General features: G+C 51.3%; 50 protein-coding genes and 8 pseudogenes. 38 read left to right on the top strand and 20 right to left on the bottom strand.

Annotation, left to right across the window (positions count from 1 at the left end):
- Both GJV78_RS18020 and GJV78_RS18015 read left to right on the top strand, forming a co-directional pair.
- On the top strand, positions 1 to 537 hold a 537-nt coding region (locus tag GJV78_RS18020; protein ID WP_155109619.1), incomplete at its 5' end, for an IS3 family transposase.
- A 16-nt stretch (positions 538 to 553) separates the two neighbouring features.
- Positions 554 to 730 (top strand): annotated as a pseudogene (locus tag GJV78_RS18015) (IS3 family transposase); the annotation flags it as partial.
- Positions 731 to 1103: 373 nt separating this feature from the next.
- On the opposite strand, the gene GJV78_RS18010 reads toward GJV78_RS18015, so the two are convergent.
- The 12 genes and pseudogenes from GJV78_RS18010 to GJV78_RS17955 form a co-directional block, all read right to left on the bottom strand.
- Positions 1104 to 1733, bottom strand: coding sequence for a glycoside hydrolase family 19 protein (locus GJV78_RS18010; RefSeq protein WP_155109618.1), 630 nt, complete (start codon positions 1731 to 1733; stop codon positions 1104 to 1106).
- A complete protein-coding gene (gene lysC, locus GJV78_RS24295) occupies positions 1693 to 1959 on the bottom strand; it encodes an Rz1-like lysis system protein LysC (RefSeq protein ID WP_456237494.1) in 267 nt (88 codons plus the stop codon). Before lysC (GJV78_RS24295) ends, GJV78_RS18010 begins: the two co-directional genes overlap by 41 nt.
- Positions 1907 to 2272: a DUF2570 family protein gene (locus GJV78_RS18005; protein WP_155109617.1), complete on the bottom strand. Its 366-nt coding sequence runs from the start codon at positions 2270 to 2272 to the stop codon at positions 1907 to 1909. The genes lysC (GJV78_RS24295) and GJV78_RS18005 overlap by 53 nt, the downstream gene beginning before the upstream one ends.
- Entirely contained in the window at positions 2269 to 2601 is a 333-nt protein-coding gene (locus GJV78_RS18000; RefSeq protein WP_155109616.1) for a phage holin family protein, read from the bottom strand. Before GJV78_RS18000 ends, GJV78_RS18005 begins: the two co-directional genes overlap by 4 nt.
- Positions 2602 to 4345: 1744 nt before the next feature.
- A pseudogene (locus tag GJV78_RS17995) lies at positions 4346 to 6404 on the bottom strand (RHS repeat-associated core domain-containing protein); the annotation flags it as partial.
- Between the two features lie 136 nt (positions 6405 to 6540).
- The gene (locus tag GJV78_RS23710; RefSeq protein WP_230979181.1) at positions 6541 to 6735 is read right to left on the bottom strand and encodes a glycoside hydrolase family protein; all 195 of its coding nucleotides are present in this window, start codon (positions 6733 to 6735) and stop codon (positions 6541 to 6543) included.
- 218 nt (positions 6736 to 6953) lie between these two features.
- Positions 6954 to 11231 (bottom strand): SpvB/TcaC N-terminal domain-containing protein, encoded by a 4278-nt coding sequence (locus GJV78_RS17985; protein ID WP_155109615.1) that lies wholly within the window; start codon positions 11229 to 11231, stop codon positions 6954 to 6956.
- 55 nt (positions 11232 to 11286) lie between these two features.
- Positions 11287 to 15360 carry a Tc toxin subunit A-related protein gene (locus GJV78_RS17980; RefSeq protein ID WP_230979180.1) on the bottom strand — a complete coding sequence of 1358 codons (4074 nt, stop codon included), beginning with the start codon at positions 15358 to 15360 and terminating at the stop codon, positions 11287 to 11289.
- Between the two features lie 22 nt (positions 15361 to 15382).
- On the bottom strand, positions 15383 to 18619 hold the full coding sequence (locus tag GJV78_RS17970) for a Tc toxin subunit A (RefSeq protein ID WP_155109614.1): 3237 nt from the start codon (positions 18617 to 18619) through the stop codon (positions 15383 to 15385).
- A gap of 616 nt (positions 18620 to 19235) precedes the next feature.
- Positions 19236 to 20108, bottom strand: coding sequence for a LysR family transcriptional regulator (locus GJV78_RS17965; RefSeq protein ID WP_155109613.1), 873 nt, complete (start codon positions 20106 to 20108; stop codon positions 19236 to 19238).
- A 626-nt stretch (positions 20109 to 20734) separates the two neighbouring features.
- A pseudogene (locus tag GJV78_RS17960) lies at positions 20735 to 21043 on the bottom strand (integrase core domain-containing protein); the annotation flags it as partial.
- A 16-nt stretch (positions 21044 to 21059) separates the two neighbouring features.
- A pseudogene (locus tag GJV78_RS17955) lies at positions 21060 to 21449 on the bottom strand (transposase); the annotation flags it as partial.
- A 79-nt stretch (positions 21450 to 21528) separates the two neighbouring features.
- Here GJV78_RS17955 and GJV78_RS17950 point away from each other — a divergent pair.
- Both GJV78_RS17950 and GJV78_RS17945 read left to right on the top strand, forming a co-directional pair.
- A complete protein-coding gene (locus tag GJV78_RS17950) occupies positions 21529 to 21849 on the top strand; it encodes a TA system toxin CbtA family protein (RefSeq protein WP_155109612.1) in 321 nt (106 codons plus the stop codon).
- 164 nt (positions 21850 to 22013) lie between these two features.
- Positions 22014 to 22559 (top strand): annotated as a pseudogene (locus GJV78_RS17945) (DUF4942 domain-containing protein); the annotation flags it as partial.
- A gap of 200 nt (positions 22560 to 22759) precedes the next feature.
- Here the strand turns inward: GJV78_RS17945 and GJV78_RS17940 are convergent.
- Both GJV78_RS17940 and GJV78_RS17935 read right to left on the bottom strand, forming a co-directional pair.
- Positions 22760 to 23803 carry a phage integrase gene (locus tag GJV78_RS17940; RefSeq protein WP_061873357.1) on the bottom strand — a complete coding sequence of 348 codons (1044 nt, stop codon included), beginning with the start codon at positions 23801 to 23803 and terminating at the stop codon, positions 22760 to 22762.
- The gene (locus GJV78_RS17935) at positions 23803 to 24432 is read right to left on the bottom strand and encodes a phage repressor protein CI (RefSeq protein WP_155109620.1); all 630 of its coding nucleotides are present in this window, start codon (positions 24430 to 24432) and stop codon (positions 23803 to 23805) included. Before GJV78_RS17935 ends, GJV78_RS17940 begins: the two co-directional genes overlap by 1 nt.
- Before the next feature lie 92 nt (positions 24433 to 24524).
- Between GJV78_RS17935 and GJV78_RS17930 the strand changes: the two genes are divergently transcribed.
- The 9 genes and pseudogenes from GJV78_RS17930 to GJV78_RS17890 form a co-directional block, all read left to right on the top strand.
- Positions 24525 to 24788 (top strand): hypothetical protein, encoded by a 264-nt coding sequence (locus GJV78_RS17930; RefSeq protein WP_061873356.1) that lies wholly within the window; start codon positions 24525 to 24527, stop codon positions 24786 to 24788.
- 30 nt (positions 24789 to 24818) lie between these two features.
- On the top strand, positions 24819 to 25328 hold the full coding sequence (locus GJV78_RS17925) for a phage regulatory CII family protein (RefSeq protein WP_061873355.1): 510 nt from the start codon (positions 24819 to 24821) through the stop codon (positions 25326 to 25328).
- 7 nt (positions 25329 to 25335) lie between these two features.
- On the top strand, positions 25336 to 25536 hold the full coding sequence (locus GJV78_RS17920; RefSeq protein ID WP_065317295.1) for a phage filamentation protein Fil family protein: 201 nt from the start codon (positions 25336 to 25338) through the stop codon (positions 25534 to 25536).
- On the top strand, positions 25500 to 25838 hold the full coding sequence (locus GJV78_RS17915; RefSeq protein WP_026005870.1) for a DUF5347 domain-containing protein: 339 nt from the start codon (positions 25500 to 25502) through the stop codon (positions 25836 to 25838). The genes GJV78_RS17920 and GJV78_RS17915 overlap by 37 nt, the downstream gene beginning before the upstream one ends.
- A gap of 88 nt (positions 25839 to 25926) precedes the next feature.
- On the top strand, positions 25927 to 26133 hold the full coding sequence (locus GJV78_RS17910) for a DUF2732 family protein (RefSeq protein ID WP_167519629.1): 207 nt from the start codon (positions 25927 to 25929) through the stop codon (positions 26131 to 26133).
- On the top strand, positions 26133 to 26354 hold the full coding sequence (locus tag GJV78_RS17905) for a TraR/DksA family transcriptional regulator (RefSeq protein ID WP_155109610.1): 222 nt from the start codon (positions 26133 to 26135) through the stop codon (positions 26352 to 26354). The genes GJV78_RS17910 and GJV78_RS17905 overlap by 1 nt, the downstream gene beginning before the upstream one ends.
- Positions 26355 to 26651, top strand: a complete 297-nt coding sequence (locus GJV78_RS17900) for a DUF3850 domain-containing protein (RefSeq protein WP_061873352.1) — start codon at positions 26355 to 26357, stop codon at positions 26649 to 26651. It abuts the gene before it with no gap.
- On the top strand, positions 26648 to 26935 hold the full coding sequence (locus tag GJV78_RS17895; RefSeq protein ID WP_155109609.1) for a DUF5405 family protein: 288 nt from the start codon (positions 26648 to 26650) through the stop codon (positions 26933 to 26935). The genes GJV78_RS17900 and GJV78_RS17895 overlap by 4 nt, the downstream gene beginning before the upstream one ends.
- Positions 26928 to 27848 (top strand): annotated as a pseudogene (locus tag GJV78_RS17890) (replication endonuclease); the annotation flags it as partial. The gene GJV78_RS17895 and the pseudogene GJV78_RS17890, both read left to right, overlap by 8 nt.
- 139 nt (positions 27849 to 27987) lie before the next feature.
- On the opposite strand, the gene GJV78_RS17885 reads toward GJV78_RS17890, so the two are convergent.
- Together GJV78_RS17885 and GJV78_RS17880 are read right to left on the bottom strand one after the other, a co-directional pair.
- Complete coding sequence (locus GJV78_RS17885; protein WP_016242203.1) at positions 27988 to 28332, bottom strand: phage protein Gp27 family protein; 345 nt, start codon at positions 28330 to 28332, stop codon at positions 27988 to 27990.
- A 1353-nt stretch (positions 28333 to 29685) separates the two neighbouring features.
- A complete protein-coding gene (locus GJV78_RS17880) occupies positions 29686 to 29874 on the bottom strand; it encodes a YlcI/YnfO family protein (RefSeq protein ID WP_087816400.1) in 189 nt (62 codons plus the stop codon).
- Between the two features lie 143 nt (positions 29875 to 30017).
- Between GJV78_RS17880 and GJV78_RS23050 the strand changes: the two genes are divergently transcribed.
- From GJV78_RS23050 to GJV78_RS17835, 9 genes and pseudogenes are all read left to right on the top strand, one after another.
- Positions 30018 to 30749 carry a hypothetical protein gene (locus GJV78_RS23050; RefSeq protein WP_230979179.1) on the top strand — a complete coding sequence of 244 codons (732 nt, stop codon included), beginning with the start codon at positions 30018 to 30020 and terminating at the stop codon, positions 30747 to 30749.
- Positions 30746 to 31036, top strand: coding sequence for a hypothetical protein (locus GJV78_RS17870; protein WP_155109608.1), 291 nt, complete (start codon positions 30746 to 30748; stop codon positions 31034 to 31036). Before GJV78_RS23050 ends, GJV78_RS17870 begins: the two co-directional genes overlap by 4 nt.
- 239 nt (positions 31037 to 31275) lie before the next feature.
- Complete coding sequence (locus tag GJV78_RS17865; protein ID WP_155109607.1) at positions 31276 to 31803, top strand: Mor transcription activator family protein; 528 nt, start codon at positions 31276 to 31278, stop codon at positions 31801 to 31803.
- 67 nt (positions 31804 to 31870) lie between these two features.
- On the top strand, positions 31871 to 32419 hold the full coding sequence (locus GJV78_RS17860; protein WP_230979178.1) for a hypothetical protein: 549 nt from the start codon (positions 31871 to 31873) through the stop codon (positions 32417 to 32419).
- A gap of 1 nt (position 32420) precedes the next feature.
- The gene (locus tag GJV78_RS17855) at positions 32421 to 33014 is read left to right on the top strand and encodes a hypothetical protein (RefSeq protein ID WP_155109606.1); all 594 of its coding nucleotides are present in this window, start codon (positions 32421 to 32423) and stop codon (positions 33012 to 33014) included.
- Positions 33015 to 33045: 31 nt separating this feature from the next.
- On the top strand, positions 33046 to 35532 hold the full coding sequence (locus tag GJV78_RS17850; RefSeq protein ID WP_155109605.1) for a phage tail tape measure protein: 2487 nt from the start codon (positions 33046 to 33048) through the stop codon (positions 35530 to 35532).
- A gap of 88 nt (positions 35533 to 35620) precedes the next feature.
- Positions 35621 to 36952 (top strand): annotated as a pseudogene (locus tag GJV78_RS17845) (replication endonuclease); the annotation flags it as partial.
- A gap of 115 nt (positions 36953 to 37067) precedes the next feature.
- A pseudogene (locus GJV78_RS17840) lies at positions 37068 to 37250 on the top strand (DinI family protein); the annotation flags it as partial.
- Between the two features lie 148 nt (positions 37251 to 37398).
- Positions 37399 to 38337 carry a DNA cytosine methyltransferase gene (locus GJV78_RS17835; protein ID WP_155109604.1) on the top strand — a complete coding sequence of 313 codons (939 nt, stop codon included), beginning with the start codon at positions 37399 to 37401 and terminating at the stop codon, positions 38335 to 38337.
- Here GJV78_RS17835 and GJV78_RS17830 read toward each other — a convergent pair.
- The 4 genes from GJV78_RS17830 to GJV78_RS17815 form a co-directional block, all read right to left on the bottom strand.
- Positions 38334 to 39263 (bottom strand): hypothetical protein, encoded by a 930-nt coding sequence (locus tag GJV78_RS17830; RefSeq protein WP_116804679.1) that lies wholly within the window; start codon positions 39261 to 39263, stop codon positions 38334 to 38336. The genes GJV78_RS17835 and GJV78_RS17830 overlap by 4 nt on opposite strands.
- Positions 39263 to 40342: a ParB/Srx family N-terminal domain-containing protein gene (locus GJV78_RS17825; protein WP_116804680.1), complete on the bottom strand. Its 1080-nt coding sequence runs from the start codon at positions 40340 to 40342 to the stop codon at positions 39263 to 39265. Before GJV78_RS17825 ends, GJV78_RS17830 begins: the two co-directional genes overlap by 1 nt.
- 403 nt (positions 40343 to 40745) lie before the next feature.
- The gene (locus GJV78_RS17820; RefSeq protein WP_155109603.1) at positions 40746 to 41783 is read right to left on the bottom strand and encodes a phage portal protein; all 1038 of its coding nucleotides are present in this window, start codon (positions 41781 to 41783) and stop codon (positions 40746 to 40748) included.
- Positions 41783 to 43552: a terminase ATPase subunit family protein gene (locus tag GJV78_RS17815; RefSeq protein ID WP_155109602.1), complete on the bottom strand. Its 1770-nt coding sequence runs from the start codon at positions 43550 to 43552 to the stop codon at positions 41783 to 41785. Before GJV78_RS17815 ends, GJV78_RS17820 begins: the two co-directional genes overlap by 1 nt.
- A gap of 164 nt (positions 43553 to 43716) precedes the next feature.
- Here GJV78_RS17815 and GJV78_RS17810 point away from each other — a divergent pair, with 164 nt between their 5' ends.
- The 16 genes from GJV78_RS17810 to GJV78_RS17740 form a co-directional block, all read left to right on the top strand.
- A complete protein-coding gene (locus GJV78_RS17810; RefSeq protein WP_155109601.1) occupies positions 43717 to 44580 on the top strand; it encodes a GPO family capsid scaffolding protein in 864 nt (287 codons plus the stop codon).
- 31 nt (positions 44581 to 44611) lie between these two features.
- Entirely contained in the window at positions 44612 to 45772 is a 1161-nt protein-coding gene (locus GJV78_RS17805; protein ID WP_155109600.1) for a phage major capsid protein, P2 family, read from the top strand.
- 3 nt (positions 45773 to 45775) lie between these two features.
- Positions 45776 to 46534, top strand: coding sequence for a phage terminase small subunit (locus tag GJV78_RS17800; RefSeq protein ID WP_155109599.1), 759 nt, complete (start codon positions 45776 to 45778; stop codon positions 46532 to 46534).
- Positions 46535 to 46631: 97 nt separating this feature from the next.
- Positions 46632 to 47132 carry a head completion/stabilization protein gene (locus GJV78_RS17795; RefSeq protein ID WP_000177981.1) on the top strand — a complete coding sequence of 167 codons (501 nt, stop codon included), beginning with the start codon at positions 46632 to 46634 and terminating at the stop codon, positions 47130 to 47132.
- The gene (locus GJV78_RS17790) at positions 47132 to 47335 is read left to right on the top strand and encodes a tail protein X (protein ID WP_001100637.1); all 204 of its coding nucleotides are present in this window, start codon (positions 47132 to 47134) and stop codon (positions 47333 to 47335) included. Before GJV78_RS17795 ends, GJV78_RS17790 begins: the two co-directional genes overlap by 1 nt.
- Complete coding sequence (locus tag GJV78_RS17785) at positions 47326 to 47547, top strand: phage holin family protein (protein ID WP_000524754.1); 222 nt, start codon at positions 47326 to 47328, stop codon at positions 47545 to 47547. The genes GJV78_RS17790 and GJV78_RS17785 overlap by 10 nt, the downstream gene beginning before the upstream one ends.
- Positions 47531 to 48040 carry a lysozyme gene (locus GJV78_RS17780; protein ID WP_000534554.1) on the top strand — a complete coding sequence of 170 codons (510 nt, stop codon included), beginning with the start codon at positions 47531 to 47533 and terminating at the stop codon, positions 48038 to 48040. Before GJV78_RS17785 ends, GJV78_RS17780 begins: the two co-directional genes overlap by 17 nt.
- Positions 48037 to 48450, top strand: coding sequence for an Rz-like lysis system protein LysB (lysB, locus tag GJV78_RS17775; RefSeq protein ID WP_155109597.1), 414 nt, complete (start codon positions 48037 to 48039; stop codon positions 48448 to 48450). The genes GJV78_RS17780 and lysB overlap by 4 nt, the downstream gene beginning before the upstream one ends.
- The gene (gene lysC / locus GJV78_RS23705) at positions 48350 to 48595 is read left to right on the top strand and encodes an Rz1-like lysis system protein LysC (RefSeq protein WP_230979177.1); all 246 of its coding nucleotides are present in this window, start codon (positions 48350 to 48352) and stop codon (positions 48593 to 48595) included. The genes lysB and lysC (GJV78_RS23705) overlap by 101 nt, the downstream gene beginning before the upstream one ends.
- Positions 48558 to 49025: a phage tail protein gene (locus GJV78_RS17770; protein ID WP_155109596.1), complete on the top strand. Its 468-nt coding sequence runs from the start codon at positions 48558 to 48560 to the stop codon at positions 49023 to 49025. The genes lysC (GJV78_RS23705) and GJV78_RS17770 overlap by 38 nt, the downstream gene beginning before the upstream one ends.
- Positions 49018 to 49467 (top strand): phage virion morphogenesis protein, encoded by a 450-nt coding sequence (locus GJV78_RS17765; RefSeq protein ID WP_155109595.1) that lies wholly within the window; start codon positions 49018 to 49020, stop codon positions 49465 to 49467. Before GJV78_RS17770 ends, GJV78_RS17765 begins: the two co-directional genes overlap by 8 nt.
- A 68-nt stretch (positions 49468 to 49535) precedes the next feature.
- On the top strand, positions 49536 to 50177 hold the full coding sequence (locus tag GJV78_RS17760) for a phage baseplate assembly protein V (protein ID WP_155109594.1): 642 nt from the start codon (positions 49536 to 49538) through the stop codon (positions 50175 to 50177).
- Complete coding sequence (locus GJV78_RS17755) at positions 50174 to 50521, top strand: GPW/gp25 family protein (RefSeq protein WP_155109593.1); 348 nt, start codon at positions 50174 to 50176, stop codon at positions 50519 to 50521. The genes GJV78_RS17760 and GJV78_RS17755 overlap by 4 nt, the downstream gene beginning before the upstream one ends.
- Before the next feature lie 4 nt (positions 50522 to 50525).
- Complete coding sequence (locus GJV78_RS17750) at positions 50526 to 51434, top strand: baseplate assembly protein (protein ID WP_155109592.1); 909 nt, start codon at positions 50526 to 50528, stop codon at positions 51432 to 51434.
- Complete coding sequence (locus GJV78_RS17745) at positions 51427 to 52038, top strand: phage tail protein I (protein WP_155109591.1); 612 nt, start codon at positions 51427 to 51429, stop codon at positions 52036 to 52038. The genes GJV78_RS17750 and GJV78_RS17745 overlap by 8 nt, the downstream gene beginning before the upstream one ends.
- Positions 52035 to 52894: phage tail protein (locus tag GJV78_RS17740; protein ID WP_155109590.1), on the top strand; the 860-nt coding region annotated here is incomplete at its 3' end. The genes GJV78_RS17745 and GJV78_RS17740, both read left to right, overlap by 4 nt.

Genomic DNA, 52894 nt, shown 5'->3' with positions numbered 1-52894 from the left:
CTGGATTCGGGACCAGACGGTACTCAGACGACGCTTACAAACCAGGTGTGGTGCGGGGATATCAGTTTTATCCGCGTATCCGGCGGCTGGTGTTATCTGGCGCTGGCTATTGATTTGTATTCGCGCCGTATTGTGGGTCATGTGATGTCTTCATCACTGGATGCGGAGTTGGTCTGCCGGGCTTTGCGTAATGCGCTGGAAATACGGAAAAGAAGTGGACGTCTGCTGTTTCATTCGGATCAGGGCGGGCAGTACAGGAGTAAGAAATACAGGCGGTTACTGTGGAAGCATGGCGTTATGCAGAGTATGAGTCGTCGGGGAAACTGCCTTGATAACTCGCCGATGGAAAGGGTGTTCCGCAGTCTGAAGAGTGAGTGGATGCCGAAAGGTGGCTATGTGGATCTTCGCCAGGCAACAGGGGATATCGGGATGTGGATATCCAGGTGGTATAACACGCAACGCCCGCATGGTCATAATGGAGGGTTATCGCCAAGTGAATATGAAAACCCGTTGAAAGAGGCTACGCAGGTGTCCTGATTTTGTGATCCACTACATGCGGGCAAAAGCCTCACGCCGGTTCAGTCCGGTCAGCTATCGCGAACACGGCCTGCCGGCGTCAGAGAACCTGCTGAAGCAGGACTTCGGCACCAGCGGCCCGAACCGTAAGTGGGCCGGTGACATCACTTATCTTCGCACCGGTGAGAGCTGGCTGCACCTGGCGGTGGTCATAGTTTGAAAACCAGAACCTCGCTTAGGGCTGTGTCCACATTACGTGGGTAAGATCATTTAACGAATAGTCGGATCACGTTCACATCTTGCTTATTTGCCCGCCGTACGTGGCAATCAGCAAGCTGGTTAACAGCCCGAAGGTGTTATTAGTCAAAAAATGAAATTGCATTGCTTAAACTCGCCGGGAAGTCAATTACGGCTTTTCCTCACTTCGAAAAGAATACTTTGCCCCGGGCTTTAGTCACTAAGCGCCTTATAGCCTGCATATCGGCGGCACATTCCGCCGTAATTAGCACTATTCATGCCGTTATCTCAGGGATTACAATATAAAAAAATCCCCTATTGAACTGCCAGAACAACACTGCGGAAATATATCAAGGATCCAGAATTGCCACAGCGTTGCTGTAGCGTAACTGCCGATCCTTCAGGCCATGAATACCGCCGTTGATAAGTCTGGAGATAGTTAGGATATCTCCGGTATGCCTGAGACAACCTTGTGAAGAAAAAAACCAGGCAGCAGAACGGGCCGCAAACTCATCTCGTTCCAGCAAATCAGGGCTATGGAGTAAATCCATACCCAGAGCTTCACCACAGACCTTATAATTGTCGCGACCGGTAATCTGGATAAGCCCACGCCCTCTGTAAAGCCAACCATCATCCCGCTTAAAGTTACCAAGTCTATTGCCATAAACGATATTTGCGATGGCCTTCTGCCGGGCAAGCAAAAGGATCTTTTCTCCAGGCTGCCGCCCCAGTTGTATAGCTTCTTCTTTTGTCATTCGCCCGGATTTGATAAAAATAGTCAGCCCTTCGGGGCTGTAATTAAAGTTCTCTTTCAGACGCTTAAATCCATTACTCTCATGACCGGTCTGGGCAATAAACATCGCCTGGTCTCGTGGGTGAATAATACTAAAATCCTGCATAGCCTGGTTGATATATACATGCCAGCGACAAGCCAGAGCGTCATTCAGTCCCGTCGCGTTTTTGAATGTAGTCAGTTCCATCACCTTTTTTCTCCTTAACGTGCAATGTCAGAATATCTGATACAGCCTGTTTATCGGCATTACATTGTTCCAGCGCAAGATGCAGGCGAGTCACATACTCTGGATATTGTCCCCATGTTCGAACCATAAAAGGCGGAGCCGGTACGGCGGAAAGCAAATGCGCAGGAACTGGATTAACGGGCACCGATATCAGTACTGAGGGCGTCTCGCTGCAGCCGAATAACATCGTCAGGAACAGGCTGGCCGGCACAGGGAGCCTGCTCCACGGCTTGACCGAGTTGCTGTCGGTATTGCTCATAAGTTTTCTCCAGTCGATACTGTTTTTGTTGTCGGGCGATGAGCGCAGCTTCCAGATTCGCTTTGCGCGCCATTAAATCGTTAAGATGAGCCTGTTGTATCTCCAGTTTTTGCCCCAGACGTATGTTAGCTTCCTGCAGAGCAGAAAGACGTTCCTGTTGGAGTTTGTTCCATTGCCATCCGGCAGCGATTACCACCAGGAGACTCAGCACACCAGCCAGCTTAAATACTTTTAGGATCATAATTTATTTTCCGCATCCGGTAACATCCGTCGCCATATCCAGTGCAAAAGCGTGCTACCCAGGGTGCTACAGATCCCTGCCAGGATAAGAGCCATCAACGGACTGTTACCATATTCAAAGCTGTACAACCCTCCTAGAAATCCCGTGAAGCCGGATATGATGATTTGAGAGATGGCCTCCATCCATTGATGTTTTTTCTTACGCCCCTTACTATCCATCAGATAGCGAACCAGCCCCCCCCAGACGGAAAAAACACCAACCATAATCCAGGAGACAGTCTCTGGAGACGTTCTTATCATTTCCGTTAGCGAATCAGGATCAATTGTCATTTTTGCCTCCCACCCCAAAAGGGGCTTCTGTGATGACTCTGTAATTCATTTGCGGCAATGTATTTATCCTCCGTGGTAGCCCCTTGAGCGAGAAGAGTATTAGTGACAGCAAATTCTCTAATCACGCCTGTGCTGGACAAGAAATGCCATATCAGGTAACGGTTCAGACGAGTCTACAATCGTGATGTAAGTTCAGTTATTCATTTAATATTCCTAAATAGCGGCCTGATGAACCATCTTATTACTTCCCGTTAAACTCCGATTCGCGATCATATATCTCTATGACCGGGTTAAGCTGCCGACTCAGTAACATGTTTTGAACGCTTAGATTATAATGCATATAAAAATAAAGATAATTGAAATAAATTCTCCATAATTTGATAAAATTGCATTTTATACATTGTTATATAGAGTGGATTATAAAAAATATCAGTTTTTTGTGACAAAAATCATATTTAAAAATAAAATTCCGGCTGCCGTTCAATTCTGATGCATTAAGCGAGTGTAAATAAAAATGATTTTGGCCACAACGCTTGCAAAGATATATTTTGATACCTTCTGTGATCTTGCTGAAGATAGCCATCTTTGAATTATATAATGATGATTCCCTGCCGCGCTTACTGCAATCTATATGAACAAGTGTACCTGTTTATATATACCCGTCATACTTCAAGCTGCATGTTCGTTGGCTTTATTCGGCCCAGGGGCCTCACCCTGAAGGGCCGCCGCCAGCGGCGTTCAAATCGGCTAAGCCGATTTGTCCTTGTTTACCCCGGTCACTTACTCCAGTAAGCTCCCGGGGATGATTGAGAGACTTCCCTGTCTCTCACCAGAGGCAGCCTGCGGCTGTTCAAATTCGTTCCTGACGAATTTGTCTCTGCGTTGCCGCGTGATTCGGCCTGAGGGCCTCACCCCTAAAGACAATAATTTCCCAGATGAGACAGAAAAACTGTCTCACCGGATTGACTGTTTTGGGTCTACTCAAATAGCACAATCAACACGACAAAGTTTTTCACTTTACGTGATTGCAACACAACTGTTTACTGCTTCGTCCACATCTTGTATTTATGAGATTCCGAGTTAATAACTTTTATATTCCTAAGTAAATCACCGCCCATAATGATTTCTCTACCTCCATCTTCGTCATGAGGAGAGTTGAATGCAATTCCAATTCTGGTAAGCGTTGGGATTAAAGGTTTGTCTTGATTAATCTCCATGGTGTTTTCATCACCCAGAACTTCGGTTTCATTAAGCAAAAAATGTTTGATCGCAGCAGCTTTTTCCTTGCCTGATAAATTATCGTTTCCGTGTGCTTTGGCCATATTATTAAGAATCGGGATTTCTTTCGTTACCTCAAACGTATGCAACCAAGCAATACCATTGCCGGTATCTGCATCCAGATAATCCATTTCATACCCTTCAGATATTTCTTTATCCAACGCAAAATATTGGCCTTCCCATTCCTCTTTATTTTCCTGACCAGATATGGCCAGATTTACATCAAAACTTTCGTACCTCATAGACTTATAGAGTATTGTACCAACCGGTAATGCCTCTAACGTCAATTCACCCGAGGTTATTTTAAGTTCATCGGGAAAATCGTTTTCTTTTTTTTGCGTTGAACCTATATCATTCTCGACATCTGATGATTCAATTATTTGGTGTTCCATCGTTAAATTTTTAAATTCTGCAATATCTTTTTCCTCGTCATCTTTCGTGGGTGCAAGTCCGTTATCATCCCTCAACGTCCCTGGATTATTCCGCACCATCCTGTACAAATTCAGTCCGTCCACTGTCCCCGCCGGGTCCGCGCTCAGCCACCGGCCCGCCCACGGCTGATAGTACCGGTAACCGTAGTAATACAGCCCCGTCGCATCTCGCTCTTTACCGGAGTAGCGAACGGTTTTGTAATCCGCCTCCACCGCGCTGCGGGCGGTCCACACTGCCGTCCCGCCGTACGGATAGTACTCCTCCATGCTGATGACGTTCCCGTCACCGTCCAGTTCCAGTCCGCTGCTGTCGGTGAGGTTATCGTAACTGTAACGTAACTGGTCATTGTCGATACCGTCCGGCCTGCCGCCCTCCCAGTGCAGCACCCGCACCTGCGCCCGACCCGCCTCGCCCACGGTTATCACCTGCAGGCTTTCCGTTTCTGTTGCACCTGCTTTTGTGGTCCGCAGCTCCAGACCCGGCAGGTACAACGCCCGTTGCGTCTGCGTGCTGTTGCCCGTTTTCTGCACATTGACCTTCAGTATGCGCTGACTATCCGCATCATAGCGGTAGTTTTCCCTGTCATCCGTATCTCCGTCACGCACCACCGGCGTCACCTTTATCAGCTCGTTTCGCGGCGTCCAGATGAGACTCTGCCCCGGCTGCAGCTGACTCTGCTGTCCGCCCGCGGTGAACAATGCGTCCACGTCGGAGGGATTTTCCGTCAGCGTGCTCAGCACGCCCCGGTTGCTGCGATTGCTGATGGTGATATTTGTGCTGTAACTGTTGTTTGTCGCCGGGGCGCTGTGGCGGATTTGCGTCAGGTTGCCGGCTTCGTCATAAGTGTAAGTGCGGGTATAGTTTGTATACGCAGAGCTGTCGGTGGGGAGGGGAGCGGCGATGGCGGGGAGATTGCTGCCCTGCTGGCCGGTATTTGCCATCTCACGCCCGGTGGCGCTCACCAGCTGGTACAGGCTGTCGTAGACGTACGTGTTTTCCGGCACCACTTTCTGGTTGCGCCAGAAGCGGGTCTCTTGCGCATCGTTACGGACGCTGAGCACGTTACCTACCGGGTCGTACCCGTAACGCAGGTCCTGCAGCACTTTCGCGCCTGATGCATGCCCGGCAGGCCGCTCCGTTTTAATCCCGGTCAGGCGCTGCGTTTCCGGCTCGTACGTGTACGTGGTTACCACGCCGTTACCGTGCTCCTCGCGCAGCTTCTGTCCGGCGGCGGAGTACGTCAGGGACTTCACGACGGCCTGCTCCGTGCCGCCCGTCAGGGTCAGCCAGCTGCCCGACAGCTGCCCGGCAACGTCGTACATCATCCGCTGCTGATTCCCTTTTGCATCAGTGGTGGTCAGCACCGTTCCGGTGGCATCGGTGGTGGTCAGGGTTCTGTGCCGCTCACCCTCGCCGGCAAGCAGGTCATTCCAGGCGGAAGCATCCTCTCCCCGCCAGTCGGCCACCACATCCGGGTTATCCGCATCCTTCAGCAGACGGCGGCTGACGGAGAGCGGGACGCCGGTCAGCGCCACGCTCTCCGTCTGCACCAGGCCGGCTGTATCGTAATGACTGACGCACTGGCCTGCTATATTTATAGCCTTTTCTGCGTCACCGTTGCCGGCATACACAAAACGCTCCGTGATGCGGGCGGCTTCACCGGTAACCTGTTCGGTCACACTTACCGGACGTCCCGGCAGTCCGGCGTCCTCATACTGCCAGGTGCGGATCACCGCCTGGTTTCGCTCCTCCGTGCCGTCACTGGCAGTAATGATATTGCTGACTGAGATGGACGGTCGGCCGGCGGCGTCATTCAGGCTGACGGTAGTACCGTTATCCGCCCCCTGCGTGCGCAGCACACTGCCGGTCAGGTCCGTGAGGTAGCTGAAGTTTGCCAGCCCGGCATCGTGCAGGCGCGGATCGGCGCTGCGCGCCAGAAAGCCGCGGGCATTGTAGTGATGGCGGGTGATACGCTCGTCAGGTGTCTTCGACGAATCATCCGGATGACGGTGGTAAGCAATAGCGCGGACGGTCAGGCCACGATTGTCGAGAACCGTGACTGACGGCGTGTTTCGAAATAGTGCTGTATTCATAAATGTATCCTGCGAAAAATGTTATTGAGATGATGCGGGCCACAGGGCCGCCCTGCATTTTCATGACAAAAACAGGCCCGTTCACGCTGCCCGCGCGGTAAAAGGATGTCCGGCTCCCGGCCGGCTATACGCCATTTCAGAAACTCATCGGCAGCCGCGGCGAAAAGCCCCGGTTAAGCAGCTTCAGCGGGGTTGAATAGTAAAATGCCGTCGCGCCTGTATTGAAAATGAGACGGCATAACGCATCGTACTGATTCTGGTTGATCCCGGTTGTCACAGCCGAAGCCAGAGTACTTTCTGCCCGGGCAAGGTCTTCCTTCAGCAGAGCCACTGACCGCTCCGGCGTCATGGTCATACCGACCGGGACCGGAAGCCGTGTGGCTCCCCAATGGTGGGGACCACACGCGGCTCCCTGTAGCCGGTTAATCGCGCCCCTTCTTCCTGGCTGATAAAATCCCTGTCTCGCCTGCTTATCTGCGTGATTCCCCTCCGACGTGGCACCCGGATATGTTTTGACAGAAGCGGCAGACCCGCTGCCGCTGTAAGGGTTCAGACCTCTTCTGCCGTGTCGTTTTCATCTTCGCTGACGGTAAACCAGGGCGTGAACATCCCGCGACGCAGCCAGTTTTTTGCCGTTCTGGTCTGCCACACGCGCCCCAGTGGATCATAAAAATGCGTATCGGCATACAGATCCTGACGGGCAGCGTCATCACTGACGTATTTCCAGCTGTCGAGGAAATAGGGCTGGTATGTCCGGACTGCCTGTCCCTTATTGTCATACTCCGTTCTGCCGGAAACAGCCCACCGGAAACCGGTTTGTGCCGTCGCTGGCAGTTCGTCTGGCCCTGCTGTCAGGCTGCCGTCCTCTCCCCTTTGCCAGGCATCCCCCGCCGTTTGCCGGACCGAAGTCTGCAGCACCCGGCCAAAACCGTCGCTGAACGTGACCTGCTGGCGGATTTGTTGCTGCGGATCGTTGTCATAGCGATCGGTGGTCAGCACGGCGACGTGAGGAGGAAGTCTGTCCGCCTGTTCCTGTTGCCAGCTGTCCGTAACGTAAATCATGCACTGATGGACAGGCACAGGCGCGGCCAGTGCAACCGCCGCGTCCACCGTTACCGGCGGCGTGAACGAGCTGTCACTGTATCCGACATGTTCACTCCCCTCCGTTCCCCGGAAGGAGGTCGTTGTCACACGTCCCAGCGCATCAAGCGTCAGAGACCGGATGTTATCGTTCGCATCAACAACCCTGACCGGTGCCATAAATCGCCAGTCATATTCTGCTGAAGTGGACAGGCCTGCCGCATCTGTGGTTTGTGTAATGACGCAGTCGCAGGGATCGCGGGTAAGGCTCACCTCACCGGTAAGGAGCGTATCTCTGACCGCCACCGGCAGGAAGAAGTGTGCTGCAGCCGCATAAGTGACGTATCCGCTGCGCACCGTCCATAATGTTTTTGATGCTTCATCAGCATCAGCAAAAAGGTACGGCGACTGCGTATACCCTGCCTCTTCCAGACGGGCCGGGGTTAAGTCCGCCGTTAATGAAGTCACCATCTCGTCGTCAAGTACGGCTTCTTCACTGAACGCCACGCGCGGTGGAAAAGCCGGATTACCGGTCGTGGCTTCTCCCTGCGCGTCCAGATACCAGGTCCGCTGCTGTCCACCCGGTAAGGGTTGCGCATCAGCAAACGGGCCATCCACCGCCAGCAAATCTTCAAGCACAAAACCTTTCGCCGGCCCGGTTATATTCGGCTGTGTGAAAATATCGTTGCGGGCCGCATCGGGCAGACCTTTTATCCAGATACCGCGGTCCGGTTCGAATACGCTGTGCCAGGCGTTCCGGGTTAATGCCAGACGCAGGATCTGCTGCTGCTCATCGTAAGAGCTGGCAAAAAGCGTCCCGGGTAAGGTATCCGGATACGGGTTTTGAGTCGGTTGCGCGCGACGCGGGTAATTGATGCTGACCTGCCGGAGCGGCTGGCCGTATTCATCGCAGCTCAGCAGCACCTGCTGGCTGCATTGCGGATCGCAACTGATACGTTCATAGCTGTAGATTCTGCTTTCAACTGTTTGTGGGAAAATAACCGGATAAGCGCCCCGGGATTCCACCAGGCGCACCTGCGACCGGCTTTCACTGACTGAATAGGGGATGTTTGCCAGAGCACTCCCGTCACTGCCGTATAGCTCCGAGCGTAACATCATCCCCTTCAGGCCGCGGCGAAGCCAGTATGCGGCCTCATCATCAGGGGTAAAAGCCTGCTCGTTGTCCCCACTGCCGGTGGTAAACCGCGGAAGATAACCGGGGAAAGCCTGCTCATCGCCGGCCCAGAATTCATTGTGCAGGCTGTCATCCACCGCAGGCAGGCCGGTGGCGTACCAGCTGAGGCTGATGGCTGGCATGCTGATCTCCCCGGCGCTCCTTGTGTCCGCCAGCACGTCAGTGTCGCGGATCTCAACGAAGCCAAAACCCCGAAACTCCCGCTCCCGTCCGTCCCAGACGCCGTGACGGTAGCGCACGAGGCTGGTCAGGTGATTAGTCGTGATTTCATCGATAACGTCCGTGCGGCACAGCATATGCAGCGCAAACGGCAGATAACAGGCCGGCGCTGATTTGCCTTCTTCCACGGCGTCCCTCTTTTCATCCAGCCAGAACTGGGCCGAGCTGCGGTAAGTCAGGGCACAGCGGGCCCCCATATTATTGTTCGTCCCTTTCAGCAACCACGGCTTGCTTTCCGTCAGATGGCAGACCCAGTGGGTGGGGACAGGATGGGGGACTGTCAGGACCAGACTGGCCACGCCAAGCCCCTGAATATCCGCCAGCTGCAGGCTGCAGGTCCGATCATAATGAACGCCCTCCGGCAGGCTGATGCTGAAGGATTCTGCAAAATGGTTACCGCTCTGATTAAGCCAGACCACAAGCCTGTCGCTCAGGGCGTAAATCAGATCGGTGGTCCCTGAGCCGTCCATATCGGCAAGATACAGCTGTTCCGGGTTAAAGGTTTCTGCTGGCCAGCTAAAACCGTCCATACTGACGGGAGTACCGAAGCGGCCGTGTCCCAGTGCGGGCCAGTAGCGAACGCCTTCTGCACGTATTTCCACCAGTTGCTGCTGGCCGCTGCCCGCCATATCGCTGAAGGCAACCAGCACGCCGGCATCCGGGTTAAACTGCGGCAGGGTGATATCATCCGGCTGCATGACGATTGTCGCGGGGTTCCAGCCTTCGCCGGTTCCGCTGTACAGACGTACGCTCCCGGGCCCGATCAGCACCAGATCGCTCAGGCCGGCCCCCGACATATCCGCCAGCTGCGCGTGAATGTGCGCGTACTCCACCGGCAGCGCCTTAAAGGGTGTGAAACTCGTCCAGCCGCGTTCCGGCGTACGCTGGTAATGCCCGGCAGTGCCGGAGGCGGTCACGACCCACTCCAGGTATCCGTCTCCGTTCAGGTCGACCAGCGAGCCGCCTCCCCGCAGGGGCGGAACAGCCGGCAGCGGCGCGGGTTTATCCCAGGTGACCGCATCCGCTCCGCCTGCCGCGTCGCGCACGGGTGCCCGATACCACCAGGCTTTCCCGTCCTGATACAGAATGCCCGCCATGCCTTCCCCGTTCAGGTCAACCATCCGGTAAGGCTGCAAAAGGTTGAACCTGTCCATGTCAGCCCGTTTCTGCCATTCCACCGTTGCCGGCGGGGAAAAATCCTGCCAGTCCAGCGTCAGGGGAGGAAGCGTTACGGGACGACCATCGGCCTCGTAAGCGATTTGCTGAACTGATTTCAGTGTGGTAATCGAGGCGTTCTCCTCCCAGGCCAGCAGCAGGCGCGACACCAGATAAGGGGCGTTTTCCGCCTGCGCTTCTCCGGCCAGTGCCGCAACATCGTGATACATCAGTAGCTGGCAGCAGAGGCGGCGGGTGCGCACATCAAAACCGGCATCGTAGGCTGAGAAACAATCCCTGCGACACGGCCAGTCGCCGCTGCCCGGCGCCAGCCACTCAGGCGCGACGTCCGGGTCGGTTCCCCGCTCGCCATAATCCAGAACCAGCGTAAACAGCCAGTCTGCAGGTGATGGCTCTGCCATAAGTGCAGGTAATTCACGGGCGGCGACTTTGTTGCCGTACCAGACCGCAGTCAGGTAGCGCTGCGCGGTGGCATTCGGGTGTGCGGTCGTCTCCGTTTCGTCACAGCCTTTTTCATCTTCGGCCCGGTACTGCCAGTAAATTTGTTCACCCGTGGCCGACACGGAGGATTCAGCCAGCCAGACGGCCACCTGCGCCGGGTTTTCAGGGTGGCTGATACGGGCCTGAGGGTTGCGCCCCAGAAGATGGACCTGCCCGTCGGGGCTGTACATCACCCAGAAACCCGGTTCGCTGTGGCTGAGAGGTTCCCAAAACTCCAGTCGGCTAAAATCCGTTTCGGTTCGGCTGCGCCAGGCTGAAACGGTGAAATCTTCTCCCAGCTTTCTGTCAAGGAGCATGCTGTTGTGGCGCAGATCAGGCTCCCCCACCTCATTCAGTGCCGGAACAAGGACTTCCCCGTCAGGCCCGGTGAATTCATCTTTTTCGTCATAAGCCGGTACGCCCTTGCTGGTACGCCGGCGCACCGCGGGCTGGCTTACAGCCCAGCCGATGCCAAAGGGCCCGTTACCGGCCCGGCTGTGATAGTTCAGGGCAAGGGAAGGGGCATACCCGCGACCGGCGCTGACCGGCAGCGCGACCGTAAGCACTGCCGCGCCGTCAGGACCTGCCGCAGCCATGTCTCCTTTCAGTCCCGTGACGGCCCCGCCGCCTTTAGGCAGAGAAGGCGGTTCCAGTTTGATGGTGTCTGTATTTTGCATAGAAGGATTCCTTACGGTCCCCGAAGGGGACCGTATAACAACAGAAGATTCAGGATTAACTGTTACGCATGATGTAGCGGATATGGAAAATGATATCGCTCAGGTTTTCCACGATGGACCGCTGGTTCGGCGCCGCGTCACCGGCGTCCTTCACATTAAAAATGCTCAGCGTCAGGGTCATTGTCCTCGGATCTCTGCCCTCAAACGGCAGGAAGCGGCTGTCGTCGAAGTTCACGACAAAGCGCCCGGTATCCTGCATACCGTGGGACAGCGTGGCGACGGTTCCCTTGTCATCAGACAGCGTGGCGGCAATGTCCTGATACGGCCCCAGCAGGGTTGGCAGCGTGACGGCAATGCTCTTGATAAAGAGCGTTTTGTTACTGCTGGTCGGGCCGTAGTCATCAGCCAGCTGCAGGGTTGACATATCCAGCACGGCGCTGAAAATGTGGGCGTCATCCAGCTTAAGTTTACCGACCTCAGACTTATCCGGGCTGCCGTTAAGCACGCCCGTGATGACGGTACTCAGGCTGCCGTTTTTCTCCCCGCGCAGTGCGGCAAGCGACACCGTGCGCGTGGCCTCCAGCCCGTTCGCGCTGTTCTGGAGCCAGACGTTCTCCAGCTTCTGCAGCCCGGTGGTAAGCCCTTCGCCGGCCAGCAGCCCCTGGTATAAATCGTTCCAGACCGGCGTACTGAAAATACCGTCTGTTTTGCTGCTGCCCAGCTCACGCTTCAGCGCTTCCCGGGCCTGAATACAGACCGGAATGGTGGCATCGTAGAGCTGGTAATAGAGGGAGGACAGGCGGCTGACCATCCAGTTATAGAGTTCCTGTCCGGTAAAACGGCTGCTCTGCAGGTCGTACACTGCCTGCGCATTGGCCGACTCCATCTCCGCCAGCGCAATCTGCTTCTGCTGCATGGCAATCTGCGCTTTCAGGCTGTCAATCTGCGATTCTGCCTGGCTGATATCCTTATCTGCCAGCTCACTCTGCAGCGCCCACTCTTCCGCCCGGCGTCGGTAACCTGCCGTGACCTCACTGACGGAGGCCGCCTGCTCGAACGTACCTGCAATGGTCTGCGCTGCCCAGCCAGCTCCGGTGACCGGTGCGCCCAAATCACCGCCGCCGTCGGCCATACCAAAGATGTTCGGGATGGCGCTGAGCGAACCGCCATATATCATCAAGGCCGAGGCCGCCACGTTTGCCTGAGTGGCATTATTGCGTAACGTCAGCCCCTTCTCCTCGGCTGCCGACAGGCTGCCGTTTATCAGATTGTCATAATAAGATTTGCGCATCTCCGCGCTGGCCCGGCTGGTATTCAGGGATTCAAGACTGGCGTTCAGGCTGTCAAGATTCTTCTGCGCAATATCCTGCTGTTGACCCAGCACCGTAATCTGCTGCGTCTGCAACAGCAGCGTCAGTTGTTCGCCGTCACGGCGCTCCAGCGCGCCAAGCAGGGTACTGCCAAACTGGCTCAGTTGTCCGACGGCATAGCGGGCATGGTCTGCCAGCAGAGGATAACGCCAGCCGGTGTCGGTCAATTCCGCCGGGCTGACCTCCCCCTGTATGCCATTGCCACCAGACTGCTGGCGATGCAGTTCGGCAGGGTCAACCGGGGTGGCAAACAGCGGCAGGCTGAGCGGCTGGCCGTCGAGGCTCAGATTATGGCGCAGGTTGTAAAGGCGGATATCCAGCTTATCCCAGTAGGCCAGCAGCACGTCATTGTACGGCGGCAGGAAATTACCGTCCCCCATTTCATTGGCATCCCCGGCACGTAACCACTGCGCAAAGGTCAGCGAGGCCCCCTCAGCGCTGCGCGTGGCCGGATTTTGTATTGCATCGGCTTCGGCGGACAGGGTCGGGTTATCCCAGGTATTCGTCACCCGGATATCCGGACGCGGGCCGAGCAGCTGCTGTGCCTGGACATAGTACATTTTGGCTTCGGTCAGCGTGTCGCGCTCCAGCAGGCGATAGGCCGCATCGCCGCGGGCAATCAGCAGGTCAAGGGTGTGCTGAAAAATGGCCAGCTTATAGTGCATCGGGTCGGCGGTGGCTATCATATCCGGATCGGTACTGGCCGGCATATCGGCGAAACTGTCCCAGGCCACGTCCTGCTGCAACGGGTAACAGTTCCAGTAGCGGGGCTGGTCTTTATCATCCGTCAGGATTTTGCCATCTTCATCGCGGTAGCCGGCGCTGTTAAAGATATATTTATACCAGCGTTCAGCCTCCTCAAAGCGTTGCTCGGTGGCAAAGCGGGTGGCGACCAGATAAGGGATATGGAAGAATATTTCCCACAGATAAAGGCCATTGTGCCCATTAAAGGCCACGTCACCTCCCAGAAAATCATTATCCTGCACCTCGTAGGTAAATAGCTTTTCATCTAATTCATCATCAGATGACAGACCGATATACTTCATAATGTCAAATGATGGAACACCGGGATCAAAACCATTGATTGCCAGGTGTGGTAATAGACTACCTTCTGGTGGTATATATTCAAAACCAGGCCCCATTTCCCCATAGTTTTCGTCTGAAGGCGGGAAATCTGGCATTTCTGCATCGACGACCTCCTCATATATCTCTATTCTGTAAAAAGGAGTAGCGTCATAGATGTCTAGTGCCTTTTCTTTTAAGGAAACTATTGTTGGATTAGAGGCATCGCCTATAGCCACATAATCATCCTCATTCACTTTATATTGTAGTAAAGCGCCATCAACTTGGAAAATTTTACATTGCCTTGTAGCATTATCATATTCAGCCTGAAAGTGAAAATCCCCCACTCCTACAAAATACCCTGTTACATCCATAGAGTAGCCTGTAACAGTTCGGGTGATTTCAGAGTTGACATCGGTTACGTTTGTAGCATGCTTTATTGCTGGTTTATAAGTAGTGGAAACGTCGATTGGACTGCAGGTCATGCCTTTTTCGATGTCTATTGTATATTCTCTACAATCCAGAGTTTCATCTTCGTTGCGCAAGGCCACATCTATAATAAGTACATCGTTTTTGATGTAAGCAGAAAGTTTCTCCACCTCCTGGGCTGAACTAACAGACAAAACATCAAATATTCTCGGAATATACGGCAAAACTGAACCTACTGTACCGAAACTTATCGCAAGGACTTCGTAACCGTTTTCACCCACCCCCAAAAAATACAATGTATTTCTGGACTTAGAAAAAATAATGTTTGCAGGGATAATATCTAATGCAACAGGAATCCCTGCCTCCGAAACAGACAAGGTGCTACCACCTGGTTTATTGGTAAAACAAGGTAAAATTTTAGGATCAACCTCATCTTTTTTAATGATAGTCCAGGAGCTATCATTGTTGAATTTTGCTGCATTTGCATAATAGATAGTATCAGCGCTATTGCCTTCTGCTGATGTTACTTTTTCCTTTGTAATCCATAAAACATTGAGGCGGCCATTATCAATGTAAGGGAAGATTTTATCTTCAAAAGTTTGTGACATCATGGCAGGGAGCTTTTTCCATTCACTCCATTTTAAAACACCCTTTTTGGAATAGCGTCGCCAGTAATAGCTTTGGGGAAGGCATGCATCTTTCCCCAGGAAATATACATCATCACCCTCAGGGGAATTACAGCTGGAAATATAAACAATATTATCCAGGATCTCAAATTGAATTAAATACTGCTGAAGCGCCTTATTTGCAGAATCAGTAGTTAACCTGGCCTGGTTTATATTATTTTCTAAATTTTCAAATACCTCTGTTTTATTCATTCTCAGGGTTGGATCAACATAATTCCCGGCATAAAAGCGCAGCTTCTCCTTACCGGCCCAGGTGCTGTAGCGCTTGTTATACTGGTCCCAGTTATCCAGGAAGGCATCCTGTGCCAGGTATGAAGTCGCCGTGCCAGCCAGCTCACCTTCATACCCTTCCAGCGAGCGGTGGATAAACAGCTGCAGGCTGCTGATGGCCTCCGCCAGACGGGAAGTGGTCACGGCGTTACTGATTTTTGTATCCAGCAGCAGGTATTCGTACAGGTCATCAGCCGTGGTCACGCTGCTGCCTTCCGGCAGCGATGAAAAGTCATGCGTCGCCAGATAGTAGCTGACCAGCGCGTCACGACGCGCTTCCTTGAGATTCTGGTTAAATAATGAGATTGACATAGTATTGATATCCTTTATTTATTTATGCGGTCATGCCAGCGGTCAGTGCGTTTGCCACACGGGAAATCAGGACGCTGTCTTCCGCTTCGACACGACTCTGTGCCATGGTCAGCAGGTCATGCAGAGCGGCGGAGCCAACGTTGAGCATCTGACCCGTACGTAGCCAGGTCAGCAGGGAATACAGCTGCGCAAAACTGTGCGGGAATTTGCCGTCGCCAAACAGGAGCGTGTTCATATTGAGGACACTGTCCGCCGTGAGGTTATGAAGAGCCGCGATTTTCTCCGCCACTTCACCAGCGGACGATGCGTCATCGGCCAGTACCGGCAGCAGGCGCAGGGCCTCGTCGACGGAGGTAGTCACCTGGCTCTGCCAGCGCTTGAAGCGGGTCAGTAACAGCAGCAGAGGTAAGTCCGGTTGCGGAGTGGCGGAAAGAGAGCTGTCCAGCTGGGCGGGGGTATCGGTCAGCAGCGTCAAGCCCTGCTCGCTCAGATTCAGCCAGCGGGCTACCAGCACCAGCTGGCTCAGACGTTGCGTTGCGTCCACCAGTCCGGTGGTATCCTGCTGCAAATCATCCACGGTGGTGTTCTGCGCATTGTCAAAGAACGCCGCGATGCTCGCCCAGTAGCCATCGAGCGTGAAGTCAGCGTCCGTTTTACTCAGCCATGTCGTTACCGGGCCCATAATATTGGCCTTGAGACCAAAACCGCCGGCCAGCGCGCGGCATACCTTCTGCAGCAGGGCATCGTCCTTTTCAGCGTCAGCAGAGAGGGTACCTTTCACGCTGTGATAAACGTTTTGCAGGAAGGTGAACATCTCAGCCGTGGCGGTGCCGCTGTAGATCGTGCTCACCATCGCCTGGACCTGAATCAAATTCAGGTTGTTATCAGCCATCCAGCTCAGCACCTGCTCAGTGCGTTGGATAAGATCGATGGCGGCAAAGCCGGTATCACGGCCCAGCGCTGTCAGTAAATTGTTTGTACCACCGGCCATCAGCTGCCACAGGCACTCGGCTTCAGCAAACGTCAGGCCCAGCATGCGGGGAATGGCGCCAAAGCGATAAATCTGTCCGGCGGCACTCTCAGACATGGTGAATGTTTCTGCATCACCGAAACAGTAACGGCCTGTACGGGTGAATTCATCAATGGTTGCGCCAAGGGCTTTAGCGCAGATTGATTCATAAACGCCCTGGTCGCCATTGTATTTCACCGTGCCGCCCACAGGGATGCTGTCTGTCAGATCCGCCGAGGTGAAGAGACTCTCGTAAAAACTTTTTTCCTGCTTACGGGCGTACGGATTGACCGGGCCAATAAAGCTGACAAACGTATCGGGGGTAATGCCATAGCGTTTCTGCATATCCACGCAGGCTGCCAGAGCTCTGAGCACCCGGGTGTCGAGTACCGGGGAATCGTGCCCTGCGGCCTTTGATGCGTTAACAATCACCCAGTCGAGCATTTCGAAAGACAGGCCGGTGGTATTACGCAGGCGGATAAGTTTTTCAGCATTTCCCGCCAGGGAAACCAGGGTATCATCAGTGAAATTCAGAGCCGCCGGTTTGGTGATATTTCCTGAGGTATCACGAACTTCTGGCTGTACCCACAACAGGCGCTCGTCAGGCTGCTTAATATCATCCAGACCACTATTCAAATATGCAGCGCCATATTTCCAGACATCTTCACGGCTCGTATTACCGTATTTGTAGAAAGGACAGCTATTATGAGCATCAGTAGCATTATGAGCATAATCAGCCTGGGCCGTGAGTTCCAGAATCTGATTAAAGGTAAGGCCGGTTTTCTCCCGAAAAACGGAAATATCATTCAGCTGCGTGACTAAATCGCTGGCTGAACGCTGAGCACCATTTTTAAGCCCATAATGGCTGGCGATATCGGCCTCAGTTAGCGCCTCATTGGCCATCAACTGATAACTTACCGGGGTCAGATTCAGTATGGTTCGCACCGGCGGGTTCGGGGCGGTATCCGGAGGTAGCGTCGCTTCTGGTGAAATCGTGGTGTCACCCGTATCATCCTTACATAAGGTAAATAATAGTGCTGTCTCGGTGTTAGGTTCAGTTACCGTCAGCGCATCGGGCCAGTCGGTAGCATCGCTGCTCTTATGCCCGATATAGCCTTTACTGGTTTTGAGCCACGTTCCGTTTTTACCGTCTGGTTCCAGGGTAATGGCCAGGTGCCTGGCCGGCTTAATATCCAGATTTCCCGCCGTGTTCCCCATGCGGGCATAGTTTCCTTCATTTCCATTATCTTCACCGCTGTCTGCCATCAGATAGCATCCAGACAGAGAGATATCATTAAGGGTGACGTCGCCGTCAATGCCCAGGTAAAGCAAACCATCTTGCTGGGTAATATGCAGAGGGGCAGTCTGCACCGCTGCAGCCGATGGCTTCCCCACATTCAGATGTGCCCCCGGCAAATAAGCACCGCCAGCGGTGGCGTGCGACAGCCAGACCATTTCTCCCTCAGTTTTCAGGAAAAACCGTTGTCCTGAAACCACCTCCGGAGAAGAAACGCTGCGGATTGAGTATCCATCCGCGGCGAAGGACGATGCCTGTATATCAGACAGGCTATCCCAGATACCGTTTAAAGTTCGGCCCTGAGCGCCCACGGCAGCGTTGATTTGCGTCAGCTTGTCATCATAAGGCAATGACATGGGGGAGAAGCTCTTTGACAGGGCGTTAAGGTTGTCGCTGTTATTGCCCTGCAGGATCTCAAGCAAAAGATCGAGAGAAGTGATCTCCTGATTCATCGTGGTTTCGCTGAGGATCAGGTTTTGCAGGTCGGGGCGGCGGCTATTGATATCAACTGCAGAACTGTCCACATGGAGGTTTCTGGCCACCTTATACAAGGCAACAGCATAGCGCCCCGGTGAGAACAGAGACTGAATGGAGGCCGCATCAGCGTAGTCAGCGCTGCGCGCCATCAGATCGGAAAAGTCACCGTCTCCTCCCAGATTGCGCAGCAGAGTTTCCTGAAGAAGAGAGGATGGGGATGGTGCAAGCTTTTTCAGTCCGCCAATAACTGGCTCCTGCCGCAACTGCCATGAACGAAAAAGGCTTTTTAAGGTTTCCGCATGCTCCCGCGCCTGACGATAAATCTCTCGCGCATGGGCGGCATTCATATCTGGAACGGTTTTTATAAAATGATCGCGACCTTTATTAATGATATCAAAGACAGATCGATAGCCTGCTTTATTTAATTTGATAACGGACTCTGTCTCTGATACAGACAGTAAATTATCGGTGGACATATAACAGTCTCCAGGTGGTTAGAATGTAAAGATGCATATTGAGTCAGCATTTAAATTCAAAAATAAATTTTAATGCCAGGTAAATAAAGTGAATTTTTGTCAGGATTTAATGATAAAAAATTCATCATTCGCCAGGCGAACTATAAAGGTAAAACCAATGCCAGTGGTTGTTTTGCAACTTAAAAATCATAATCGAACAACAGTCTCAGTAACATGTTTCTGTCTTGATAATCATCATATCGAAAAAAAACAACCTGGTATTGAAAAGAACTTTATGTAATATGAAAAAATTGCATCTTAAGCATAAACTATACAGTCAAATAGCATTGCTTACTCTTTTTTTGTGAAGTACAACACCTTCTTCAACGCTTAGTTTTAACCGTTTTTTTTCTAGCGCTCTTTAAATAGGAAAGAAAATAAAATTACAAACATATGTTATTGCATAATGCTTGTTGAAGAATATTCACTCTCAAACATAAAAATTTAATTCAATGCTTATATAAATAAGATAATATTTATGTATCGTATGGCTTAATCTCGCATAAGTAGATGCAAGCTTAATCGCCTATAGATAAAAATATATAATAATATCAGGGCAAATATTTAGATAATAAAATTATGGCTTCTGTATACAAGTTAATACGCCATCTAGCTCGTCGAACCTTTCTCTTTTGAAATACAACGCCCTGTTAATTATAAAATCCAGCTCAGGTGGTAGCTCGATGAAATTAAAATTAACATCAGAGAAAGCTGGGTGGGTAAAAGCTCTGTCAGACACAATAGAGATCCCCATATCTAAGGACAACTCGCCTATGACATCAAAAATATCTGGTAATCCGATAAAAGTACTTTCTATTGAATTAGCACTTAACATTTCTTTAAACTTTCTGAATACCTTATGCTGTAATGATGTATTGCTTTGAAATATTTTTTCTCCCTTCAGCATTGATACCGCATTTTTATATTTATTTTTTATTTTGTCACTCGCAATAATACCTATTCTCTCGGGAGGTAATGCTATCTTATAAAGATTTTTAAGGGTATTGTTTTCCAGCCCAAAGGAAGCATCTAATAACACATCACATTTTTCATCTATGACATCTGCTAAAGGTGTTAGTGAATTACTGGATATAACCTCAATAGAGTCACCATAAGCATCAAATAAATAACTAAGTTTTTTGGGCAGCGAGGGATTTAACAAGCCATCAACACAAATAACAATTTTGGGTTTATCACTTTTGGCACGATTAGAAATTTTAATTCCCATATCATAAAGAGGAGCGATCTCGCCATATAATTTTTTCCCATAGCGCGTAAGGAAAGCACCATATTTTTTCCTGACGATAAGTTTTTTTCCTAAACGCTGTTCAAGTTCATGAATTCCATGACTTAGGGCAGAAGGTGTTAAAGAAATTTCGCTAGCTGCCTTTATGAAGCTACCTGTTCTCGCAATGGCGATAAACTGGTGAATTTGTCGACTAAAAAACATGATAACCTCCGATAATATTAGTCACGAACCTTTTTTAACGGTTATTTGTTGCTAAGAATTTGATATAGATCGTATTTTATTTATTAAGTAAATTATTTTACATCTCATTAATGTGTTTTAAATTAAAGTTCATCAAATAAAAAAGGGATGTGAGTCACACTTTATCTTGTGAACTAATTAAGAAATCAATGTCTCGAGGCAGTATATTTAGTAATAAACATGCTACTTGAAAAAAAATTATAGCTGAGTTGATTATTTTTTTTCTATCCCCAGTACATATTATGATCAAATATGGGAAAGTACCTTCCGCTCAATCTATGTAAGGCGGAATTAAATAGTTACTTGTTGAACAGTTTGAAAAACATTCAAAGATTTATTCATGGCTATATTGATTCGTAAGCCTGAGAGTTAGCCAATTCCTCTTAACATGCTTCGGCTCTACCTCGTTCAGACAACCAAATGCAGATGTACCACTTTCGCTGGCCATGCTAAACGAGGAAAATTTCTCCACCCTGGGCTGCATATTTTGTTGCTCGAACTGGCACGGCACCAACTGTTACCAACTGTTTCGGAAACGAGATCAGCTAGTCTCTCCCGTGTTTCCCTCTGTCAGAAAAGTGTAGTGGTCAAGTAATATTGGCCACGGTTTTACAGTAAAAATGGTATCTGTTCTCTGACTCTTCCGGCGTCAGCCCACCGTTATAATGGTGAGGTCTGACGCTGTTGTAGTAGTTCAATATGTAATCATTAATTTGCTGCCGGGCCTCGTCTTTACCCGCATAGCCTTCCGCCGGCACCCATTCTGTTTTCAGACTGCGGAAGAAGCGTTCCATGGGACTGTTATCCCAACAGTTTCCCCGCCGACTGACGCTTTGTTTTATTCTGTAACACCAGAGAAGTTGTTGATATTTCAGGCCCGTATACTGGCTTCCCTGGACGCCTTTCTAAGAGTCAAGACGTTATCGGAATGCTGTTAACCTGCCTGTTTTGATTTCGTAGGAATGTATAAACTTCGCGTGAGATATAGCGCTTCAGGCAGCCTATTGCTGCCATTTTTGTATGTCCTTTGGCCACTCGCCTGGCGGCATAGTTCTTCGTTTTATCATCAGTTCGTAAACGTCCGATAGCGATGATGTGAAGTGCATTATTTGCAGCACGATCCCCACCCCGATTAAGTCGGTAACGGTTTGTTTTTCCGGAAGAGACGGGAACCGGGCTGACACCACATAGCGCCGCAAAACCTGATTCGGTTCTTAGCCGTTGGGGATTGTCTCCGGCAGCGATCGGTAACTGCGAAGCGCTTTTGTATCCAATAGCATTACGTTTAATCAGTTCAGGTGCCCGTGGTAGCTGCGCTTACGTTTCTATTTAACCAACCCCGTAACACCTTCTCTCTTCATCTTTTCTCAGGGTTCTACCCATGCACATTTCCACTGTACCGGCCAGGGGGCCGGTTTCGTCACGTCTGTCGCCCGTGCAGGTCTGGCAGCGACTTTTAGCGTATCTGCTGGAACACCATTACGGCCTGACACTTAACGACACGCCATTCCACGACGACGCGGTCATCGAGGAGCATATCGACGCGGGAATAACGCTTGCCGATGCGGTTAATTTCCTCGTGGAACGTTATGAGCTGGTACGCATCGACCGCAGAGGGGTTACATGGCAGGAGCAGACGCCATTCCTGAGCGCTGCCGATATTCTCAGAGCAAGGCGAGCTACCGGATTAATGAATACTTAAATTCTTCGGGCCTCATTCCTGATTTTTACCTCTGCACTTTTCTCTCTTTTTACTCATCGCATAATGCGCCTGCCACTTTCGGCAGGCGTGTTTGCTTTTACGGACGATTAACGATGTAAACAGAATCCGACGTGTTAACAGATCGCAACGAACTTATACTTTCGACCAATATTGACCGTAGTATCGGCGAGACTTGATGTTGAAGTCTGGCATGATAGCCTTGATGGATGCGCAGGCCCATGACCAGTGGCATAAGTACCTGGAGGAGGGGGCCATCAGCGAGGCGAATATCCTCAGTACTTTTGAGCAGCTACATCTGAACAAAATGGATGTATTTGAGCGTGGCATCATCAATGTTTTAAAAGGGCTACAAAACCAATGGTCCCTATAGCTTTGGTAAAAAGATCATCGTCAGCAATCTGGTGACGCACAGCCGCTGGGGCTGGCGGCGGGATCAATTAGCGGACCTGGAGAAAATGTTGTTTCTGCTGGATGGTAAACCGATACCCGACAACCGTGGCGATGTCACTATACGTTTGATGGAGCATATTCGGGACAACCCGTCGAAGGATGTTTACGAAGATGATTTCTTCAGTATTTGTTACTTCCAGAAGGGAACCGCGCACATCACTTTTAAGCGGTACGATCTGACAGAAAAGATGAATGATATCGTGGCGAAGCACTATCCGGGGATGCTGGCGGCGAGATGAAGAGGGCAGGGCGGCAATGCTTTACCTGACCCAAATCGCATCCAAAGAAAAAGGAGTCAGATGATTTCTCATCTAACTCCTTGTTTTATTTGGTGGCCCCTGTTGGGTTTGAACCAACGACCAAGCGATTATGAGTTCCTACGGGAACAACCGAAAATCAATACTTTGCGTTTGAAAACAGTCAATTAGATTATCAAAAATTATCTATGATTATCATCATTACTCATTTCTACCGCCACTTTATCGCCACTCACCGCCAGAGGGTTGAGCTTAACGGCATCCTCTAAATGGTCAGGAGCAAAGTGCGCATATCGCATCGTCATTTTGATGTCGGTATGGCCGAGCACTCGCTGCAAGACCAGAATATTGCCACCATTCATCATAAAGTGGCTGGCGAAGGTGTGGCGCAAAACGTGGGTCAGTTGCCCTGCCGGAAGTTCGATGCATGTTCTTTCCAGTGCAGACCGGAATGCGCCATAACAATCGCTAAATAACCGACCTTTTTTATCATTAGGCAGAGAATCGTAAAGTTCTTTGCTAATTGGAACGGTGCGATTTTTTCTGCCTTTCGTGTTGATGTATGTGATTTTGTATTTCGCAAGCTGGCTTTTTCTCAGACTCTCAGCCTCAGACCATCGAGCGCCAGTTGCGAGACATATTTTTACCACAGTTTCTAAATCAGGGTGGTCATGCCGTTTGCATTCTCCGAGCAGTTGCGCAATCTGGTCGTGAGTTAACCAAGCCATTTCCATTTCTTCTGTGCGGAAAGGGCGCATATTCTTTAGCGGATTTTCACCCTTCCATTCTCCAAGACGATTTAACTCATTAAACACTGCGCGGAAGTAGGCGAGTTCAAGATTAAGCGTGCGAGGGGAAACCTCTTTAACCCTATTTGAACGGGCATGCTCACCCTTTAGCCGCTTTTCCCGGTAGCGAGAAAACATCTGCGCATCGAAATCGCGTGCGAGCGGTTCGCCCATGCACTCAAAGGCATGATGCATAGCTAACTGACGTTTTAGCCCGTCTTTCAGAGTAATACCGTGGGCGCTGTACCATGCGTCAACCAGTTCTTTTAATGTGCGTCGGTCTTCCTTTTCTTCCTGCCAGGGGTTTTGTACGGTGTACTGCTCAAATGCCAGCGCCTCGCCTTTAGTCGCGAATTTCTTTCTGATTCGTTTGCCTTTTGCTCCGTTTGGATAGAGCTCGCAAATCCAGCCTCCGTCCGGATTTTTACGGACAGTCATTAACTCACCTCACTATATACACCCACCACGCGGCCTAATGTTTGAATGTCATCAACCAAGCATTCAAAAGGGACTTTCCCTCCGGCAACGTGTAGTTTTCTACCTGGTAAAATCGTTAACTCACGAATGCTTTTTGCGCCCTCAATATCTACAAGCCATGAACCATCTGACAGCAAGGCATCAGTCTCAATAAAGTGAGCCGCATTGTCCGACAGTATGCATTGTGGGTTGTTAAGTGGTCGATTAAAGAGGGACTTAGATATCCTCAAATCTGTACCGTCAATCAATCGACCTTCACTTAATGTGAATGACCTGACTGTTAACTCATCAGATTCAACAGATGTCTTGAGGTTACTGCCTGATAGCTTTTCCCCTTTACCTGTAAGCAACCATTCTACATTTGCACCTGTTTCCAGAGAGCAATGAACTATGAAGTCATAGGAGATAGCCCCTCGTGTGTAGCGGTTTTGCAGGGAACTGGCCGCGATATTGAAGTGCCGTGCAAGCTGGATTTTTTGAGCAAATCCGTAGATTTCACAAATCCTATCTAAGACGTGTTCGTTACTAATTTCTGAATCAATTTCCATAAAATTCGCATCCGAGTATTGACCGTTGCGGCTTTTGCGCATTAACATGCGGCTTAACCGTAATGCATTGATGATAATCGCTGACAATCGAAGAGCATCAATGATAATTATTGATAAACAGGGAATGATGCAATATGGCTTCTGAAATTACAATTGTGAAAATTCCAAGTGAGATTGTTTCTCCTCATGAGTTTGCCGCTTTAGAGCGGGTCTCTATCGCTACAGTTCGTCGCTGGACTACTGGCGACAACCCTTGCATACCAATCGAGCCGCGAGTCATTAAGCCAGGTCGTAAACGTGCAAGCGGCATGGTTCGCATTTACTACGCGCGCTGGAAAGAAGAGCAGTTGCGCAAGGCGCTGGGACATTCCCGCTTTCAACTCGTTATTGGTTCTTGATTCACTTTATGTGAATTATAAGGATGCAGCATGTTAGATTTTCGCGTTTCGTCACATACACACTTTGATGACGCTTGCAGTAAATTTGCAGCCTCTCACAACGTTAAAGAGCTAGCGGTAAAGGCTGGCATCAAGCCTCATACGCTTTATAACAAGCTAAACCCTGAACAACCGCACCAGTTAACTCCCCGCGAGATATGGACGCTGACAGATTTAACGGAAGACTCAACCCTCGTTGATGGTTTTCTTGCGCAGATTCACTGCCTGCCATGCGTGCCGGTTAATGAGTTGGCTAAAGATAAATTGCAGTCTTACGTCATGCGCGCAATGAGTGAACTCGGTGAGCTGGCGAGCGGTGCTGTATCTGATGAGCGTCTGACCACTGCCCGTAAGCACAACATGATTGAAAGCGTTAACTCTGGAATTCGTATGTTGTCATTGTCGGCTCTGGCGCTGCATGCGCGTCTGCAGACTAATCCCGCTATGTCGAGCGTGGTCGATACCATGAGTGGTATTGGCGCATCGTTTGGCCTGATTTGAGGTGCGTATGCTGAAAAGTGAACCGTCATTCGCGTCTCTGCTCGTTAAGCAAAGCCCCGCCATGCATTACGGCCACGGCTGGATCGCAGGTAAGGACGGCAAGCGCTGGCACCCGAGCCGCTCACAGGCTGATTTACTGGCCGGCCTTTCTACTCAAAAGCAGGGGGAATCATGGCTATTGAAGCTGTTTCCGCGACTGTTCCGCTAAAAGCAGGTGAACGTCTGGCCGGTCTCAATCATGTGGCTGAATTGCGCGCAAGATATTGGGGTGATAGTTGGAAAGAGGTTGAGCGCTTTGTCGATGATATGCGCGATAAACGTGACTCACAATTTGAAGAAAATAATCGGGCGCTGGCCGCTATTTTCTTTCTAGCAAAAATACCGGCGGCTCGTCATGAGCTCGAATTAAGTGAGCTGACTACTGACGAGAAAAAAGCGCTTATTACAGCGATGAATCATTTTCGTGCAGTAGTGAGCTTATTCCCCAAACGGCTAACCATGCCGAATTAATCCAAACACAAATTTAATGGCGTAAACCCGCCGGGCTTCTTATTGCCCAAATTCAGGAGAAAGAACAATGCAGAAAGAATTACCAAAAATGTTTGTAGCCGAAACTGACCCGCTTATGACTGTGATTGATATTGCCAAGCGTGAGGAGCGCAAAGGTCGCGCGCTCGCAGTTTCAATTCGTCTTGAGGCATTGGCAACCCATATTGCCAACAAAGGGTTAAACAGTATTGAAGCGGCTGAACTGCTGCGTCGTGAAGCAACCCGCTACGAAAATGAATCACAGGAGCTGCACTAATGGCCGATGCAATTGATTTAGCACAACAGCGTGAGCAGGAAGACCGCGAGCGCCATATCAACACAGCGCGCAGCCGCATCGCTGCGTCATCTCGTTTCTTCTGCGAAGAATGCGACGCACCAATCCCGGAAGCACGCCGAGCTGCAATTCCGGGCGTGGCCTATTGCGTAACCTGTCAGCAAATAGCAGAGCTCAAATCCAAGCATTACAGGGGCGTTTAAATGTGCACAGTTCATAGTTTAAAAATTGGACCGATGTTTTTTGCAGATGTTTTATCTGGTCATAAAAAAGCCGAATTCAGAATCAATGACCGTGATTTTAAACGTGGTGATTTTCTGTTACTGCGGGAATGGGAGGGGGAATATACTGGTAATAAACTCATTGTAAAAATCACTCACATCTTACCAATTGATAACTTAATTAGTGGTTGCGGTAATTGGGTGATGTTATCTATCACTCCAATCTGTGCTACCGACACATTATCGATAATTGAAGCAATGGTAGGGGGTGAGTTATGAGCCTCCGCATAGAAATCGGTGATACATGGGTTATTACCAGCGACCAGTATCAATTCATCTTGAATGAAAAGAAAGTTGTTAAGTCCGGTAAAAAAGCTGGTGAGGAATGGCTCGACACTATCGGCTATTATCCGAAGATTAACCAGCTTATTTCCGGCCTGATACACCATCATATTCATGGGTCGGATATTACCGCCATTGGCGCTATGGCGGCAGAAATTGAGCGGGTAGGGCAACTATGCATTGCAGCCATTGAAGGGGCTGGCGCTGATGCTGATGCATAGTTCTACGGTTGCTTATGCTTATCCGTGGAATGCTCCACGGTCGGCAATAGCCAGCCCTTATATTACTTATGACCAACAGTATCGCCGCGACCGTATGTTCGCGGCTTTGCTGCATGCGAGAAAAGTGCTTTCTCTCCAGCCTGAGTGCGTGCGTTTTGACGTTTATCGCACCGCTACAGTGCTGGAGCAAACTCAGGGCAGTCAACGAGCCAATGCCTTTTTAATCAGCTTCTGCAAAAAGGCATTGCCACGTCTTGAACTGGTCGCGAAAAAATACGAGTGCTCGGGCATCAACAGCAATGTATCAGCCGCTGTTTTCGATGGTCATTTTGATACCCAGCTTATGCAATATCTGGCGTCACGCATGGTCAATATGGTCGCCAGATTTAACCGCCTCCCGGATATGTCGCGCGCCGATATTGACCTGCTGGCCGCTGATATCGCTAATTTCATTCGTGCTGAACTGGCTGATATTGATGACACCGGATTTAGCGAACTCAAAACGTTGTACACCTGGTACATGCGCGCCGGTTTTATTTCACTGCAATTCAACGTTACACCGCCGAAATGGGAGCGTGTGACTAAAAAATATTTTGGCGAGGATGAAATTGCACCGGCAGTAATGCGTATGTTTAATGAGGTTTGGTGGCGTGGTCGTTTACGTCGTATTGCGTCTGCGTGGCGCGAACACCTGCACATTGCCGTTGGCAGCGTCAGTAAAAGAAAACATGTCTATGCCAGTAAAAACTGCGTGACTGACTGGCGCGAGCAAAAGCGCCGCACGCGCGAATTTCTCAAGGGGCTGGATCTCGAAGACGAAGACGGCAACCGCATTAGCCTGATTGAAAAATACGACGGCTCGGTAGCTAATCCAGCAATACGCCGCTGCGAGCTGATGACCCGCATCCGTGGTGATTAGACATGAGATAAATACAGGGTTTCCCGTGAGATAATTGTGGGACTATGGGGGAAGATGTTGGAAAAGGTTGGATGGGGGTTTGTAAAAGAGTTTCCGTATACGTAACGGGAGGGCAAGCCTCCCGCGCAGTCAATTATTTCTGGTCGTAAAGCCACCCCATCAAATTTTCAGCGTGTTTTGTTACTTCATCTGTTGGCAGCTTTTCGTCGGTTTTTAAACAGAGCGAGGCAATCTCCAGACAGCGAAGTTTTATATCCACAATATTAGCTGTTGCACCAGGAGCATCGCTCCCTGCAATAAGCGACAGGCGGCGGCGTTCAGCATAGCGATGCAATGATGATTTTGAAACCGGGTATCCCAACGAGTTTAACCACTCAGTAAGCTGAACGTAACCGCTGAATGAACTTTCGGTCAGCTTTTTATTAAGTTCCTTCTTGATCGGGTCGGGTAATTGATTAACCGTCTGAGGTCGTGCCATATTGAAATTTACCTTACGTTGCATAGTCCGGTAAACATGATTAATCAGAACGGTGAAGTTTGTTCTTAATGCGCTTTAATCATCATGGCGGGTCAAGAAATAGCCGAGGTTCTGGCCGTCAGTGCCACCTTAAATCCAGCGTTACCGCCATAACCAGCTTAAAAAATGAATGACAGATGGGGCGGTTACGAAGACTCAGAAATGTTAAAGGCCACCGGGGGTGAGCCGGTGGCCTTACTTACGTTTTCTGACTGCTTACGGTAAGCAGGCCAGAATCAGCTCGATAAAGGCAACAATCGCCTTAAGAGCGATGACAGCGATTTGAAGAAATCCCTTCATCCGTTTGCTCCACTACAGGAGCGCGGCATCATCGTTAAAGCCCTTCCACTGCCTGGTTAACGGTGTTGCATTGTTAGTGGATGCGTGACGCGCTCAGGTTGAGGCACTGGAGCGGCACCACCCGTAATCCAGCCAGGGCTTGAACACGTTTCACATGCCTGCGTTGTGTCAGAACGCGACACCCACTAACGCCGTGATTATAAGGGCATCAGCAGTGTAATCAAAGAACTGGAGTAAATAACGGACAAAAAAAAGCCCAACTGGTGAGGTCAGGCTTTTTTCTTTGGGTGCTTAAGGTGATGAATCTCTGTTCAAGGTAATGAGCCTCAACCTGAGCGCGTCACGCATCCACTAACAGGGATAAGTGTACTAACTTGGAACAGATGATGCAATCATAATAAGCTTATTGATATTACCAGACTCCAAAAGCGCCAGCGCTGGCGCTTTTGGAGCGTTATATTTCTACCAGTAAAGCTCCCCAATCTATATTACCCGACTGTACTGAAACGGCAGACGTTTGCCGTTTTGGGGATGATTCCCAGCGCATGGAATGATTGAACTACTTGAAATGTCCCAGCGCTGGGACATTTGTGATTCGAGACCATCAATCAAATGCGGTATTTGCAAATCTGCCAACGTTGGCAGATCTAGATTGTAAGAATGCCACAGAACCGCTCAGCGCTGAGCGGTTTAGATGCTACGTTTAAAACCGACAGAGATGTCGGATTCACAGTTAAAGCTGCGTAAGTTTGCCACTCAAGATTTGCTGTTTGGGGTGGCGGCAGCACTTTTACTTGTGTTCAGAATTGACACCGAGCGGTCAACGTTGTCCGCTTTGAACGCTGGATCACTTCCTCTCAAAAGCGCAAGCGCCTGCGCTTTTATCGGAGTAACGTACCATTCAAAGTTGAGCGTTTTAGGGTAAGCATGCTGTTTTTTACTGATGGAAAGCGGACAGCGCTGTCCGCTATGCTGAAAGTGTCCGACTTCTTTTTTACCGAACGGTACGGTAGTTCATCTCTTGGGGTCAACACCTCTACGCCTCAGTTCATTTCGAGCAAGTTCTTTAAGCCAGTTGCCTAAGCTAACTCCATCTGATTTAGCGGCAGCATCAAGCTGCTCTCGTAGTTCTGGTGAGATACGAACATTAAACATTGGTGCTTTTCCCGCGCCTTTTAAACCTTTATCAATTTTAGTTTGCATACTTGAAGTGTATAGACCTTTGGTGTAATGTTTTCAGTAAGGGTCTATACACTATAACATGTGTAAGGATAAAGAAAGCGGCTCTGAAAGGTGATGCAACACCAGACAGAGCCTGACCATCACCGTTAATAAGGCTAACGACAATGGATACAATCAAGTTTAACCATTCAGACGCAACAAACCAAGCTGACGCGATCAGTTTACTGTTGGCTAAGAGCGACGATGCTCAGGCTGAGGCTATGGATCTGATTCGTGCCGGGGTTCAGTTGCATTTTATCAAGAACAGTAATCCTCATGGTGGATTCATTAATCGGCTCTCTGAATTAGGGATTTCACACCGTGTCGCGCTTCATTCCATGCGAGTTGCCCTTAAGTTCGGTATAGCCAATACTCCCCGCGCCACAATCGCCAAAACAGGCATAGGAAAAACGAAGTTATCACTACTTGCCCGGTTGGATGAAGTGACACTGGATCTCCTTGCCAGTGGCGGGGCATATAACGACCACACGCTTGATGATATTCTTCACATGAGCGCCAGAGAGTTGCAGCGCGTAATTCAATCTGGCGAAAATATTATTTGCGAAAGAACGCTAACCAATAAAGGAGATACCCCCTCTTTGTCTGTTGATGATGAATCCGATAAAGAGGCGGAAATAAAGCATTCAGATCAAAATGAAGAAAATAAAAAGCAATATTGCCGGGAATTATTCAGAGTGGCTTTACGTTACTCCGGTGTAACTGAACTGGATATACTGACCAAGTCCATTGAAGAACTGATTTCCTGTTCACTGGCAGATAAATACTGTCCCGGACTGAATGCAGCCAGTTATGAAGTTTATAATAAATTTATGATTAACCGGAGGGCTGCAAAATGAAACAGGCTGAAACTCAAAATACTTTCCGTGCGATGCCGTCATTTTCGCAAGGTGCCTCTGATGATATTATGTTTTTAAGGACTGATGCTAATCAGGAGTTAATTTACGATTCTGCCACTTACCGACTCGATGCAGTTCGTAAGTTGCTTGATTTTGCGTCAACAATTAGCACTGATAAATCTGGTGTATCCTCTGATGTTTCAATGGTGACAGATGCAGCGGGGATACTGGTTACTGATGCAATGGCAATACTTGATGGACTAATGAAAAACAGACGGCCTCAATAATCCGGTTTCATTCTACACAGCCCCTCAAATGAGGGGTTTCTTCATATCTAAAGTACATTAAAAAACATCCCCGCCCCAAAGCCATATTCTTAATCCACATTAGTAACCCGCGCTAAAAAAGCCTGTAAGCCATTTTAAAGCGTTAATGGTGTATGTGCTGATTTATCACCAGAAAGACGCCTCATAAAGCTTTATAAAGCCTTTTTAGCGCACATCTTTATCATTACCGAGGTGTGATTATGATTACAAGAGAGGGATTGTACGCAACATCTGACACTCTGGGGGCAATGGGGGATGCGATTGAAGATTTTCTGACTGATGCGGGCTATTCACAACTTCAGGCAAGTAGTGCAGCAAATAAAATTGTTTTGCATATATCTGATAATCTTGGTGGTTGCCAGAATTACATGCCAAAAGAATGTGAAGACGCCCCTAAAGCAACATCTTTTCTGCATGAGCTTACAGGTGTGATAGCGCAGGCTTTGCTCACAATACAATGCTTTTCGGCTCAGGCCGAAATCATTTCCCAGGAAATTACAGAACACCTTAGAAGGGTCTTTAAAGGTAACAATTTCTATATACCTAATGGCGCGGCCAGAAACTCTTTCGACAGAAATGCCAGGATATTTTCCGATTACAAACAAGGGATGACTCATCGTGAATTGGCCAGGAAATATGGCAATTCTATCCAGTGGATTTATCAGATTATTGCCGCCGAGCGTAAGAAAAACAAAGAGCGCCGCGATATGAAACAGGGACAAATATAAAATGACAGATATCAATATTGGTAACTGGAAAACTATTGAGATATTCCGGGCGGGAACACATACCGCGATGGCGGGGCAGGAAATCAGCTTTTCCGACGAGGATATCGACAACATGGCAGCGGCTTATAACGGCTATCATCGCGCGGGTTATGGTGCGCCACTGTGTCTGGGGCATCCGGCCAGTAACAGCCCCGCCTATGGCGAAACCACCGGACTGATAAGCAAGAATGGCAGGCTTTTCGCACTGGTAAAACCGGATGATACCCTGCTGGGGCTGGTACGCTCAGGGCATTACAAGAAAGTGTCTGCGTCATTCTATAAACCCGGCGAGGCCAGCAACCCGGCTGGCACCGGAGCCTGGTATCTTCGCCATATCGGTTTTCTCGGCTCACAGCCGCCAGCCGTTAAAGGGCTGGAGCAGGTGGAGTTTATGGAAAGCGCTTACCCGGTCTGTTTTGGTCACAATGAATCACACGTTTATTTCTCAGAGTTCGACGGCATAGCTGATAGCCAGAGAGCAGCACAGCACCTTTTAATAAAGGATGTGAGCGAAGCCTGCAACGTCTCCTATTCCGAAGCGCTCACCCTCACCACACCTTTTATCTGGAGTTATTAAAATGAAACCTGTTATTTCCCTCATTGAAGCACTGAACGCCGTTAAAAATAACCTTACCTCCCTGAATGAGCAGAAAGAAAAGCTCTCTCGTCGCATTGGTGATATTAATGGCGAAATAACCGCATTACAGGATATGCCGTTATCACTTAATGATTACTGTTCCTTTATTCCTGAATATATTGAGCGATTCGGGCAGGAAGAATACCGGTCATTCAAGCATGCTCTTTGCAACGGTTCCGGCAGTGAAGGAAACGCCGAACGCTGGGGCAATCTTGAGAGTGAGAACGGCGATATTTCCGGCCTGTTCCGTCTGGTGGGGCTGGGTGGAAACATCTCCCCGGCTGATACCGGGATGGCGGTTATGCGCAAGCTCTGCTTTTTCTTCCCGGATGTGGTCGCCAACCGACTGACCGAAGCACTTGAGAAGGATAAAAGCGTGGCATGGGGTAATGACAAACTTCCCTCACTGGCAGAGCGCCGTAAGACCGTGGCGGCACTGGTTAGCGAACGCACCGGGCTTGAAAGTGAACTGGCAGCCGTCAGCGAAGAAATTGCCGGGATTACCGGAATCAGCGGCCTGTCCCTGACTGAATGACGCCCACCGAGCCACTCAACCGGAGTGAACCATGAGCAATAATTTTTCTGTTGGTGTGATGATTGGCGGTATTGTCGGGAGCAGCTTCCGTTCCGCCGTCAGCGGTACACGGCGGGCGCTGGATTCTCTCGGCGACACATCGCGCCGACTGACGGAGCAGCAAAGCAGCCTGTCACGCGCCATGCAGCGTTACGGTCAGGTGGGTTCTGGCGTAGCCTCACGTCTGAACAATGACCTGCAACGGGTCGGCAGAACGCTGGAGCAACTCAACCGCCAGCAGTCCCGCCTGTCGGCAGCGTCTGCCACAACCGATGCCCTGAGAGCCAACCGGATGGCGCTTTATGGTCAGGGGATTGAGACGTGGGCGCAGGCCAAAGCCGCTTACAGCCTCGTTTCCCCGGCGATTCAGCAGTCAGCCTCGTTCGACGACAAGATGATTGATATGTCAATCACGGCGAAATATAACGATAAAACCCGCGCAGGACTGGGTCAGCAAATCCGTGACTGGTCGCTAAAATACAACCAGTACCAGAGCGACTTACAGGAGGCCGTCGGTTCGCTTATCAGTGACAATATCGACAGCGTGTCCGAAATTGGCAGCTTCATGCCCAATATAGCCCGCGCCGCCACTGCCACCCGTACCACCGGGACGGAATGGGCGAAGGTTGCCGCCGTCTGGAAAAACTCAATGAATGGCAGCGCTAAAGAATTTGCCAAAGTACAGAACATCATGGCCTTTGCAGGCGACCAGGGGTCTTTTGAAATCCCTGACCAGGTGAAATGGATGCCATCTCTTGCCCCGATGATGCGCGGTATTGCCGAAGGCAAAGAGGCGATGGCGGAAATCGGAGCGAGTTTACAGATAGCCCGAATTGGTGCCGGGTCATCTGACGAGGCTGGTAACAACTTCCGTAACTTCCTCACCAAGATTTTTGCCCGCGACACGCAGAAACAGTTTGCCGATATCGGGATTGACCTTCAGGGGTCACTGATGGCTTATAAATCTGCTGGCGTCTCGCCTATTGAGGGCATGATAAGTGTCATGGGCAGGTATCTGGAGGCCAAAAGCCCGGAAGCGCTGGCAGGCTTCAAGAAAGCAATGAAAATCAAGGACGATAACTCCCGCGACCTTGCATTACAGGAACTGGCGAAGAATTTCGGGCTGGGTGAGATGTTCGCTGATATGCAGGTCATGGCGTTTGTCCGTCCGATGCTTGCCAACATGGACAAGTACCGCGAAATCAGGGCGGGCGCACTTAAGGCGGCGGATAAAGACCTGCTGGCCTCCTCTTACACGGAGCGGCTGAAATCGCCACTGGAAGCGACCAAAGCGCTGATGGTCAGCACCCGCGAACTGTCCATTACCCTCGGCAGTCAGCTATCCCCCTCGTTTGTGTCCATGACACAGCAACTAATCCCGCTGATTCATTCCACCGGGCAATGGATAGCACAACACCCCGGCATTGTTCAGGGTGTGGCGAAAACCGTTGGTGCACTGCTGGGGCTGAAAATTGCCACTGTCGGGCTGAAACTCGGCCTGAATCTGCTGGTATCACCGTTCGCCGGGTTGTGGAAAAACGCCGTACTGCTGCGCACTAACTGGCTGTTGCTCAAAACAGCCCTGAGCGACGGCGGCAAGCTGCGCTGGCTGGCTACCGGATTCAGTACCGTGGCGAAGGGAGCCGGAATGCTGGGTAAAGCGCTGGCGGGAGGTCTGTTCAGGGGGGTAATGGTCGTCGCAAAAGCCTTTCTCTGGTTTGGTCGGGCGCTGCTGATGAATCCCATAGGCATTGCGATAACTGTCATTGCCGGAGGCGCATACCTGATTTACCGCAACTGGGGCGCGATAAGTCGATGGTTCTCACAGCGATGGGAGGAAGTCAAAACGGCCTTTAACGGCGGGGTTCTCGGTGTCAGTAAGCTAATCCTGAACTGGTCGCCGCTGGGGCTGTTCTACAAGGCATTTGCGGGGGTAATGAAGTGGTTTAACATCGACCTTCCCGGCCAGTTTACGGAGTTTGGCGGCCATCTGATTGACGGGTTGGTGAACGGTATCAAAAATAAGTGGGAGTCACTTAAAAGCACTGTCACCGAAATGGGCGATAGCGTTGGCGGCTGGTTCAAGGAAAAGCTGGGGATACACTCGCCAAGCCGTGTATTTATGGGCTTCGGGTCGAATATCTCACAGGGTGCCGCTATCGGTCTCCAGAGGACTATCCCACTTGCAGCACTCGCAGGGCAGCGACTGGCAGAGGAAATGATACCGGAGGTTCCCCGCCTTCCTCCACCGGAGATTATGAGAGCAGGGTATTCGGGACAGGGAGCGGGAATTACAGCCAGAGGCACCAGAGGGGGAACATCTGGCGGCGGGATTAACGTAGTTAACAATATCTATATTGATGGCAAGAACAAGGCACCAGCGTCGGATGTAGCTAATGCGCTTAAGCTGTCCATTCCTGAACTGGAAAGAGCACTGGAAACCATTCTTGCCCGTAAGCGCCGGGTTGCTTACGACTGATAATCTGTAATTCCTTTGCCGTATATGAAAAGCCGCACCGTGTCATTTATCTCACGGATTGCGGCTTTTTTATCGCGCGGTGGATCACCGTGGGTTTGAAAATATCTGCAATGAGCTCGGTTATGTCGGAGAGTTTTACACCCTGACCGCACCGTCTAAATATCACGCCACCACCAAAGCGGGCTACCGTAATAGAAAATGGAACGGTGCCAGCCCGTCGGACACGCAGAGCTATCTAACCGGCCTTTGGGCACGCATACGAGCCAAGCTACACCGGGAGGAAATTCGCATTTTCGGCATCCGTGTTGCCGAGCCTCATCACGACGGAACGCCTCACTGGCACATGCTTATGTTCATGTTGCCGGAAGACGTCGAGCGCGTGCGCCTAATCATTCGCGATTATGCGTGGGAGGAAGACCGTCACGAACTGAGAAGTGATAAGGCCAAAAAGGCGCGTTTTCATGCCGAGGCCATTGACCCGGAAAAGGGCAGTGCTACCGGCTATGTCGCTAAATACATATCTAAAAATATCGACGGTTATGCTCTCGATGGTGAAGCCGACGATGAAAGTGGTGAGTTGTTGAAAGAGACTGCTCCCGCCGTTTCAGCATGGGCGGCGCGTTGGCACATCCGTCAGTTTCAGTTTATCGGTGGAGCGCCGGTGACGGTCTACCGTGAGTTGCGTCGTCTCGCTGATACCGAGACCGCGCACGGCCTGAGCATTGAGTTCGCCGCCGTTCATGACGCAGCCGATGCCGGTGACTGGGCTGGCTATGTTAACGCGCAGGGTGGTCCGTTTGTTCGCCGTGACGATTTACAGGTACGTACATTGTATGAGCCTCGAACTGAATTTAATCAGTATGGCGAAGAAACTGTGTGTATCAAAGGCGTCTACGATGCCTCGATAGGTGCTGGCTCTCCTATTCTAACTCGGCTCACTCAGTGGAAGATTGTTCCAAAACGTGCCGTTGATTTGGCCGTTGACGTTAAGGGCGCTCCTGCGCCCTCTCGGAGTTCTGTCAATAACTGTACGGGAAGCGAAAGCGATCCACCGATATTGGATTTGATAAAACCCCTGAGTCGGCGCGAAAGACGTGAGCTAACGACACGGCTCAGGAAACCAAAACCAGCAATGCGGCGAAAATTCATCCACGGAACGGATGAGCAAAATACAGCTATAGCGAAAACTATCGACGAAATACATCTGACAACCGGCATCAATATCAACCGGGGCGAAGCCTTGCACCTGATGGCGGGGGGTAAAAGTTGCTTTGATGGTAAATGGTTGCGAGGAACGACCACAGGAGAAATATTTACCGCAGCGTCATCATATCAGGCTAAAGCTAAGGAGCATCAGACCAAAGCTACAGAAATCCTCAATCGTGTTGCGGCTTTAGCTGAACTGGCAACGAAAATATAACCGTTAATATTCATCCATATCATGTACATACAGTGTATTTACTGCTTTTTTTCTTCACATTTTTTATCAATACGTGCTACTGTATGTTTATACAGTATCTCGTTGTGGAGGTTGTGTGGATAGAGAGTTAAGTGAGCACGTTATGATTGAGCGGGTCGAAATGATTGCGCGGCTGACGGCTGAAGGGACTTGTCAGGAAAGAGATCGTGAAATTGCACTTGGGCTGATAGCTGAACTTGCTAAAGGAAACTTGATGAAAAACAGTTCGTTTTCAATAGTGTTCTCTGCTAAACCCATTGAAAAATAATGACTAAATAAATTCGATATTTTTCCCTTTGAATGTGGCCACATTTACTAAAACGTGAGAATATCAAGCCTTGGCGAAATCTTGCTTTTTTCCAAGGCCTGTTTCGCTATAATACGCGGTCGGTTTTTAGGAGGGGTCAATGCCAACTGTAGTGTCGCTTTTTTCTGGGTGTGGTGGTTCTGATGCTGGAGTCTTGAGGGCAGGGTTCGATGTGCTCATGGCAAATGACATTCTACCTTACGCTCGAGATGTATACTTGGCTAACCACCCAGAAACCAATTACGTTTTGGGGGATGTTTCTGCTATTGAATCGTTTCCATCTGCCGATTTGTTAGTCGGTTGCTACCCTTGTCAGGGGTTTAGCCAAGGTGGGGTTCGAAAAGCTGACAGGAAAATTAACACACTGTACTTAGAATTCGCTAGGGCTCTCAGAATCGTTAAGCCTAAAGCGTTCATTGTCGAAAATGTTTCTGGTATGGTGAGAAGCAACTTTGAGCATTTACTGAAAGATCAGTTTAAAGTTTTCGAAGAGGCTGGCTATAGAGTTAAGTCTCAGATTTTAAATGCCTCACACTTTGGTGTTGCTCAGGACCGTAAGCGTATTTTTATCGTTGGCATACATGAAAAATTTGGGTTGGATTTTACATTTCCTACAGCAACTCATGGTGATGGATTGAAAAAGGTGACTACTATCCGTGATGCGATAGGCACTTTACCTGAGTGGCCAGTAGGTGAGTTTTATGACGCTGATTTCCATTGGTATTATTTATCCAGAAACCGTCGCCAGGATTGGGATCAAATTTCCAAAACCATAGTTGCTAACCCAAGACATATGCCTTTGCACCCGATTAGCCCGACTCTTGAAAAAATGGGGCCTGATAAATGGCAATTTACATCAAATGACCGTGCTCGGCGCTTTAGTTTTCGTGAGGCTGCTTATCTGCAAGGATTTGGTGATTTAGTTTTCCCAGAAACAGAACGGGCATCTATGAATATGAAGTATACCGTTGTAGGGAACGCCGTACCGCCTCGTTTGTTTGAAGCGGTTGCGCGTTCACTGCCTAATATTTGGGATTAGCTCAATACATAATTCATAGCCACTAAGTCATCAACAAACGTTAAATTGTCTTGGTGGTTAATATTTGCGTATTTTTTAGTTAAATTCACTAATCTAAGCCTATCAACAAAGATCGCAGCACCAAAATCGCTTCTGTGAGCCCAGTCGCGATTATGCCATCTTAAGTCTTGAGGAAGAAAGTAATATGTTGACCATGGATGTAAGGCTGGGAGCAAATTCCATAATTTCGCTGGAGTAGCTTCAAGTTGTTTAACTACCCATTCTGTTTTTGAACATCCGCATTGAGCAAGGGCAATAGGTATAGATTCGCGATTGTCTCCCATATCATGCCAGGCGAGTATATCAATCCCTCCATCTCCTCGGTCATTGGGTTTAAAATCTTCGATTACAAAATTGGCCTTACATCTGAAGTCTTGAGCTATTTTTGTAAGTTTATCAAAAAGCAATCCAGTATAATGGCCAGCATTACCCGCACTAGCCCAACAATGTTTAACTGTTGCTCCTACCGGCATAAGCGCTTCAAATACAGGGTAGCTTATTTTTTCAAATGCACCTGTAAATATGTCACGGCAGTCATTTTCTATATATTTTATATTAGCACAGGCTAGGAGAGCTATATATAATTTTTCATTCTGATTGTAATCAGCTATGTTTTGCTTTTTTAGAAATAAAGTGTCTCTATCTTCGGAGAAATAGAACGGGTAATCATTCCCAAAAAGGCTAATTCTTGTATCAATAAACGTAGCAGCAAAATTCCATTTTTCGTCAGAATATGTACGTGACTTTGGATTCGCTTGAGACCTGAAGAGACTAGCCAGTTCTCCTCGACTGAAGCATTTATCAGTACTCACTGTTGCCCATAATTCTAAATAGTCACCCCATAAATATGACTCGTTATCGGGCAATGAGTCCATGCGAAAAATCATTATTCATCTTCCTCACGGATGCTTTCAATTTGTTTTTTGATTTTACGCGCTATGGATAATATTTCACCAGAGCGATATTCGTGGTTTTCAGTGAAGGAATTTGTGTTGAGAAGCATATCCCAAACAATTCTTAGGCGAGACTCCGCTTGGTCTAAAGCTTGGTCCAAAGCTTCCTCATGACCATTTGTGTAGAGATAAGCCTCTTCAATATTTTTAGACTTTATTAGGTTGTCTACTGCTGCCTCATTAGCAACTATTGTTGAAAGGTCTTTTATTTTTCGACTTTCGCCAATAATGGTATCACCTTGCTGGTCTCGCACAAAAAACCAAGCAAAGATTTTCTCAAGATTTTCCTCTTTTAAGTTTTCAGCAGATAAATCCTTTCTATCATCTAGGCCCAACCAATCTGTAATGTTAGTGTAACCAAGAGCCGTTGTTATGTAAGAAAAGTCAACGTCATTTTCATTCATATGCAAATTATAGAATTTTTTATCAGCAGCAGTTTCGTATAACTTGAGTGCAGTTAATAAAAGTCCAACGTAATAAGATTTACTGCCAATTTCTTTAGCTAAAGATTTTAAAAGAGATTCCTTATCCGCACCTTGATAAAATGTTTCGCTCAGCTCTTTGAGATACTTGGCTTTAGAAAGTGCATCCCATTCTTTTACGCCTGTAATGTGTCTATAACCAATATAACGCAATACATCTTCACGTTTTTTGTAGACGAGGCAAGGCAATCTTGTTGGTTTATAAGTAGCTTCATCTTGAATTAGTTGAACGCTTTTTTCTTTTCTTTTAGGTGGTAAGAGTTCGCTATTTAGCAGCTTTACGGCTGCGAGGCGACGGTTACCCTCAACCACAACATATTTTTTTCCAGAACTGACAACTAAAAGTGGTTCACCGGGAAAGTAGTCTTGCTCTCCAATGGAGAGCATCAAATCTTGCACGCTTTCATCATCAAGCATTTCCTCAATGACGGCATTTTCGGAACCAGCTCTATCATTTAGCCGGTAGAAACGTGGGTTTTCAGGATCAAAATCCAGTTCTTCCGTGTTTATGTATCTGATTTCGTTGCTCATAATTTTATTTTTACACTGATATAAAGATGACTCGCTACAGCATAACCGCTTGTTTAGCGTCTGTCATTATGATACGCGCAGAGGAGGTGCAGCTTTATGCATGATTTTGCATTCAGTTTTATTGTGGGATTTTGCACGCAAGCACCAGAGCTAGCACAGTTTAGGTAGGGGGATGCACTTGCATTGAAACCGACCCATAAAGCGGGCAGGCGTGGCGGGGATAGCATTGCGCGCTGAGGCGGGTATTTATTTTATTTTTCCAGCGCCTGAGCGCGCCCCTGTGGCGTTATTATGGTTGCGGGTGAGTAACGAGGTGAAGCGAAGCGGCGACGGCGTGTCGTGGCGCTGAGAGCGTTGTGTGCGGTGGGGGCAAAGCCGCCACGACGGGCGGCTGTGGGTGGGGTTACTCGTCGTCGCCGAGGCTGTATTTTTCAAAGCGGATAATTTCTTCACCCGCCCATTCGTTCAACTCCATAAACCGCGCCTGTAGTGGGGTCAGCTCGTTACGCACAAAGACCTTTGCCACCTTCTCGACGTCACCCACTGAGCCGACGTTCTCGGGCTTACCGCCCATAAGCTGGAATGGGATGCGGTGCGCGTCGAGCAGGTCAGCGGCGCTGACTTTCTTGATATTAAAAAAATCATCCTTCGTGGCGACTTCGCTCAGTGGCACAATTTTAATCCCGTCTGCTTTACCGTTCGGCGCGTAGAAAAAAAGGTTCTTAAAATTGCCGAGCCCTTTCGAGTCGCGCATCGCCTTTCGCAGCGCCTCGACGTCGGTGCTGCTTTGCGCGGCGTCGGTCACATACATGATGTAACCCGCATGCGCGCCGTTCTGGTAATACTTGCGACGGAACAGGGTCGCCGATTCATTCAGCCAGGCTGAATTGAGTGCGCTCAGGTATTCCGGCATCCCGTAAAGCTCCTGATTAATATCGGGCTCGAGCAGGTGGAAGACGGAACCGGGCGCGAACTGGTGCGGCTGTGTGTAGCTCTGAATGTACCAGTAAACGTCATCCTCGATGCCACGGCGGGTGTATTTCGCCGGTGAGGTTTCCAGTTTTAACGGCTTGCCGGTCAGGCTGCGACGCTCTTCGATAAACGCATTACCAAACACCAGATAGTCGAGCGCAAACCGGGTGAAGTCCTGACGGGATAACAGCGGGTGCGGGATGTAGGTCGACACCAGAATGTTACGCTTCACGTAAATCGGCGAGCTGTGATGCACGGCGGCGCGCATGCTCTTCGCCAGCCCGGAAAAGCTCACCGGCGGCTCGTACCACTGGCCGTTATCGATACACTCGACATAATCGAGAATATCGCGGCGATCGAGTACCGGCGTCGGCTCACCAAAGGTGAATGCTTCCATGCTCTGCGCCGGTGCGGCGGTGTGGTTTTGGGGACGTGGCTGCTGCTGGCGCTTGTTGCGTTTCTTGCTCATTAGTTCCACTCCATGATGCTGGATGACTGCTCACCGGTCGCGGCGGTCAGCGGCTCATTGATTAATACGTGCATGGTTGCCCAGGCGAGATCGGCGTGACTGGCTTCCTCGGTGCGGCTGGCCTCATAGGTCGAGCTGCGCCCGCTGCTGGTCATGGTTTTGCGGATAGACATAAACGACTGCGTGATATCGGTCGCGCTGACGTCGTACTCGAGGCAACCGCGGCGAATGGTGTCTTTGGCTTTGAGCACCATCGCGGTTTTCATTTCCGGCGTGTAGCGGATTTCACGCGCGGCCGGGTAGAACGAGCGCACGAGCTGGAAAACGCCCTGACCGAGCCCGGTCGCATCGATGCCGATATATTCCACGGTGTATTTCTGCGTGAGCTCGCGAATGGATTCGGCCTGTTGGGCGAAGTCCATCCCTTTCCACTGGTGGCGCTCGAGGATGCGGAATTTGCCCCCGGCAACGACCGGCGGCGCGATGACGACGCACCCGGCACTGTCGCCACGTAATGACGGGTCGTAACCAATCCACACCGGGCGGTGACCGAATGGCCGGTCGGCAAATGGCGCGTAGTCCTCCCATTTCTCGAGGCTGTCGACCATGCAGCGTTGCAGCTCTTCGAACGGGAATACCGACGCTTTATCGTCGACGAACTCGCACATAAACAGGTTGCGGAACTCATCGACACTGTTCTCGCGCTTCAGCGTATCGATGTTAAACAGGGTGCACCCTTTGGCGAGTGCGTCCTCGATGGTGACAATCTGTCGCCACTGGCCGTCAGGACAGGCGACGCCCTTCGCGAGTGCGGCGTGACTGATATCGATATCGACGCGCTCGCTCTTGTCTGAGCGCCCCTTGTTGAACTGCTCACCCGACCAGAACGGGTAAGCGCCGTGCGCCAGCGATGAGGGGGTCGAAAAATAGGTCGTGCGTAAATGCTCCTGTGACGACATGCCCCCGGCGACGCGCTTCAGTTTCTGGAAGTTGGGGATCCAGAAAATTTCGTCGACATACAGGTCACCGTTGTGACTCTGTGCGGTGTTGGCATTGGTACCGAGAAACATCAGCTCTGCGCCATTGTTGCCGAGCACAATCGGGTCGCCGGAAAGCTCAACGCCCACCTGCCGGGCAAAGGCGATAATGTATTTTCGAAATACATAGGCCTGTGTCTTACTGGCCGACAAAAATATCTGGTTATGGCCGGTCTTCAGCGCCTGTAACAGTGCCTCACGTGCAAAATAGAACGTCGCGCCAATCTGTCGTGATTTCAGGATGTGCCTGATGCGGTGCGCCAGCCCCGCGCGCCACCATTCGAGCTGATAGTCGAAAGACTGCTCGAGGAAAATCTCTTCGAGTTTCTCGATAGCCTCTTCGCTGAAAAAGTTCTTTTTCGGCTTCTTCTTTTCCCCTTTGTTGCGGTTGGCCACGTTCGGGTTTAAATCCGCTTCGTTACCGGTCTGGCCGTAGCGGTTAACCCGCGCAAGGCGTTCCATCTGGCGCGCCAGAAAATCCGCGACCTTAAAGTCGTGAGCCGTCAGGTCAGGCTTTGCATAGAGCTGAATCAGTCGCGCCTCGAGCGTGAACCCGACCCGGTTTAACGGGGCGGTTTCTTCCCATTTATCGCGCTGTTTCCAGCTCTGCACCGTGGGGCGCTTGACCTGTAACTGCTCCGCGATTTGTGGCACGGAATAGCCCTGCCAGAACAAAAGCGCGGCCTGTCGTCGCGGGTCGCTGAGTAGTGATGTGTCGTTGGTAGTGGTCATAAAACCTCACTGTGATGAGTACACGGCAAGGCTAAAGATTCAGGGGGGATGAATCGCTAACCCCCTGTTGTGTCAGGGGGTGCACTTCTGTAACCGGTGGCTGACGAGGGAGGGAGTCGGGAAACTACATCCGACCCGATAACCCAACTCAGGACACCTGACTCATGGCTAAAAAAATTTCGAAATGGTTTCGCATCGGCGTCGAGGGGGACACCTGCGACGGTCGCGTCATCAGTGCGACCGATATTCAGGAAATGGCCGACGGCTTTGACCCGCGCGTCTACGGCTGTCGCATTAACCTCGAGCATATCCGCAGCGTTATTCCCGACAGCCCGTTTTGCCGCTATGGCGACGTCACGGAAGTGAAAGCAGAAGTGATCGACGACGATTCGGCACTTAACGGCAAGCTGGCGCTGTTCGGCAAAATTGCCCCGCTCGACAACCTGCTCGCGATGCTGGCGAAAGGCCAGAAGGTTTACACCTCGATGGAAATTCGTCCGAACTTTGCCAACACCGGCAAATGTCACCTCATCGGGCTGGCGGTAACCGATGACCCGGCGAGTCTCGGTACCGAATACCTGCAATTCTGTTCCCGCGCACAACAAAACCCACTGGCCGGGAAGAAAGACCAGCCGGGCGACCTGTTCTCAGTGGCAACCCTTGCCGAGCTGGAATTCGAAGACCTGCCCGACACCCTGCTGACCAAACTCAGCGACACCGTGAAAGGCATCTTCAGTCGTAAACAGACTGACGACGATGCGCGTTTCAGTGATGTACATGAAGCCGTGACCGCCATCGCCGAGCGGGTGCAGACCGGCGGCGAAAGCGCCGAGGTGCGTTTCAGTGCTATTGAAACCGAGCTTGCCGACGTCAAAAAAGCGCTGGCCGAACAGGCCGACGCCACCTCGCAGCAATTCAGCACCCTGACCACCACGCTGGAAAACACCGAAAGCAAATCACAGGCGCGCCGCAAGTTAAGCACCGGTGGTGACGGTGATTCAGCGGGCTCCACGCTGACTGACTGCTAACCCCTGATAACCCAGAAGGAATACAAAACTCATGCGTAAAGAGACCCGTTTTAAATTCAATCAGTACCTGAGCCGTATCGCCGAACTGAACGGCATCGCGACCAGCGACCTCGACAAAAAATTCACCGTCGAGCCGTCGGTGACGCAGACCCTGTTTGACAAAATCCAGCAGTCGTCCAGCTTCCTGAAGCTCATCAACATGGTGACGGTTGGCGAGCTGACCGAGGAAAAAGTCGGCATCGATGTGACCGGCTCCATTGCCAGCACTACTGATACCGACGGTGGCGTCGAGCGTAAGACCGCTGATTTCGCGAAAATGGATGCGTACCGCTATTTCTGTCATCCGGTGAACTTCGACTATCACCTGAAGTACAACAAGCTCGACCTGTGGGCGCGTTTTCAGGATTTCCAGATTCGGATCCGTAACGCCATCATCAAACGTCAGGCGCTGGATTACATCACCATCGGCTTTAACGGTATAAGCCGGGCGGCGACGTCTGACCGTAGCAAAAACCCGTTACTTCAGGATGTGGCTGTCGGCTGGTTGCAGAAATACCGCAACGATGCGCCTGAGCGCGTGATGTCCAGCGTCACCGACGCTGACGGCACCGTGATTTCGAATACCATCAAAGTGGGTAAAGGGGGGCATTACGCCAACCTCGACGCGCTGGTCATGGATGCTTTCGAGTCACTGGTCGCGGAAATTCACCGCGAAAACCCGGAAATGGTGGTCATCTGTGGTCGCCGTATCCTGACCGACAAATACTTCCCGATGATTAACAAATTCCAGGCGAACAGCGAACAGCTCGCCGGTGAGCTGATTATCAGCCAGAAAACCATCGGTCAGCTTCAGGCCGTGCGCGCGCCGTTCTTCCCGGCAAACAGCGTTTTCATTACCACGCTGGATAACATCTCGATTTATCTGTACGAGGACGGCCACCGCCGCCACATCGTCGAGAATCCGAAACTCGACCAGGTGGAAAACTACGAACAGGTCAAAGTCGATTTCGTTATCGAGGACTACGAGGCCGGTTGCCTGATTGAAAATATCGAGATCCTCGAGCCGGAAGAACCCGCCACCTCTGAACCAGTGAGCGCGGAAGTCTTCGCGGCGGCAATGGTCAAAGCGATGCAGTCTCTGACAGGCAGCGCACCGGCTGAAACCAGCACCACTGACGGCACGGAGGCATAACCGATGGCAACCCCCGCACAGCGTCACGCGATGCGGGTCTCGGCTATCAGGGCATCGCAGCGGGATAACGCCCCGCTGCGTCATGCCTCACCTTACGAGCAAATGCTCGTCAAGCTGGCCGCAGACCGCCGGACGCTATCAGCAATTCGTTCTAAAGAACGCAAAGCGGATAAAAAACGCGAATTACTCCCGCTGTACCTGCCGTGGGTCGCTGGCGTACTGGAAAGCGGCACTGGCGCACAGGATGACATTCTGATGACGGTGATGCTCTGGCGTCTTGATGCGGGGGATATCACCGGCGCGATTAAGATTGCGCGCTATGCCCTGCGTTTTGGCCTGTCTATGCCGGAAAACCATTCCCGACCCGCGCCTTACATGCTGGCCGAAGAGGTCGCGCTCGCGGCTCTCCGCGCCCGTATCGCCGGTGAGCCGGTCGACGCTGCGCAACTGCTCGAGGTCATCGGGCTGACCGATGCCGCCGATATGCCTGACGAAGTGCGCGCCCGATTGCATAAGGTCACCGGTCTGACCCTGCGTGATGCCGGTCAGCTTCCTGATGCACTGGCGCACCTGCAACGCGCCTTACAGCTCGATACCAACGCCGGGGTAAGAAAGGACATTGAGACCCTCACTCGTGAGCTGAACCCGAAACCGGTCGCTGTCAAAAAAACGGTGCCGAAAGCCGCGAAAAAGGCACCCGCGAAAAAACAAGATTCACCGGTGAAACGAGGGCGGGGACGCCCGAAGAAAGTCACCGGTTAACAGAACGCGCCCCGCGCCGGGCGGCACGCTGGTCAATGTCGGTGATTCACCGTAACTGCGACCGGCGTCCACCGCCCACCTATTTACTGAGGTACTCATGACCATGATTGTGATGAATAACCCGGCGCAACAGCGCGACCCGATGGTCATCCCGCCGGTGCCGGTCGACGAGCCGGTGATTAAAAACACGGCCTTTTTCCCGGATGTTGACCCGAAGCGCATGCGCGAAGAAATGCGCCTCGAGCAGACCGTGACGCCGGTGCGTCTGCGCCGGGCGATTAAAACCGCGATGGCCGAGACCAACGCCGAGTTAACCGACTGGCGCGACCTTCAGCTCGCCGCCGGTTACGCGCGACTTGAGGATGTGCCGACGGATGAACTCGACGGCGAAAGTGTGCGGGTTTTTCACTACTTCAACGCTGTTTGCTCGATGACGACCGCGACGCTGTACGAGCGTTACCGGGGCGTTGATGCCAGCGCCAAAGGTGACAAAAAGGCCGACAGCATCGATGACACCATCGATGAAATGTGGCGTGACATGCGCTGGTCGGTTGCCCGTATCCAGGACAAAGCGCGCTGCATCGTGGGGCAAATCTGATGAACGTCATCGCGCATCAGGGCGACACGCTCGACACGTTATGTCAGCGCCATTACGGGCGTACTGAAGGTGTGGTCGAGGCGGTATTGCTGGCTAATCCGGGGCTCGCCGAGCTGGGTGTCGTCCTGCCACATGGCACGGCGGTCAGTCTGCCTGAAGTCGACGCCGCACCGGTATCGGAGACCGTGAACCTATGGGACTGACTGTGGATAAAATTACAACCTTTCTGACCTACTGGCTGTCAGTGGTGCTGGCGTATTTCGGTACGCAGACGCCGGAACGGCTCGCGCTTTATGTCGGGGGAAGCTGCGCCATTTTTACCGCGCTGGTTAACTTCTGGTACCAGCGCAAGAAATACCGCTATCTCGTCTCGATGGGTATTGATAAGGGGGTTATTCGTGGGCTCATTCGTTAAACGTTGCAGTGTGGCCGTCGTGCTGGCGCTGGCGGCACTGGTGCCTGATTTTCGTTTGCTTCACACCTCGCCGGAGGGGCTCGCGCTGATTGCCGACCTCGAGGGTTGCCGGTTGCGCCCTTACCAGTGCAGCGCGGGTGTGTGGACGTCAGGCATCGGCCACACTGCCGGGGTGGTACCGAAACGGGATATCACCGAGAAGGAAGCCGCCGCGAATCTGGTCGCCGACGTGCTGAACGTTGAGAAACGACTCGCGGTCTGTGTGCCGGTGGACATGCCACCCGCCGTCTATGACGCGCTGGTCAGCTTCGCTTTTAACGTCGGCACCGGCGCGGCCTGTCGCTCGACGCTGGTGTATCACCTGAAACACCGGCAATGGTGGCAAGCCTGTGACCAGCTCACCCGCTGGGTGTTTGTGAATGGTGAGCGTAATACAGGGCTTGAAAACCGCCGCTTTCGTGAGCGCACTTACTGCCTGAAGGGGGCGAAATGAAAACGATAGTCGTGTTGTTAGTGCTGGCCGTGGCCGGGCTGCTCTGGATGCGCCACGAAAACACCAGTCTGACCCGCTCCTTTGAACGGGCGAACAAGGTTGCCGGTGAACAAAAAACGGTGATTACCATGCTGAAAAGCCAGCTTAAAACGGCCTCCCGTATTCGTGGGGAGAATGAAACCGCTCAGGTCTTACTGCGCGGTGAGCTCATCGATGCCGGAGCGCGGGCGCAACGCCGGGAACAGACCATTACGAGGTTACTCAATGAAAATGAACAGCTTCGCCGCTGGTATAGCGCTGATTTACCTGATGCTGTGCGCCGGTTGCACCAGCGCGCCGCCTGTGCCGACGCCAGTGATTGTTTACAACGCATGTCCGAAGGTCAGCCTTTGCCCGATGCCGGGAAGTGACCCGACCACCAATGGCGACCTGAGCGCGGATATACGCCAGCTCGAAAGCGCCCTCGAGCGCTGTGCACTTCAGGTCAGAACAATAAAAAATTGCCAGGATAAAATCGATGTACAAGCCGAAGAGTCTGCGAAAAGCCTTAACTGATGCCGTGCCGGTGCTGGCACGAAACCCCGATATGATGCGTGTCTTTATCGACAACGGGAATCTGGCCTCGACGCTGGCGACGTCGCTGTCGTTTGAGAACCGGTACACGCTTAATGTGGTGGTGACCGATTTCACGGATGATATCGAGCTGTTACTTGTCCCGATTCAGGCGTGGCTGCGCATCCATCAGGCTGACATTATGACAACCGATGAAGGGCGTAAAAAGGGATTCACCTATTTTGCCGATATCAACGACAACGACAGCGTCGATATCAGTATCAGCCTGATGCTGACCGAGCGCACTATCGTTAAAGAGCAGGGGGATAATCTTCACGTCGAACAGGCTGAAGAGCCGCAGCCGCCGGAACCCGTTACCCGACCAGTTGAGCTGTATGTTAACGGTGAGCTCGTGAGTCGCTTGCATGAATGACTTTAAACCCTTTGACGATAAGCTCGCGGGGCTGATAGCGGCGCTGTCACCTGCTGCCCGTCGCAGAATGGCCGCAGATATCGCGAAGACCCTGCGAGCCCGTCAACAGCGCCGGATTAAAACGCAGAAAGGCCCGGACGGCACACCTTACGCCGCCCGAAAACGCCAGCCGGTAAAAGCCAAAAAAGGCCGGGTTAAGCGGGAAATGTTCGCGAAGCTCCGCACCAGTCGCTTTATGAAAGCCACGGCGGGGAATGATGCGGCGGTCGTGGAATTTACCGGCAAGGTACAACGAATGGCGAATGTGCATCAGTTCGGCCTCAAGGATAAGCCTGGGCGAAACAGTACGCCGGTACAGTACGATGCCCGACCGCTCATCGGGTTTAATGACGAAGATCGTCAGGCCGTGGAGGAAATAATTATCGCTAAATTGTCCGTTTAGCGTTGTGTCATCGACAGTAAAACCCGCATCAATTGCCGCTCAGAGCACCGGGCGGCATCCTTCCTTGTATGAATACTCGCGCAACTCTTCAGGACGCTTTACGCCTCCTTCGCAACCTGATACGCACCGGCGTCGTCGTTGAAGTCGACCTCGATGACGGGCGCTGTCGCGTCCAGACTGGCGGCATTGTTACCGACTGGCTTCAGTGGCTGACCACACGCGCCGGTCGCTCACGTGTCTGGTGGGCTCCGTCTGTGGGTGAGCAGGTTTTACTGCTGGCCGTCGGTGGTGAGCTCGACACCGCTTTTGTGCTGCCCGGTATTTTCTCTGATGATCACCCAGCGCCGTCGGCGTCGGCTGATGCTTTTCACATCACCTTTCCTGACGGGGCTGTTATCGAGTACGAGCCGGAGACCGGCGCGCTGACCGTGAGCGGCATTAAAACCGCAGACGTAACGGCGTCGGATTCCATCACTGCGACGGTACCGCTGGTGACGGTGAAAGCCGAGACCCGCATCACCCTCGACACCCCGGAAGTGGTCTGCACCAACAAACTGACGACGGCGACGCTTGAGGTACAGCAAGGCGGGAAGATGAGCGGCGATATCGAGCACACCGGCGGCAAGCTCTCATCAAATGGCGTGGTGGTGGATGACCATGGTCACGGTGGTGTGCAAAGAGGTGGCTCCTGGACGGAGGACACGAAATGACGACCCGTTATATCGGTATGAACAGGAAGACAGGGCGCGCCATCACTGACGCCGATCACATCCGTCAGAGCTGTGGCGATATTTTGCGAACGCCGGTCGGCTCTCGCGTGATGCGCCGCGATTATGGCTCGCTGTTGTTCTCCCTGATTGATATGCCGCAGACCGACGCGCTGAGGCTGCAAATTATGTGCGCCTGTTATATGGCGCTGCTGAAGTGGGAGCCGCGCATCAGCATCAGCTCGCTGACGGTAGAACGTCAGTTTAACGGTCAGATGATTGTTGAGCTGACCGGCGAGACCCGGGACACCGGCAAAACCCTGTCACTGACTATCCCTGTGAGTTGAATTTATGGCAACCATCGACCTGAGCCAGCTCCCCGCGCCTGACGTTGTGGAAACGCTGGATTTTGAAACCATTCTCGCGGAACGCAAAGCGACGCTGGTCTCGCTTTACCCTGAAGAACAACAGGACGCTGTTGCGCGTACTCTCGCCCTTGAGTCTGAGCCACTGGTGAAGTATCTGGAGGAAAGCGCCTATCGGGAGGTTATCTGGCGTCAGCGTGTGAACGATGCGGCGAAAGGCTGCACACTGGCTTACGCGAGTAATAACGACCTCGATGTGATGGCCGGAAACAACAATACCGGGCGTCAGACCGTGACGCCCGCCGATGACAGCACTATCCCGCCAACACCCGCCGTCATGGAATCTGATACCGATTTACGGTTACGCGCACAACAGGCTTATGAAGGGCTCAGCGTGGCTGGTCCGGTCGGCGCATATGAATACCACGGTCGCAGCGCCGACGGTCGGGTCGCTGATATCTCGGTTGTCAGCCCGTCACCGGCCTGTGTGACCATCACCGTGCTGTCACGCGAGGATGACGGCACTGCATCCGATGACCTGCTGGCCGTTGTGGAAAAAGCGCTGAACGCTGAAGAGGTGCGCCCGGTTGGCGACAGGGTGACAGTGCAGAGTGCTGAAATCGTGCCGTATCAGATTGACGCCACGCTGTATTTTTATCCGGGGCCGGAGGCCGCGCCCATCCGTCAGGCCGCAGAGGAAAAACTGAAGACATACATCAGCGCACAACAGCGACTGGGCCGCGACATTCGTCAGTCGGCCATCTATGCCGCCCTGCACGTCGAAGGTGTGCAGCGTGTCGAGCTGGCCGCGCCACTGGCTGACATTGTGCTCAGTAAATACCAGGCATCCTGTTGCACCGAATACCGCATCGCTGACGGGGGTGCTGATGAGTAATAACCGGCTGTTGCCTGTTGGCTCATCGGTGCTCGAGGTCGCCGCCGCCCGCGCTGCCGCAGATATTGAGCGTGTGCCGGTACCGCTTCGCACGTTGTGGAACTGGCGCACCTGCCCGGTGCGGCTGCTGCCCTATCTGGCGTGGGCGTTTTCGGTTGACCGGTGGGATGAGAACTGGCCGGAGGTGACAAAACGCAGCGTCATCGCCTCGGCGTTTTTCATCCATGCCCACAAAGGCACTATCGCCGCCTTACGGCGCGTGGTGGAGCCGCTGGGCTATCTGATTGAGGTTAAGGAGTGGTGGGAGCTCAACGAAGAGCCCGGAACTTTCCGGCTTGTTGTTGGCGTACTCGAGACCGGCATCACCGATGAGATGTACCTCGAGCTCGAGCGCCTGATAGAAGGGGCAAAACCGGCAAGCCGACACCTGACCGGGCTCGCTATCAGCCTGAGCACCACCGGGCGCGCTTATGTGGGCGCAAGCTGCTATGACGGCGACCTGTTAACCGTTTATCCCTACGCCGCCGGGGAAATTGTCGTCGGTGGTGAGTTTTATCCGGCTTCGGCCATTCATCTGATTGATAACCTGCGAGTAAGCGCATGACGACTAAATATTTTGCCATCCTGACCAATCAGGGCGCGGCGCGACTGGCAAACGCGACCATGCTCGGTACAAAACTGAATATCACACAAATGGCTGTCGGTGATGGTAACGGCACGTTGCCGACGCCTGACCCGGCTCAGACAAAACTCATTAACCAGACCCGCATCGCGCCGATTAATTCACTGAGCGTGGATGCTCACGATGCCGGTCAGATTATTGCTGAACAAATTATCCCGGAAAATGAGGGCGGTTTTTTCATCCGTGAAATCGGTCTTTATGATGACGATGGCATTTTGATTGCTGTCGCCAACTGCCCGGAAACCTACAAGCCGTTACTGGCCGAGGGAAGTGGTCGAACGCAGACCATTCGCATGATTCTTGTTGTCTCGAGCACGTCGGCGATCACCTTAAAAATCGACCCGTCGGTCGTGCTGGCAACCCGAAAGTATGTTGACGATGCTGTCATCGAGGTGAAGAGCTACGTTGATGGACTAATGCGCAACCACGAACAGTCGCGCAATCATCCCGATGCAACCACTACCGCTAAAGGTTTTACGCAGCTTAACAGCAGTGTGACGGATGACCGCGAGACACAATCGGCAACCCCGAAAGCCGTAAAAATTGCGATGGACAATGCCAATGCACGGCTGGCTAAAGAACGCAATCTCGCCGATTTACCTAATCCGGCACTGGCGCGCCAGAATCTGCAACTTGGTGACAGCTCGACGAAAAACACCGGTACAACGGCCAATACTGTTGCGGCGGGTGATGATGCACGTATCACCGGCGCGATGCAGAAAAGCCAAAACGGCGCGGATATTCCAGATGTGGCGAAGTTTCTCCAAAACCTTGGTTT

Origin of the sequence: Intestinirhabdus alba (assembly GCF_009711095.1) — a bacterium.
GTDB lineage: Bacteria > Pseudomonadota > Gammaproteobacteria > Enterobacterales > Enterobacteriaceae > Intestinirhabdus > Intestinirhabdus alba.
The sequence above is the reverse complement of the archived record's forward strand: the minus strand, read 5'-3'. Positions and strand labels throughout refer to the sequence as shown.

Coding starts and splice junctions, on each gene's coding strand:
- GJV78_RS18010 (WP_155109618.1), bottom strand. CDS start 1,733: ATGGAACTGACTACATTCAAAAACGCGACGGGACTGAATGACGCTCTG.
- lysC (WP_456237494.1), bottom strand. CDS start 1,959: ATGTTATTCGGCTGCAGCGAGACGCCCTCAGTACTGATATCGGTGCCC.
- GJV78_RS18005 (WP_155109617.1), bottom strand. CDS start 2,272: ATGATCCTAAAAGTATTTAAGCTGGCTGGTGTGCTGAGTCTCCTGGTG.
- GJV78_RS18000 (WP_155109616.1), bottom strand. CDS start 2,601: ATGACAATTGATCCTGATTCGCTAACGGAAATGATAAGAACGTCTCCA.
- GJV78_RS17985 (WP_155109615.1), bottom strand. CDS start 11,231: ATGCAAAATACAGACACCATCAAACTGGAACCGCCTTCTCTGCCTAAA.
- GJV78_RS17980 (WP_230979180.1), bottom strand. CDS start 15,360: ATGTCAATCTCATTATTTAACCAGAATCTCAAGGAAGCGCGTCGTGAC.
- GJV78_RS17970 (WP_155109614.1), bottom strand. CDS start 18,619: ATGTCCACCGATAATTTACTGTCTGTATCAGAGACAGAGTCCGTTATC.
- GJV78_RS17965 (WP_155109613.1), bottom strand. CDS start 20,108: ATGTTTTTTAGTCGACAAATTCACCAGTTTATCGCCATTGCGAGAACA.
- GJV78_RS17950 (WP_155109612.1), top strand. CDS start 21,529: ATGCACATTTCCACTGTACCGGCCAGGGGGCCGGTTTCGTCACGTCTG.
- GJV78_RS17940 (WP_061873357.1), bottom strand. CDS start 23,803: ATGACTGTCCGTAAAAATCCGGACGGAGGCTGGATTTGCGAGCTCTAT.
- GJV78_RS17935 (WP_155109620.1), bottom strand. CDS start 24,432: ATGCGCAAAAGCCGCAACGGTCAATACTCGGATGCGAATTTTATGGAA.
- GJV78_RS17930 (WP_061873356.1), top strand. CDS start 24,525: ATGGCTTCTGAAATTACAATTGTGAAAATTCCAAGTGAGATTGTTTCT.
- GJV78_RS17925 (WP_061873355.1), top strand. CDS start 24,819: ATGTTAGATTTTCGCGTTTCGTCACATACACACTTTGATGACGCTTGC.
- GJV78_RS17920 (WP_065317295.1), top strand. CDS start 25,336: ATGCTGAAAAGTGAACCGTCATTCGCGTCTCTGCTCGTTAAGCAAAGC.
- GJV78_RS17915 (WP_026005870.1), top strand. CDS start 25,500: ATGGCTATTGAAGCTGTTTCCGCGACTGTTCCGCTAAAAGCAGGTGAA.
- GJV78_RS17910 (WP_167519629.1), top strand. CDS start 25,927: ATGTTTGTAGCCGAAACTGACCCGCTTATGACTGTGATTGATATTGCC.
- GJV78_RS17905 (WP_155109610.1), top strand. CDS start 26,133: ATGGCCGATGCAATTGATTTAGCACAACAGCGTGAGCAGGAAGACCGC.
- GJV78_RS17900 (WP_061873352.1), top strand. CDS start 26,355: ATGTGCACAGTTCATAGTTTAAAAATTGGACCGATGTTTTTTGCAGAT.
- GJV78_RS17895 (WP_155109609.1), top strand. CDS start 26,648: ATGAGCCTCCGCATAGAAATCGGTGATACATGGGTTATTACCAGCGAC.
- GJV78_RS17885 (WP_016242203.1), bottom strand. CDS start 28,332: ATGGCACGACCTCAGACGGTTAATCAATTACCCGACCCGATCAAGAAG.
- GJV78_RS17880 (WP_087816400.1), bottom strand. CDS start 29,874: ATGCAAACTAAAATTGATAAAGGTTTAAAAGGCGCGGGAAAAGCACCA.
- GJV78_RS23050 (WP_230979179.1), top strand. CDS start 30,018: ATGGATACAATCAAGTTTAACCATTCAGACGCAACAAACCAAGCTGAC.
- GJV78_RS17870 (WP_155109608.1), top strand. CDS start 30,746: ATGAAACAGGCTGAAACTCAAAATACTTTCCGTGCGATGCCGTCATTT.
- GJV78_RS17865 (WP_155109607.1), top strand. CDS start 31,276: ATGATTACAAGAGAGGGATTGTACGCAACATCTGACACTCTGGGGGCA.
- GJV78_RS17860 (WP_230979178.1), top strand. CDS start 31,871: ATGGCGGGGCAGGAAATCAGCTTTTCCGACGAGGATATCGACAACATG.
- GJV78_RS17855 (WP_155109606.1), top strand. CDS start 32,421: ATGAAACCTGTTATTTCCCTCATTGAAGCACTGAACGCCGTTAAAAAT.
- GJV78_RS17850 (WP_155109605.1), top strand. CDS start 33,046: ATGAGCAATAATTTTTCTGTTGGTGTGATGATTGGCGGTATTGTCGGG.
- GJV78_RS17835 (WP_155109604.1), top strand. CDS start 37,399: ATGCCAACTGTAGTGTCGCTTTTTTCTGGGTGTGGTGGTTCTGATGCT.
- GJV78_RS17830 (WP_116804679.1), bottom strand. CDS start 39,263: ATGATTTTTCGCATGGACTCATTGCCCGATAACGAGTCATATTTATGG.
- GJV78_RS17825 (WP_116804680.1), bottom strand. CDS start 40,342: ATGAGCAACGAAATCAGATACATAAACACGGAAGAACTGGATTTTGAT.
- GJV78_RS17820 (WP_155109603.1), bottom strand. CDS start 41,783: ATGAGCAAGAAACGCAACAAGCGCCAGCAGCAGCCACGTCCCCAAAAC.
- GJV78_RS17815 (WP_155109602.1), bottom strand. CDS start 43,552: ATGACCACTACCAACGACACATCACTACTCAGCGACCCGCGACGACAG.
- GJV78_RS17810 (WP_155109601.1), top strand. CDS start 43,717: ATGGCTAAAAAAATTTCGAAATGGTTTCGCATCGGCGTCGAGGGGGAC.
- GJV78_RS17805 (WP_155109600.1), top strand. CDS start 44,612: ATGCGTAAAGAGACCCGTTTTAAATTCAATCAGTACCTGAGCCGTATC.
- GJV78_RS17800 (WP_155109599.1), top strand. CDS start 45,776: ATGGCAACCCCCGCACAGCGTCACGCGATGCGGGTCTCGGCTATCAGG.
- GJV78_RS17795 (WP_000177981.1), top strand. CDS start 46,632: ATGACCATGATTGTGATGAATAACCCGGCGCAACAGCGCGACCCGATG.
- GJV78_RS17790 (WP_001100637.1), top strand. CDS start 47,132: ATGAACGTCATCGCGCATCAGGGCGACACGCTCGACACGTTATGTCAG.
- GJV78_RS17785 (WP_000524754.1), top strand. CDS start 47,326: ATGGGACTGACTGTGGATAAAATTACAACCTTTCTGACCTACTGGCTG.
- lysB (WP_155109597.1), top strand. CDS start 48,037: ATGAAAACGATAGTCGTGTTGTTAGTGCTGGCCGTGGCCGGGCTGCTC.
- lysC (WP_230979177.1), top strand. CDS start 48,350: ATGCTGTGCGCCGGTTGCACCAGCGCGCCGCCTGTGCCGACGCCAGTG.
- GJV78_RS17770 (WP_155109596.1), top strand. CDS start 48,558: ATGTACAAGCCGAAGAGTCTGCGAAAAGCCTTAACTGATGCCGTGCCG.
- GJV78_RS17765 (WP_155109595.1), top strand. CDS start 49,018: ATGAATGACTTTAAACCCTTTGACGATAAGCTCGCGGGGCTGATAGCG.
- GJV78_RS17760 (WP_155109594.1), top strand. CDS start 49,536: ATGAATACTCGCGCAACTCTTCAGGACGCTTTACGCCTCCTTCGCAAC.
- GJV78_RS17755 (WP_155109593.1), top strand. CDS start 50,174: ATGACGACCCGTTATATCGGTATGAACAGGAAGACAGGGCGCGCCATC.
- GJV78_RS17750 (WP_155109592.1), top strand. CDS start 50,526: ATGGCAACCATCGACCTGAGCCAGCTCCCCGCGCCTGACGTTGTGGAA.
- GJV78_RS17745 (WP_155109591.1), top strand. CDS start 51,427: ATGAGTAATAACCGGCTGTTGCCTGTTGGCTCATCGGTGCTCGAGGTC.